51 protein-coding genes, 4 tRNA genes and 2 pseudogenes (1 of these 57 running past the window's edge) are annotated in these 56,222 nt (G+C 72.1%); 28 read left to right on the top strand and 29 right to left on the bottom strand.

The genetic code is table 11. From position 1 onward, the window contains the following. On the bottom strand, positions 1–240 hold the 5' end (the start) of the coding sequence (locus ACIP5O_RS00835; RefSeq protein WP_401286888.1) for a glycerophosphodiester phosphodiesterase. 582 nt of this gene lie to the left of the window's left edge; only the first 240 of its 822 coding nucleotides appear in the window; it begins with the start codon at positions 238–240; the stop codon falls past the left edge of the window. A 458-nt stretch (positions 241–698) separates the two neighbouring features. Between ACIP5O_RS00835 and ACIP5O_RS00830 the strand changes: the two genes are divergently transcribed. Then, entirely contained in the window at positions 699–2,162 is a 1,464-nt protein-coding gene (locus tag ACIP5O_RS00830; RefSeq protein WP_401286885.1) for a S1C family serine protease, read from the top strand. A 105-nt stretch (positions 2,163–2,267) separates the two neighbouring features. Beyond that, a tRNA-Ser gene (locus ACIP5O_RS00825) sits at positions 2,268–2,354 on the top strand. 75 nt (positions 2,355–2,429) lie between these two features. Here ACIP5O_RS00825 and ACIP5O_RS00820 read toward each other — a convergent pair. Further along, the gene (locus ACIP5O_RS00820; RefSeq protein WP_401286882.1) at positions 2,430–3,881 is read right to left on the bottom strand and encodes a hypothetical protein; all 1,452 of its coding nucleotides are present in this window, start codon (positions 3,879–3,881) and stop codon (positions 2,430–2,432) included. A gap of 426 nt (positions 3,882–4,307) precedes the next feature. Between ACIP5O_RS00820 and ACIP5O_RS00815 the strand changes: the two genes are divergently transcribed. The 4 genes from ACIP5O_RS00815 (at position 4,308) to ACIP5O_RS00800 (ending at position 9,471) form a co-directional block, all read left to right on the top strand. Further along, positions 4,308–4,823 carry an O-acetyl-ADP-ribose deacetylase gene (locus ACIP5O_RS00815; protein ID WP_401286879.1) on the top strand — a complete coding sequence of 172 codons (516 nt, stop codon included), beginning with the start codon at positions 4,308–4,310 and terminating at the stop codon, positions 4,821–4,823. A gap of 773 nt (positions 4,824–5,596) precedes the next feature. Continuing rightward, positions 5,597–6,847, top strand: a complete 1,251-nt coding sequence (locus tag ACIP5O_RS00810; protein WP_401286876.1) for a DUF1906 domain-containing protein — start codon at positions 5,597–5,599, stop codon at positions 6,845–6,847. Between the two features lie 125 nt (positions 6,848–6,972). Beyond that, complete coding sequence (locus ACIP5O_RS00805) at positions 6,973–7,518, top strand: SigE family RNA polymerase sigma factor (protein ID WP_125668156.1); 546 nt, start codon at positions 6,973–6,975, stop codon at positions 7,516–7,518. 300 nt (positions 7,519–7,818) lie between these two features. Continuing rightward, positions 7,819–9,471: a long-chain fatty acid--CoA ligase gene (locus ACIP5O_RS00800; protein ID WP_401286873.1), complete on the top strand. Its 1,653-nt coding sequence runs from the start codon at positions 7,819–7,821 to the stop codon at positions 9,469–9,471. A gap of 64 nt (positions 9,472–9,535) precedes the next feature. Here ACIP5O_RS00800 and ACIP5O_RS00795 read toward each other — a convergent pair whose 3' ends face one another. Next, positions 9,536–13,375 (bottom strand): PAS domain-containing protein, encoded by a 3,840-nt coding sequence (locus tag ACIP5O_RS00795; protein ID WP_401286871.1) that lies wholly within the window; start codon positions 13,373–13,375, stop codon positions 9,536–9,538. 245 nt (positions 13,376–13,620) lie between these two features. Continuing rightward, complete coding sequence (locus ACIP5O_RS00790) at positions 13,621–14,052, bottom strand: SSI family serine proteinase inhibitor (protein ID WP_401286868.1); 432 nt, start codon at positions 14,050–14,052, stop codon at positions 13,621–13,623. A gap of 287 nt (positions 14,053–14,339) precedes the next feature. On the opposite strand from ACIP5O_RS00790, the gene ACIP5O_RS00785 reads away from it, so the two are divergent. The 14 genes from ACIP5O_RS00785 (at position 14,340) to ACIP5O_RS00720 (ending at position 27,604) form a co-directional block, all read left to right on the top strand. Further along, positions 14,340–14,430: transfer RNA gene (locus ACIP5O_RS00785), tRNA-Ser, on the top strand. A gap of 202 nt (positions 14,431–14,632) precedes the next feature. Beyond that, a tRNA-Arg gene (locus tag ACIP5O_RS00780) sits at positions 14,633–14,705 on the top strand. A gap of 183 nt (positions 14,706–14,888) precedes the next feature. Continuing rightward, positions 14,889–15,149: a hypothetical protein gene (locus ACIP5O_RS00775; protein ID WP_356539795.1), complete on the top strand. Its 261-nt coding sequence runs from the start codon at positions 14,889–14,891 to the stop codon at positions 15,147–15,149. A 140-nt stretch (positions 15,150–15,289) separates the two neighbouring features. Then, the gene (locus ACIP5O_RS00770; RefSeq protein ID WP_017240499.1) at positions 15,290–15,655 is read left to right on the top strand and encodes a PH domain-containing protein; all 366 of its coding nucleotides are present in this window, start codon (positions 15,290–15,292) and stop codon (positions 15,653–15,655) included. Positions 15,656–15,782: 127 nt separating this feature from the next. After that, complete coding sequence (locus ACIP5O_RS00765) at positions 15,783–16,607, top strand: BRO family protein (RefSeq protein WP_401286863.1); 825 nt, start codon at positions 15,783–15,785, stop codon at positions 16,605–16,607. A gap of 88 nt (positions 16,608–16,695) precedes the next feature. Next, positions 16,696–17,583, top strand: a complete 888-nt coding sequence (locus ACIP5O_RS00760) for a DUF2797 domain-containing protein (protein WP_401286860.1) — start codon at positions 16,696–16,698, stop codon at positions 17,581–17,583. A 124-nt stretch (positions 17,584–17,707) separates the two neighbouring features. Further along, positions 17,708–18,043, top strand: a complete 336-nt coding sequence (locus ACIP5O_RS00755) for an antibiotic biosynthesis monooxygenase family protein (protein ID WP_401286857.1) — start codon at positions 17,708–17,710, stop codon at positions 18,041–18,043. Beyond that, positions 18,030–18,959 (top strand): amidohydrolase family protein, encoded by a 930-nt coding sequence (locus ACIP5O_RS00750; protein WP_401286854.1) that lies wholly within the window; start codon positions 18,030–18,032, stop codon positions 18,957–18,959. The genes ACIP5O_RS00755 and ACIP5O_RS00750 overlap by 14 nt, the downstream gene beginning before the upstream one ends. A gap of 200 nt (positions 18,960–19,159) precedes the next feature. After that, the gene (locus ACIP5O_RS00745) at positions 19,160–19,864 is read left to right on the top strand and encodes a response regulator transcription factor (protein WP_185893301.1); all 705 of its coding nucleotides are present in this window, start codon (positions 19,160–19,162) and stop codon (positions 19,862–19,864) included. Positions 19,865–19,882: 18 nt separating this feature from the next. Continuing rightward, positions 19,883–21,484: a sensor histidine kinase gene (locus ACIP5O_RS00740; RefSeq protein WP_401288085.1), complete on the top strand. Its 1,602-nt coding sequence runs from the start codon at positions 19,883–19,885 to the stop codon at positions 21,482–21,484. 26 nt (positions 21,485–21,510) lie between these two features. Then, the gene (locus ACIP5O_RS00735) at positions 21,511–22,800 is read left to right on the top strand and encodes a glycosyltransferase (RefSeq protein WP_401286851.1); all 1,290 of its coding nucleotides are present in this window, start codon (positions 21,511–21,513) and stop codon (positions 22,798–22,800) included. Further along, on the top strand, positions 22,797–25,130 hold the full coding sequence (locus tag ACIP5O_RS00730) for an ArnT family glycosyltransferase (protein ID WP_401286848.1): 2,334 nt from the start codon (positions 22,797–22,799) through the stop codon (positions 25,128–25,130). The genes ACIP5O_RS00735 and ACIP5O_RS00730 overlap by 4 nt, the downstream gene beginning before the upstream one ends. Positions 25,131–25,247: 117 nt before the next feature. Next, positions 25,248–26,801 (top strand): MFS transporter, encoded by a 1,554-nt coding sequence (locus ACIP5O_RS00725; RefSeq protein WP_401286845.1) that lies wholly within the window; start codon positions 25,248–25,250, stop codon positions 26,799–26,801. A 35-nt stretch (positions 26,802–26,836) separates the two neighbouring features. Then, on the top strand, positions 26,837–27,604 hold the full coding sequence (locus ACIP5O_RS00720) for a TetR/AcrR family transcriptional regulator (RefSeq protein ID WP_401286843.1): 768 nt from the start codon (positions 26,837–26,839) through the stop codon (positions 27,602–27,604). 141 nt (positions 27,605–27,745) lie between these two features. On the opposite strand, the gene ACIP5O_RS00715 is transcribed toward ACIP5O_RS00720, so the two are convergent. Both ACIP5O_RS00715 and ACIP5O_RS00710 read right to left on the bottom strand, forming a co-directional pair. Then, positions 27,746–29,380 carry an MDR family MFS transporter gene (locus tag ACIP5O_RS00715; RefSeq protein ID WP_401286841.1) on the bottom strand — a complete coding sequence of 545 codons (1,635 nt, stop codon included), beginning with the start codon at positions 29,378–29,380 and terminating at the stop codon, positions 27,746–27,748. 15 nt (positions 29,381–29,395) lie between these two features. Then, entirely contained in the window at positions 29,396–29,839 is a 444-nt protein-coding gene (locus ACIP5O_RS00710) for a MarR family winged helix-turn-helix transcriptional regulator (RefSeq protein WP_401286838.1), read from the bottom strand. Positions 29,840–30,043: 204 nt separating this feature from the next. On the opposite strand from ACIP5O_RS00710, the gene ACIP5O_RS00705 reads away from it, so the two are divergent. Then, complete coding sequence (locus tag ACIP5O_RS00705; protein WP_125659539.1) at positions 30,044–30,274, top strand: hypothetical protein; 231 nt, start codon at positions 30,044–30,046, stop codon at positions 30,272–30,274. Between the two features lie 105 nt (positions 30,275–30,379). Here the strand turns inward: ACIP5O_RS00705 and ACIP5O_RS00700 are convergent. From ACIP5O_RS00700 to ACIP5O_RS00660, 9 genes and pseudogenes are all read right to left on the bottom strand, one after another. Continuing rightward, a pseudogene (locus tag ACIP5O_RS00700) lies at positions 30,380–30,878 on the bottom strand (TetR family transcriptional regulator). Between the two features lie 344 nt (positions 30,879–31,222). Continuing rightward, the gene (locus ACIP5O_RS00695; protein ID WP_401286835.1) at positions 31,223–32,137 is read right to left on the bottom strand and encodes an RNA polymerase sigma factor SigF; all 915 of its coding nucleotides are present in this window, start codon (positions 32,135–32,137) and stop codon (positions 31,223–31,225) included. A 234-nt stretch (positions 32,138–32,371) separates the two neighbouring features. Then, entirely contained in the window at positions 32,372–33,217 is an 846-nt protein-coding gene (locus ACIP5O_RS00690) for an RNA polymerase sigma factor SigF (RefSeq protein ID WP_125659588.1), read from the bottom strand. 268 nt (positions 33,218–33,485) lie between these two features. Continuing rightward, complete coding sequence (locus ACIP5O_RS00685; protein WP_401286832.1) at positions 33,486–33,779, bottom strand: Dabb family protein; 294 nt, start codon at positions 33,777–33,779, stop codon at positions 33,486–33,488. Between the two features lie 9 nt (positions 33,780–33,788). Then, positions 33,789–33,953 carry a hypothetical protein gene (locus ACIP5O_RS00680; protein ID WP_163013800.1) on the bottom strand — a complete coding sequence of 55 codons (165 nt, stop codon included), beginning with the start codon at positions 33,951–33,953 and terminating at the stop codon, positions 33,789–33,791. Between the two features lie 426 nt (positions 33,954–34,379). Further along, a tRNA-Ser gene (locus tag ACIP5O_RS00675) sits at positions 34,380–34,464 on the bottom strand. A gap of 89 nt (positions 34,465–34,553) precedes the next feature. Continuing rightward, positions 34,554–34,982 carry a tRNA adenosine(34) deaminase TadA gene (gene tadA / locus ACIP5O_RS00670; RefSeq protein WP_401288082.1) on the bottom strand — a complete coding sequence of 143 codons (429 nt, stop codon included), beginning with the start codon at positions 34,980–34,982 and terminating at the stop codon, positions 34,554–34,556. Between the two features lie 125 nt (positions 34,983–35,107). After that, the gene (locus ACIP5O_RS00665) at positions 35,108–35,644 is read right to left on the bottom strand and encodes a hypothetical protein (protein WP_401286828.1); all 537 of its coding nucleotides are present in this window, start codon (positions 35,642–35,644) and stop codon (positions 35,108–35,110) included. A 380-nt stretch (positions 35,645–36,024) separates the two neighbouring features. Further along, on the bottom strand, positions 36,025–36,234 hold the full coding sequence (locus ACIP5O_RS00660; protein WP_053640088.1) for a hypothetical protein: 210 nt from the start codon (positions 36,232–36,234) through the stop codon (positions 36,025–36,027). A 92-nt stretch (positions 36,235–36,326) separates the two neighbouring features. Between ACIP5O_RS00660 and upp the strand changes: the two genes are divergently transcribed. Then, entirely contained in the window at positions 36,327–36,962 is a 636-nt protein-coding gene (gene upp / locus ACIP5O_RS00655; RefSeq protein ID WP_062753576.1) for a uracil phosphoribosyltransferase, read from the top strand. A 4-nt stretch (positions 36,963–36,966) separates the two neighbouring features. Here upp and ACIP5O_RS00650 read toward each other — a convergent pair whose 3' ends face one another. The 5 genes from ACIP5O_RS00650 to ACIP5O_RS00630 form a co-directional block, all read right to left on the bottom strand. Next, positions 36,967–37,596 (bottom strand): LytR C-terminal domain-containing protein, encoded by a 630-nt coding sequence (locus tag ACIP5O_RS00650; RefSeq protein WP_401286824.1) that lies wholly within the window; start codon positions 37,594–37,596, stop codon positions 36,967–36,969. A 115-nt stretch (positions 37,597–37,711) separates the two neighbouring features. Further along, positions 37,712–38,008: a type II toxin-antitoxin system VapB family antitoxin gene (locus ACIP5O_RS00645; protein WP_030209440.1), complete on the bottom strand. Its 297-nt coding sequence runs from the start codon at positions 38,006–38,008 to the stop codon at positions 37,712–37,714. Positions 38,009–38,567: 559 nt separating this feature from the next. Then, positions 38,568–40,121: a M28 family metallopeptidase gene (locus ACIP5O_RS00640; protein WP_401286820.1), complete on the bottom strand. Its 1,554-nt coding sequence runs from the start codon at positions 40,119–40,121 to the stop codon at positions 38,568–38,570. A gap of 159 nt (positions 40,122–40,280) precedes the next feature. Next, a complete protein-coding gene (pip, locus tag ACIP5O_RS00635) occupies positions 40,281–41,231 on the bottom strand; it encodes a prolyl aminopeptidase (protein WP_401286817.1) in 951 nt (316 codons plus the stop codon). A gap of 150 nt (positions 41,232–41,381) precedes the next feature. Beyond that, complete coding sequence (locus ACIP5O_RS00630) at positions 41,382–41,966, bottom strand: RBBP9/YdeN family alpha/beta hydrolase (RefSeq protein WP_401286814.1); 585 nt, start codon at positions 41,964–41,966, stop codon at positions 41,382–41,384. Between the two features lie 51 nt (positions 41,967–42,017). Here ACIP5O_RS00630 and ACIP5O_RS00625 point away from each other — a divergent pair, with 51 nt between their 5' ends. Then, a complete protein-coding gene (locus ACIP5O_RS00625; protein WP_401286811.1) occupies positions 42,018–43,121 on the top strand; it encodes an erythromycin esterase family protein in 1,104 nt (367 codons plus the stop codon). A 213-nt stretch (positions 43,122–43,334) separates the two neighbouring features. Here the strand turns inward: ACIP5O_RS00625 and ACIP5O_RS00620 are convergent, their stop codons facing one another. Further along, the gene (locus ACIP5O_RS00620) at positions 43,335–43,979 is read right to left on the bottom strand and encodes a TetR/AcrR family transcriptional regulator (protein ID WP_401286808.1); all 645 of its coding nucleotides are present in this window, start codon (positions 43,977–43,979) and stop codon (positions 43,335–43,337) included. A 243-nt stretch (positions 43,980–44,222) separates the two neighbouring features. Between ACIP5O_RS00620 and wrbA the strand changes: the two genes are divergently transcribed. Continuing rightward, positions 44,223–44,831 carry an NAD(P)H:quinone oxidoreductase gene (wrbA, locus tag ACIP5O_RS00615; protein WP_356539830.1) on the top strand — a complete coding sequence of 203 codons (609 nt, stop codon included), beginning with the start codon at positions 44,223–44,225 and terminating at the stop codon, positions 44,829–44,831. A 22-nt stretch (positions 44,832–44,853) separates the two neighbouring features. Here wrbA and ACIP5O_RS00610 read toward each other — a convergent pair whose 3' ends face one another. Both ACIP5O_RS00610 and ACIP5O_RS00605 read right to left on the bottom strand, forming a co-directional pair. Then, on the bottom strand, positions 44,854–45,141 hold the full coding sequence (locus ACIP5O_RS00610) for a metal-sensitive transcriptional regulator (protein WP_383437089.1): 288 nt from the start codon (positions 45,139–45,141) through the stop codon (positions 44,854–44,856). Positions 45,142–45,403: 262 nt separating this feature from the next. Further along, positions 45,404–47,584: a TerD family protein gene (locus ACIP5O_RS00605; RefSeq protein ID WP_401288079.1), complete on the bottom strand. Its 2,181-nt coding sequence runs from the start codon at positions 47,582–47,584 to the stop codon at positions 45,404–45,406. A gap of 337 nt (positions 47,585–47,921) precedes the next feature. Between ACIP5O_RS00605 and ACIP5O_RS00600 the strand changes: the two genes are divergently transcribed. From ACIP5O_RS00600 to ACIP5O_RS00590, 3 genes are all read left to right on the top strand, one after another. Then, complete coding sequence (locus ACIP5O_RS00600) at positions 47,922–48,551, top strand: MarC family protein (protein ID WP_401286803.1); 630 nt, start codon at positions 47,922–47,924, stop codon at positions 48,549–48,551. A 29-nt stretch (positions 48,552–48,580) separates the two neighbouring features. Next, on the top strand, positions 48,581–48,811 hold the full coding sequence (locus tag ACIP5O_RS00595; protein WP_401286800.1) for a hypothetical protein: 231 nt from the start codon (positions 48,581–48,583) through the stop codon (positions 48,809–48,811). A 92-nt stretch (positions 48,812–48,903) separates the two neighbouring features. Then, on the top strand, positions 48,904–49,239 hold the full coding sequence (locus ACIP5O_RS00590; RefSeq protein WP_401286797.1) for an SCO4225 family membrane protein: 336 nt from the start codon (positions 48,904–48,906) through the stop codon (positions 49,237–49,239). 205 nt (positions 49,240–49,444) lie between these two features. On the opposite strand, the pseudogene ACIP5O_RS00585 reads toward ACIP5O_RS00590, so the two are convergent. The 3 genes and pseudogenes from ACIP5O_RS00585 to ACIP5O_RS00575 form a co-directional block, all read right to left on the bottom strand. Next, positions 49,445–49,687 (bottom strand): annotated as a pseudogene (locus ACIP5O_RS00585) (transposase); the annotation flags it as partial. Between the two features lie 128 nt (positions 49,688–49,815). Next, positions 49,816–50,430 carry an aldo/keto reductase gene (locus tag ACIP5O_RS00580; RefSeq protein WP_401288077.1) on the bottom strand — a complete coding sequence of 205 codons (615 nt, stop codon included), beginning with the start codon at positions 50,428–50,430 and terminating at the stop codon, positions 49,816–49,818. Positions 50,431–50,560: 130 nt separating this feature from the next. Beyond that, the gene (locus tag ACIP5O_RS00575; RefSeq protein WP_401286795.1) at positions 50,561–51,541 is read right to left on the bottom strand and encodes a DUF5937 family protein; all 981 of its coding nucleotides are present in this window, start codon (positions 51,539–51,541) and stop codon (positions 50,561–50,563) included. 204 nt (positions 51,542–51,745) lie between these two features. Between ACIP5O_RS00575 and ACIP5O_RS00570 the strand changes: the two genes are divergently transcribed. Then, the gene (locus ACIP5O_RS00570; RefSeq protein ID WP_401286792.1) at positions 51,746–52,936 is read left to right on the top strand and encodes an MFS transporter; all 1,191 of its coding nucleotides are present in this window, start codon (positions 51,746–51,748) and stop codon (positions 52,934–52,936) included. A 4-nt stretch (positions 52,937–52,940) separates the two neighbouring features. Here ACIP5O_RS00570 and ACIP5O_RS00565 read toward each other — a convergent pair whose 3' ends face one another. The 3 genes from ACIP5O_RS00565 to ACIP5O_RS00555 form a co-directional block, all read right to left on the bottom strand. Further along, positions 52,941–53,153: a DUF4287 domain-containing protein gene (locus ACIP5O_RS00565; protein ID WP_356548685.1), complete on the bottom strand. Its 213-nt coding sequence runs from the start codon at positions 53,151–53,153 to the stop codon at positions 52,941–52,943. A 77-nt stretch (positions 53,154–53,230) separates the two neighbouring features. Continuing rightward, the gene (locus tag ACIP5O_RS00560; protein ID WP_401286789.1) at positions 53,231–55,486 is read right to left on the bottom strand and encodes an FtsX-like permease family protein; all 2,256 of its coding nucleotides are present in this window, start codon (positions 55,484–55,486) and stop codon (positions 53,231–53,233) included. Beyond that, positions 55,483–56,157 carry an ABC transporter ATP-binding protein gene (locus tag ACIP5O_RS00555; RefSeq protein WP_401286786.1) on the bottom strand — a complete coding sequence of 225 codons (675 nt, stop codon included), beginning with the start codon at positions 56,155–56,157 and terminating at the stop codon, positions 55,483–55,485. The genes ACIP5O_RS00560 and ACIP5O_RS00555 overlap by 4 nt, the downstream gene beginning before the upstream one ends. Positions 56,158–56,222 lie beyond the last annotated feature (65 nt).

Genomic DNA, 56,222 nt, shown 5'->3' with positions numbered 1-56,222 from the left:
GGCCAGTTCGAGGGTGGAGACGGCCCCGCGGCCGTTGGAGGTGCGGTCGACGCGTCGGTCGTGCACGCAGACCAGGTGCCCGTCGGCGGTGAGCCGGACGTCGCACTCCAGAGCGTCGGCACCGTCCTCGATGGCCTTCACATAGGCGGCCAGGGTGTGTTCCGGTACGTCCTCGGACGCTCCGCGGTGGGCGACGACCTGGACGGGGGCGCGGTTCGGTTGCTGCCGTGCGTGAGTCACCGCGTCATGGTGCCATTGGCGGGGCGTGGCGGGCACACCGGGACTGTCCGTTCTGTCCTTTATAAAGGAAGCAGTGCGAATGCACAGCTCCGTCTTACAGCGGCCTGACGTCCGGTGGGAAAAGCTGGTCGCAGCACCCTGGAGCCGGAGCGACCACAACCTCACGCGGTCGAGAAGAGTCACACGCAGGCATGCTTGATCCGTACGGCGGACACCTGCGGGTATCCACGGCCGGCGCGGGCAGGCGCTCGAAGGCGGGCGGCCGGCCGGAGCGGCCCGAGCGGATCCGACGGTCCGAGCGGGTCCGACGGTCCGGGCGGATCGGGCGGTCCGGGCGGTCCGGGCGGACCGAACGAGTCCGGCAGGCCGAGCAGTCCATGTAGTCCGAGCAGCCCATGTAGTCCGAGTAGTCCGAGTAGTCAACACCAGATCAACGCAGTCAACGAGGAGAGCGAGCTGTGAGCACCGAGAACGAGGGCCAGGCGGTTCCGGGGGAGCCGGCTGCTCCGTCCGCCCCTCCCACGCCTCCCGTACCCCCGTCGGCCCCTCCGGCTCCGGCCCCGTCTCCAGCGCCGTCCTCGGCTCCGGCCTCCGAGCCGACCGCGGCGCACCCCGCCCACCCGGCGGACACGAGCGCCCAGGGGGCCCCGACGATCCAGGGAGCCCCGACGGTCCAGGCGGTCCACGCGGCCCCCGAGGCCCAGCACGCGGCCCCGGCGGGCGGCTGGCCGCCGCCCCCGCCGGCCGTTCCCTCCTGGGGAGCCCAGCACGCGCCCGTACCCCCGGCTCCCGCCGCGCCGCGCAAGCGGACCGGCGGTCTCGTGGCGGCCGTCCTGGCGGCGGCGCTCGTCGCGGGCGGCGTCGGCGGCGGCATCGGCTACTGGGCGGCCCAGCACGAAGACGGCGGCACGGGCTCGACGACCGTCTCCTCGGGCGAGGCGCCGGCCTCCTTCAAGCGCGATCCGGGGACGGTCGCGGCGGTCGCGGCGAAGGCGCTGCCGAGCGTGGTCACCATCCAGGCGAAGTCGGGCGGCTCCCAGGGCGAGGGCGGCACGGGCACGGGCTTCGTGTACGACCAGGAGGGCCACATCGTCACCAACAACCACGTGGTGGCGTCGGCGGCGGACGGCGGCACGCTCTCCGTGACCTTCTCCGACGGCAAGTCGTACGACGCGGAGGTCGTCGGCCGGGCCGAGGGCTACGACGTGGCGGTGCTGAAGCTCAAGAACGCCCCGAAGAACCTCCAGCCGCTCCCGCTGGGCGACTCCGACAAGGTGGCGGTCGGGGACTCGACGATCGCGATCGGAGCCCCGTTCGGCCTGTCCAACACGGTGACGACGGGCATCATCAGCGCCAAGAACCGCCCGGTCGCCTCGGGCGACGGCTCCGGCGGCAGCAACTCGTACATGAGCGCCCTGCAGACGGACGCCTCGATCAACCCGGGCAACTCCGGCGGTCCGCTGCTCGACGCGAGCGGCGCGGTGATCGGCATCAACTCGGCCATCCAGTCCACCAGCGGCGGCTTCGGGCAGACCCAGGCGGGTTCGATCGGCCTCGGCTTCGCGATCCCGGTCAACCAGGCGAAGAACGTCGCCCAGCAGCTGATCAAGACGGGCAAGCCGGTCTACCCGGTGATCGGCGCGACCGTGAACATGAACGACGAGGGCGAGGGCGCCGAGATCGCCGCCAAGGGCACCGGCGGCACCTCCTCGGTCACCCCGGACGGCCCCGCGGCCAAGGCGGGCCTGAAGCCGGGCGACGTGATCACCGGCTTCGGCGGCCACCAGATCGACAGCGGCCCCACCCTCATCAGCGAGATCTGGACCCACAAGCCGGGCGACTCGGTGGAGATCACCTACGAGCGCGACGGCAAGTCCGCCACGACCACCGTCGTCCTGGGCGAACGCACCGGCGACAGCTGACCCACCCGTGCGCCCGGCCCCGCCGGGGCCGACCCACCGCCCGCCGCCGTCCGGCCTCTCCAGCCGGTACGCTGTAGCCGCTCCGGCCAAGCGGTCCGGAGCGGAGGTGGGTTGCCCGAGCGGCCTAAGGGAACGGTCTTGAAAACCGTCGTGGCAGCGATGTCACCGTGGGTTCAAATCCCACACCCACCGCCGATGGCGAAGGCCCCCGACCGGGAGGAACCGGTCGGGGGCCTTCGCGTGCCGCCCCCTCGGCCGGGGGCGGGATCAGGAGTGGTTGCGGGCCGGGGGGTTGTTGAGGCAGAGCGCGATGTTGCGCACGGCCGCCGTGAGTTCCTCGATCACGCGGGCCGCCTGCTCCGCGTTGTGGAAGGCCGGGCGGTCGGTCAGGGTGCGGCTCAGCTCCTCCGCGGCCCGGACGGCGTGGCTCGCGGGGCCCTGGTCCGCGGCGGACGCCGGGTAGGACTCGGGGGCCGGGTAGGGGTCGGACGTCAGGTACGGCTCGGGGGCCGAGTAAGGGTCCGGGGCCGAGTAAGGGTCCGGTGTCGGATAGGGGTCCGGGTCCGCCCGGTAGCCCTCGAAGGAGGGCGAGAAGGTGCCGGAGCCCGTCGTCCCCACGGTGAGGGCGGCGTGCGCCTCCTCCCCGGGACGGGGAGCCGTGGCCAGCAGGAGGGCGTGCGAGGCCGGCAGCGGGGCCTGGGGGGCTTGGGAAGCGGCCTGGGACTGCGGAGCCTGTACGTACGGGGCTTGGGGCTGAGAGGACTGAAGGGGCTGTGCGGAGTGCGGTGAGTGCAGGGACTGTGGGGACTGCGGGGAGTGCAGGGCCTGCGGGATCTGACCCTGGGACTGGGCGGTCTGGGCCTGCGCGGCTTGGAGCTGTGCCACCTGGGACTGGGTCGCCTGGGAGAGCTGAGTGGTCTGAGGAGCCTGTGACTGGGGGCCCTGTGGGGGCTGGGGCGGGGACTGGCGGGCCCGGGGGAGCACGAAGTGGTCGAAGCCCGGGAACGCCGACGTGCCGGGGCGCGCGGCCGGCGGCTCGTACTCCTGCTGCCACTGCGCGCGGTAGCACTCCACCTGGTCCTCGCAGGAGGAGCGCGCGTGGAAGACCGCCGTGTCCTCGCCCAGGTCCGGGTACCAGAGGTTGGGTCCGGGGAAACGGACCGTCCGCATACGGGGTTTGATCTGCTCGGCGCACCCCATGCAGCAGCCCTTCGGCACCAGGAACGGGATGCCGCCGCTCTGCTCCGGCCTGCGCGGACCCTCCTCGCGCGGGTACTCCCCGTGGTGGCAGGGCGGCAGTTCGCCGCAGGCGCGGCAGACCGCGTAGTGCTCGGGGAGCACCTGCCAGTCCTGGCTGGCGGGGGCGCACCAGTGCTTCGGCGCGGACCGGGGCAGGTTGTCGTTGCGCAGGACGAGGACCACCGGGCGCTTGTAGAACTCGGCGCGTTCCGGGGCGGGTTTGACCGCCTGGTTGTTGGCCCGCCGCAGCTCGTTGGCGTGCCACCACAGCTCCACGTGGTCGCGCCAGGCCTTCTCGTACGCCTCCGGCCAGTGGTCGCCCGGGTACCCGGTGATCTCCAGGACGCGCCAGGCCTGCCGGTCGAGTACGACGATGGAGCCGGCCCGCAGTCGCAGATGAGTTCCCTCGCCGCCCTCGTCCGGCCAGTCATGGCGGCCGATGCTGGTGGGCTGGTCAGGGAGCCACCTGCGAACCTGCATGACACGCTCCTCGGCAACGAAACTTCGTAGTTTCAACTGGGGCAGTAAGTGACATTCTGAACAATTTAGGCGTCGGCTTGGGGTTAGACACGCGCACGTCGCAGATCCGTGAGGGCCGGAAACGCCTTTCCCACCGGCTATTTCACCCGCCGTGACCGACCCCGCCCGGATTCGCCGTCCTGGTCGTCACGGCGGGCCCGTACCCGCTCCGGGGGCTCCTGATGCTCACCCGTACGTGTGACGTCACTTCGGCCCGTGTCATCCCGTACGTATGCATCGCGCCGCATAGCGGGCCGCATATCGGGCCGCTCGGCGTTCCCCGGAGACGGCCCGGGGGCGGGGAGGTGGTATTGGCGGCGCGGTTCCGCGAGGAGCCGCGTAGGGTCCGGATTCCTTCGAAATCCCTTCGGGAGACAGGAGTATGGGATGCGGATCGTGCTCGTCCACGGGGACATCACCGCCGAGGCGGTGGACGCGGTGGTCAACGCCGCGAACTCCTCGCTGCTCGGGGGCGGCGGAGTCGACGGGGCCGTTCACCGGAAGGGCGGCCCGGAGATCCTCGCCGCCTGCCGGAAGCTGCGCGCCTCGCACTACGGCAAGGGGCTGCCGACCGGGCGGGCCGTGGCCACCACGGCGGGGCGTCTGCCCGCCCGGCACGTGATCCACACGGTGGGGCCGGTCTGGTCGCGGGACGAGGACCGCTCGGAGCTGCTGGCCTCCTGCTACCGGGAATCCCTGCGGGTGGCCGACGAGTTGGGGGCCCGCACGGTCGCGTTCCCGGCCGTCTCCACCGGGATCTACGGCTGGCCGATGGCGGACGGGGCCCGGATCGCCGTCGAGACGGTACGGGCGACCCGCACCGAGGTCGAGGAGGTGCGGTTCGTGCTCTTCGACGAGACGGCGTACCAGGCCTTCGAGGGAGCCGTGGGGGACGTCCCCTAGGTTCCGGGGGAGGGGACGGAACCGAACCCGGGTCGAAACGGGAATTCCGCCCTCCCCGCGAGCCGCTTCTTTTCTTGCCCGCCCTCCCACCCTGATGCCGCCCCGATCTTGCCTTGGCCGGGTTTATCCGGCTCTCCTCACGCTTGCGAGGGAACGTCCGCTCCGGGACGGTTCGCCGGGGATTCCGTGGGCAATTCTGCATTCGCGACGTCGAGCACAACGGCCGGGACGGAGGGCCAACTGTCCCGGAAACACAGGTATTTCAGTCACGCTCCACGCTTCGGGTATTCGGCGGAGCTCCCAGGAGCTCACGGTCCTCAGTTCTCAGTTCTCGGTTCTCAGTTCTCGGTTCTCGGTTCTCGGTTCTCGGTTCTCGGTTCTCAACACACGGAGGAACAGTCATGGCACGCATCCGCACCACCCGCACCGACTTCACCCACATCGCCCAGTCCCTCCCGGTGCTCGGCTTTCCTCCGTGGTGAGGGACGGGGGTGGCGGAGACCGGCCCGACGGGGGCGATTCGGGGGGAGGCGACACGGCAGCGCGAATGGCGGGGGTGAACGGCGGCTCGTGAGGCGGCACTTCGGTACCGGTGGGTGAGCCGGGACACGGGTCGGCGTGCGGGTCGCCGTGCCGGCGGACGTGGGGGCCGGGGCGCGGGGGTGGTGGACGCGGGACCGGGGTTCCCACGTAAGGGTCGTTACCCGGCGCGTACGGCCGAGGCGACGGCCCCAGCGGTGGCCGGGCACGGCGGGCGGCCCTTCACTCGCGTCATGAGCACAAGCACGCCGCCCCGGCCCCGGCCCACCACGACTCCCGCACCGGCACGTTCGCGGTCCGCGCTCCCCCTCGCCGGGGTGCGGGCCGTGGCCTTCGCCCTGATGGCGGCGGTGGCCGGAACGGCGCTCCTCGATGCCCCGGCGCCGACCGCCGCCCCGCCCCAGCCCCCACCCCCGGCCACCGCCACGGTGGCGGCAGCGGCCGTGAGCACCGCCGGGGCCCCCGCTCCCGGCGCACCCGCAGCGTCTGGCACCCCCGCCGCGCCCGGCGCCCCCGCAGCGTCTGGTGCCTCCGCGGTTGCCCGTGCCTCCGCAGGGATCGACGTCTCCACGGCCCCCGGGGTCTCGGCGGCCTCCGGCACCCCCACGGCCCCCGGCGCCTCCACAGCCCCCAGCGTCTCCACGGCCCCCGGCGCCCCCGCGACCCCCGAAAAGCTCGTCTCCGCCGATTCCGTCCCCGTCACCTTCACCGGCAAGGCCTTCGACACCTGTGAGGCGCCCTCCGTCGAGACGATGCGGGCCTGGCGGGGTTCGCCGTACGGGGCCGTCGGGATCTACTTCGCCGGGCGGGGCCGGGGCTGCCCCGGCCAGCGGGAGCTCGGTCCCGGCTGGGTCGCCTCGGTGCAGGCCATGGGCTGGCGGCTGCTGCCCGTCTTCGTCGGCTCCCAGGCGCCGTGCGTCGAGGCCCCCGCCAAGAAGCCCTTCGCCATCGGCTCCGACCCCTGGGGCCAGGGCACCCGGGAGGCGGGTGACGCGGTGCGGGCCGCGCAGGCCCTGGGTCTGGGCACGAGCAGTCCGCTCTACCTCGACATCGAGGCCTACCGGCGCGGTGACGCGCAGTGTGCCGCGACCACCCTCTCCTTCGTCCGCGGCTGGAACCGCGAGGTGCGCCGCCTCGGGTACCTGCCCGGCTTCTACAGCAGCGCGGACACGGGCGTGCGGGACATCGAGGCGCAGCGGAAGGCGGGCACGGCGGACCTGCCGGCCGTGATGTGGTTCGCGCGCTGGCTGGGGAAGCCCGCGCTGGACACCGAGGCCACGCTCGCCCCGGCGGCCTGGACGCCGCACGCCCGGATCCACCAGTACGCGGGCAACGTCGCCGAGACGTACGGCGGCCACCGTCTCGTGATCGACCGCAACGCCGTGGACGCCCCGGTCGCCCGCCTCACCACGGCGCGCGCGGGTTCCTCTCCGGCGTTCTCCACCTCTTCCCCCGCCGTGACACGGACCACGGCCCGACCCTGAGCCGGACCTCGGGGGCCTCCACCCAGAGGAGGTGGGGGCGTCCTCACCCCTACAACCTGAGGCGGACGGCGGTTCGGGACCTGGGGCCGATCCGTCGGGTACCCCTCCCCTCCTAGCGTGGAGTCATGACTCCGCCACCCTCTGGCCCCGTCTGCGCCGGTGCCTCGCAGTACGCGTCGTACACGACCTTCTCCTCGTACGTACGGGCGCGTGGGCCCGTACTCCTGCGCACCGCCCGCTCCCTGACCGCCAACCCCTCGGACGCGGAGGACCTCCTCCAGACCGCGCTCGCCAAGACCTTCGTGGCCTGGGAACGCATCGAGGACCACCGCGCCCTGGACGGCTACGTCCGCCGGGCGCTGCTGAACACCCGTACGTCCCAGTGGCGCAAGCGCAAGGTCGACGAGTTCGTGTGCGAGGAGCTGCCCGAGCCGGTCGGCCTCCCGTCGCCCGACCCGGCCGAGCGGCAGGCGCTGCACGACGCCATGTGGCGCGCGGTGCTCAAGCTGCCGGAGCGGCAGCGTCAGATGGTGGTCCTGCGGTACTACGAGGACCTCAGCGAGGCGCAGACCGCCGAGGTGCTCGGGGTGTCGGTCGGCACGGTCAAGAGCGCGGTGTCCAGGGCGCTCGGCAAGCTCCGCGAGGACCCGGAGCTGACTCCGGTGAGGTGAGGTGAGGTGAGGCGAGACGGGACGGGACGAAGTGAGCTGAGGTGAGGTGAGGTGAGACGAGGAGTTCAGGAGTTCCTCGTACTCTCCCGGATCACCCCCGGATCACCCCCGGATCACCCCCGGATCACCCCCGGATCACCCTCGGCGCCTCCCCGGAGCACCCTCCTAACCTCCCGGTTCTCCCCCGGCGCCAGTAATCACTGGCAATTTCCATACTCCCGGGTAGTGACATACCGCTCGGTACGTGCGCAGAATCTCCACACCCCTACTGCCACGTAGCGCCCACCGGGAGGACGCCCCGTGTACAGCACCATGCAGGACGTACAGCTGACCGTGAGCCGCATCCTCGAACACGGGATGAGGATCCACGGGAAGTCCACCATCACCACCTGGACGGGCGAGCCCGAGCCGCAGCGCCGCACGTTCGCCGAGGCCGGAGCCCGCGCACACCAGCTGGCCCACGCCCTGCGCGACGAACTCGGCGTCACCGGCGACCAGCGGGTCGCCACCCTCATGTGGAACAACGCCGAGCACGTCGAGGCGTACTTCGCGATCCCCTCCATGGGCGCCGTCCTCCACACCCTCAACCTCCGCCTTCCCCCCGAGCAGCTGGTGTGGATCGTCAACCACGCCGCCGACCGGGTCGTGATCGTCAACGGCTCGCTGCTCCCCCTCCTCGCCCCGCTGCTCCCGCACCTGCCGACGGTCGAGCACGTCGTCGTCACGGGCCCCGGCGACCGCTCGGTCCTGGCCGGCGCGGCCCCGCGCGTGCACGACTACGAGGAGCTGATCGCCGGCCGCCCCACCACGTACGACTGGCCCGAGCTGGACGAGCGCACGGCCGCGGCCATGTGCTACACCTCCGGCACCACCGGTGACCCCAAGGGCGTCGTCTACTCCCACCGGTCCATCTACCTGCACTCGATGCAGGTGAACATGGCCGAGTCGATGGGCCTCACCGCCAAGGACACGACCCTGATCGTGGTGCCGCAGTTCCACGTGAACGCGTGGGGGCTCCCGCACGCCACCTTCATGACCGGCATCAACATGCTCATGCCGGACCGCTTCCTCCAGCCGGCCCCGCTCGCCGACATGATCGAGCGCGAGCGGCCGACCCACGCCGCCGCCGTCCCCACCATCTGGCAGGGCCTGCTCGCCGAGGTCACCGCCCACCCGCGCGACCTCTCCTCCATGGCCCAGGTCACCATCGGCGGCGCGGCCTGTCCGCCCTCCCTCATGGAGGCGTACGACAAGCTCGGCGTCCGCCTCTGCCACGCCTGGGGCATGACCGAGACCTCCCCGCTGGGCACGATGGCCCACCCGCCGGCCGGTCTCACCACCGACGAGGAGTGGCCCTACCGCGTCACGCAGGGGCGCTTCCCCACCGGTGTCGAGGCGCGGCTCGTCGGCCCCGGCGGCGAGCACCTGCCCTGGGACGGCGAGTCGGCCGGCGAACTGGAGGTGCGCGGCACCTGGATCGCGGGCGCGTACTACAGCGGCGTCGACGGCGAACCGCTCCGGCCCGAGGACAAGTTCAGCGAGGACGGCTGGCTCAAGACCGGTGACGTCGGCGTGATCAGCACCGACGGCTACCTCACCCTCACCGACCGCGCCAAGGACGTCATCAAGTCCGGCGGCGAGTGGATCTCCAGCGTCGAGCTGGAGAACGCGCTGATGGCGCACCCGGAGGTCGCCGAGGCCGCCGTGGTCGCCGTGCCGGACGAGAAGTGGGGCGAGCGCCCGCTCGCGACCGTCGTCCTCAAGGAGGGCTCGACGGCGGACTACGAGACGCTGAAGGCCTTCCTCGCCACGGAGGGCGGCATCGCCAAGTGGCAGCTGCCGGAGCGCTGGGCGATCGTCCCCGCCGTGCCGAAGACGAGCGTCGGCAAGTTCGACAAGAAGGTCATCCGCAAGCAGTACGCGGAGGGCGGGCTGGACGTGACGCAGCTGTAGGGGCCGGGACGTGAGGGAGGGGGAGGGCGCCCGGCGCCCTCCCCCTCCTTCGTGCCGGTTCGTACTAGTTGGTGCCGATCTTCGCGAGCAGATCGACGATCCGGGCCTGGACCTCGGCGCTGTTCGACCGCTCGGCGAGGAAGAGGACGGTCTCGCCGGAGGACAGCTTCGGCAGCTCCTCCTCGACGAGGTCGGCCGAGGTGTAGACGACGAGCGGAGTGCGGTTGAGCTGCCCGTTCGCCCGCAGCCAGTCGATGATCCCGGCCCGGCGGCGGCGCACCTGCATCAGGTCCATCACCACCAGGTTCGGCTGCGTCTGCGTGGCGAGCGTGACCGCCTCGGAGTCCGTGGCCGCCCGCGCCACCTGCATCCCGCGCCGCTCCAGGGTGGCCGCGAGCGCCTCCGCGATGTCCTCGTTCTCCTCGATCAGCAGGACCCGGGACGGGTGCTGCTCGCTGTCGCGCGGCGCGAGCGCCTTGAGGAGCACGGCCGGATCGGCGCCGTACGCCGCCTCGCGGGTCGCTTGCCCGAGCCCGGCCGCGAGCAGCACCGGCACCTCGGCGGCGACGGCCGCTTGGCGCAGGGACTGGAGGGCGGTGCGGGTGATGGGGCCGGTCAGCGGGTCGACGAAGAGTGCGGCCGGGAAGGCGGCGATCTGCGCGTCGACCTCCTCGCGGGAGTGCACGATCACCGGCCGGTAGCCGCGGTCGCTCAGCGCCTGCTGCGTGGAGACGTCGGGCGCGGGCCAGACCAGCAGTCGGCGCGGGTTGTCGAGGGGCTCCGGGGGCAGCTCGTCGTCGACGGGGCGCGGGGCGGGCCGGTTGGCGACCTCGACCGCGCCACCGGGACCGTCGAGCGGCTCGGGGCCCTCCGCGGAGCCCTCGGCGGGCGCTCCTATGGCGTACGCCCGGCCCTCGGAGGCGGCCTCCGCCCGGGACTGCGCCTCCGGATGCGCCGGGGCCGTCGTCCGGTCCCGGGCCGCTGCCGGAGCCGCCGTCTGCGCCGGTGTCTGCGGCTGGGAGGGGGTCTGCGGGTGCGGCTCGGCCTCGGTTCCGGCCGGCGCGGGGAGCGCCGTCGGGGCCGGCGGGTCGACCTCGGGCGGGGTGGCGAGCTTGCGCCGCCGCCCGGAGCCGTTGGAGGGCGCGGCGGGTACGCCGGACGTGACGGGCGCGGCGGGCGCGACGGCCGCACCGGGCGCGGCCGGAGCCGGAGAGGTCGCCGGTACCGGAGCCGGGTGGGCCGGGGAGGCGGGCGCCGGGGGCACGAAGGGGACGCCCTGCCCGAGGGTCCGGACGCTGAACGCCCGCCCCTGGGTCGACTCCCGCGACATGGGCAGCTCGGGAGGCAGCGGTACGGAGCCGGTACCGGTCCCGCTACCGGGCTGCGGCTGCTGCGCCTCCGGAGCCGGCGGCGCGACGGCCCGGCGCCGCCCGGTCGGCTCGACGGGCGCGGGGTCGCTCGCGGGCAGGGGAACGGAGGCGCCCGGCACCGGGGCGTGGACGTGCGGATGGGGCTGCGGCGGCGTGTGGTCGGCGCCCGGGACGCCCCGTACGGCCTCGTGCTGCCCCTCGTCGAAGACCGGCAGCGGACGGGCAGACGGGGTGATCGGCGCACCGGCCGGCGGACCGGTCACCGGCGCGGCGGGCAGGGGCACTTCGCGGTCGGCGTCGGCGGGCGGCAGCGCGAACGGGGTCCGGGGGCCGGCCTCGGCCGCGGCCGCCCGCTCCTGCGCGGCGGCCAGCGCGCGCCGACGGCGTCCGCTCGGCTGCGCCGGAGCCTCCTCGGAGGCGACGGCCGGCAGGGCCAGGGCGGGCGGGGGCACGGGTCCGGGGACGCCCGCGGGGTCGACGGCGACGCCCTGCGGCGGCACGGCCGCGCCGAGCGCGGCACGCCCCTGCGCCCCCTCGGCGGCGGTCACGACGGAACCCTCGGCGGGCCGTCCCCGACGGCGCCCGGTGGGCTCGACGGGCGCAGCGGCAGAGGTGACCGGAGCGACCTGGGCGGCCGGTGCGGCCTGCGCGGCCGGGCCCCCGGGGGCGGGGATCGCGTTCTGCTGGGCCGGGATCAGATCGGCCGCGGCGGTTCCTCCCGTACGGGCACGGCGGCGCCCGCTGGGCTCGGCGCCGGACGGGGCGTCGCCCCCGGCCGCGACCGCGCTCTCCAGGAAGGCGTCCGTCGAGCCGCGCCGGGCCCGTCGACGGCCTCCGCCGGCCTCCGTGTCCGGCCCCGCACCCGGGGCGGGAACGGCGGCGGGGGGCTCGGCGACCGGCGCCGAGGCCTGCGCGGGCAGCGCGAGGGCCTCCCGGCCGCCCGCCTGCGCGTCGTTCCGGGGGGCGGGCGCCGGGACCGTGCCCCGGCCCGCGCCGATCGGCACTTCGAGGACGTACGCGCCGCCGCTCGTGCCCGGCACCTCGTGGGTCTGCACGACGCCGCCGTGCGCCGCCACGATCCCGCGCACGACGGGCCCGTGGACCGGGTCGCCGCCCGCGTACGGGCCGCGGACCTCGATCCGTACGACGTCGCCGCGCCGTGCGGCCGCCACGACGATCGTGGAGTCGGCGGGCCCGGCGCCCGGGACGGCGGCCCGGTTCCTGCCGGTCGCGTCGACGCCCGCGACGTCCGCGACGAGGTGCGCGAGGGCGGTCGCGAGCCGGGCCGGGTCCACCTCGGCCTCGATGGGCGGGGTGTGCACGGCGAACTGCGCGCGGCCGGGCCCGATCAGCTCGACGGCCCCGTCGATGCCGGCGGACACGACCCCGTCGAGGAGCGTGACGCGCTTGTCGAGCTCCTCCGCGCCCGCGTCGAGGCGCTGGTAGCCCAGGACGTTGTCCACGAGCGCCGTCATCCGGGCGTACCCGGCGGCGAGGTGGTGGAGCACCTGGTTGGCCTCGGGCCACAGCTGTCCCGCGTCGTCGGCGGCGAGGGCGCCGAGCTGGGTGCGCAGCTCCTCCAGGGGGCCGCGCAGCGACTCGGCGAGGACGGCGGTCAGCTGCTCGTGGCGGGCGGCGAGCGAGGCGTACCGCTCCTGCTGCGCCTCCCGTTCCGCCGCCGCCCGCTCGGCGCGGTCGGCGAGCTCGGCGGCGTGCTGCTCGGCGAGCTGCTCGTACGGCCTGCGGTCGGTGAAGGTCATCACCGCGCCGACGAGCTGGTCCCCGTCCCGCACTGGAGCGGTCGTCAGGTCGACCGGGACCCGCTCGCCCTTCTTCGTCCACAGGACCTGCCCGCGCACGCGGTGCTTCCGCCCGGACTTGAGGGTGTCCGCGAGCGGCGACTCCTCGTACGGGAAGGGCTCGCCGTCGGCGCGCTTGGCGAGGATCAGCGGGTGCAGCTCCCGGCCGCCGAGCTCGCCGGCGCGGTGGCCGAGGATCTGCGCGGCGGCGGGGTTGACGAGGACGACCCGGCCGTCGGTGTCCGTGCCGACGACGCCCTCGGAGGCGGCGCGCAGGATCATCTCGGTCTGCCGCTGCGAGCGGGCGAGTTCGGCCTCGGTGTCGAGGGTGCCGGTGAGGTCGCGCACGACCAGCATGAGCAGCTCGTCGCCGGTGTAGCCGCCGTACGAGTCGTAGGCCTCGCGGCCGTCCTCCAGGCTGGCGCTGGTCACCTCGACGGGGAACTCGCCGCCGTCGGTGCGGCGGGCGACCATCCGGGCCGGCTTGGTGCGGCCCTGCTCGTCGGTGTTGTCCGGGCGGCGCATGGAGCCGGGGATGAGGCGCGAGTCGAAGTCGGGCAGGAGGTCGAGGAGGCCGCGCCCGACGAGGGCGGTGCCGGGCGTCTCGAACATGCCGAGGGCGATGGTGTTGGCGTTGACGACCGTGCCGTTGCAGTTGACGAGCACGAGGCCGTCGGGGAGGGCGTCGAGTATGGCTGCGAGGCGAGCAGCGCCTCGGGATGGCCTGCTGCTCACGACGACGCTTCCTCCCTGACGCACTGCACGCGCTTGGCCTGTCGACCGGCCGGCCCCATCTTGCCCCTCGGGTCGTGGCCTGTCACTGAAGGGAGTCTAAGGGAGCCTCCGGCCGACGCTCCCGGGCGTCGCCCCCGACCGCCGTCCCCACACGGCATCTCCGCACGTCATCCCCGCACGTCGTACCCGGACGTCGTCCTTGGATGTCATCCCCGGGCGTCGTCCCCGGGCGTCGTCCCCGGGCGTCATCCCCGGACGAGGGGAAGGACGGGCTCCAGATTCTCCCAGCGGTCGATCTCGCACCCGTTCGCGCGGGAGAAGCGGGCGTCGACCTCATGGCCCCGCCAGGTGCCGGTCACCCGTGCGAGGACGGGCCCGCCGTACACCTGCGCGCACACCCGGTCCTCGGGGACCGGCCGGAACGGGTCCTCGTCCGCCGCCGCGAGCCGGTCCAGGCGCTCGCAGGCGCGCTCGGCGGCCGGGTGGTCGCCCCCGGGCCGCTCGCCGCACCTCAGCTCGAAGGTGCCGTCGGCCTCGGGGTGGCCGCTTCCGGAGATCGCCACGGTCAGGGCGTCGGGCGCCGGCGCCGGGAACAGCGGCAGCGGCGGCAGGGGACCGAGACCGGCGGACCCGGCGGCGGTGGTGGCGAGGGTCGCGAGGACGAGACGGCGCAGCATGCGGATCTCCAGGAGCACGGGTGCACGGCGGACACGGCGGCACGGGCGCACGGCGCGCCCACCCCGTCTAACGCTCCGGACGCGGCGGCGTTGCGCGGAGGGGAGTGCGGGAGGTGCGTGCGGAGGGCGCGGAGGGGGAGCGCGCCGGGCGGGCGCGCGGGCCCGTACGCGCGCCGGTGGGCTTTGCCCTGGACCCCGGAGGGCTAGTACGGTGAGAATCGATTGGTGACAGCCGGTTCGCCTGTGTCATCATCTGCACGCACCACCCGCGCATGCGTGAGGTGCATGGAGGCGTCGCCTAGTCCGGTCTATGGCGCCGCACTGCTAATGCGGTTTGGGTCTTAAAGCCCATCGAGGGTTCAAATCCCTCCGCCTCCGCCCCACACCGAAGCCCCGGCCCCACGGCCGGGGCTTCGGCCGTTCCCGGACCCCGCCCCCACACTCCCCTGCTGTGGCGTTTTCGCAGGTCACAAGGGGTGGGGCAATCGGATTTCACAGGACGGCGGCAGTCATGTAATGTTCTTCCTGTCGCCGCGAGCGGGTCGAAAGACCGGGGAGCGAAGACGAAAACTAAAAACAAGCACTCGTAGCTTAACGGATAGAGCATCTGACTACGGATCAGAAGGTTGCAGGTTCGAATCCTGCCGAGTGCACAGGAACGAGAGGCCCGGACGAGAGTCCGGGCCTCTCGCGTTGTGCGGTGCGTGGCGGAGGCGGCAGTGCCATCGGCCGCGGCGAGGAGGGACTGCCCGTGCTCGCCTGCGAGTCGGCCTGGCATCATCCTCGGACGACCGCTGGTCATGGCGGTTTTCAGGGGGAGGGGATCGGCTGTGGTCGTGGGTATCGCGCTGTTCGTGCTGGGACTGGCGGGTGTGGTGTGGGGGGCGATGTTCCTCTTCAACGTGCGGGGCGCGGCGGACAAGGCGGTCGCGCGGCGCAACGCCGTCAGGGCTGTGACCGCGGCGCGGACGCTGGACATGGGGCTGACGGAGCCGTCGCGATTGGGTGCCTGGTTCTTCCGGCTCACGGGCGGCGTCGTCTTCCTCTTCTCGCCCGTGCTCGCGCTCGTCGGCCTCGTCGTCGCCACGCGCGGATGACGGCCTGATCCGCGCGTCCCGTCGACAAGACGCTGCCCTTCAGGGGGAGGGCGGCGTGGACGGGGTCGCCGTGCTGCCCGGTGGTGGGGCGGTTAGGGTCGATCTTTCGTTCGTTCTTTCGTCGTACAGGGGGTTGGGACATGGCGCTTTTCGGGAACGCGCACGCGATCGATCCGGCGCAGGCGCAGCAGGACTTCGCGCGGCTGCTCGGGCAGGGGGAGCAGGTGCACGCCGCGTACCTGCTGATCCGGGACACGATCTTCTTCACCGACCGGCGGCTCGTGCTGGTCGACAAGCAGGGGATCACCGGCAAGAAGGTCGAGTACCACTCGATCCCGTACCGGAGCATCACCCACTTCGCCGTCGAGACCGCCGGCACCTTCGATCTCGACGCCGAGCTGAAGATCTGGATCTCGGGCAGCCAGCTGCCCGTGCAGAAGACCTTCACCAAGGGGGTCGACATCTACGAGGTGCAGGCGATCCTCACGCAGTTCGTCGCCAAGTAGGCGGTACGGAGCGGAGGGAAGGGCCCGGGGGAATCCCCGGGCCCTTCCCCTTTTGGGTGAACCTGTCTTATTTGCATGTCAGTTGAATATGCCTTCGGACTAGCTTGCGAGACGGAGGTGATGATCGATGGACGCGATCGACATCGATGACGTGGTGTACGCCGCCACCGGGGAGCGCCTGCGGAGGCTGACCGCGTCGGACGGGGGCCACTGGTTCCCGGTGGTGGACGTGGCGAAACGGCTGGGGTACGCGGGGACGAGGGAGGCCCTGCGGACGGTGGCGCTGCCCGAGGAGTGCCTGGCGTCCGCGCGGGAGGTCGCCGGCGACGACGCGTACCTCCGCCGGTGCGGGATCCGCGCGTCGACGCGGATGGTGAGCCTCCAGGGGCTCGTCCAGCTCGTCGGGGCCTGTCGGCGACCGGAGGCCGGGCCGTTCCGGGCGTGGGTGGCCGAGGTCGTGGCGTCGGTCCAGCGCTACGGCGGGTACGGGCTCGAACCCTCCCCGGTGCACGCCGGTTTCCTGCTCCCGCCGGAGCTCGTCGACGTCCTCGTGCGCCTGGAGGGGCGGTTCGACGAGGGAGCCCTCGCGCACGCCGAGCAGGTCGAGTACGCGGAGCTGCTCCGCGAGACCCGGCAGAGCCTCTCAAGGGTCGCCGAATCCCTCGAACGGCTCGCCGTGCCCCGCCAGCGCACCGGCTCCGCCGTCGCGCTCAGCCCGCAGGAACTCGTCGAGTCCTGGGCCATCACCGGAGACGTGCGGACGGTCGCCAGCTACCTCGCCCCCGGGCTCGTCCGGGGCGGGGTGCGCTACCGGCCCCAGGACGTCACCCGCCGCACCGGCCTCTCCGGCGAGCGCGTCCGCGACTGCGTACGGCTCCTCCTCGAACGCGGCTGCATGCGGCAGGTCGGGGAGCCCGACCCGGACGGGACGCGGATCTACGTCCTGCCCTGAGCCGCGCTCCGGTCCGGGCGTGCCGGGCGGTGGCGTGGCGGAGACTGGACGCCTGGGGCGTACGGGACGTGATCGGGGAGGCGTGGGCATGGGCATGGGCATGGGTGCGGAGTGGCGGTGCCGGGGGATCACCTGGAGCGGCGGAGTGCCGGGGCTGCGGTGGCGGGGCGGGAAGGTCAGCGCCCTCGCGTACGGGCAGCCGCTCGCCTTCCGTGCCGTCGGGGTGCGGCGCTGCCCGGGGGCCCGGGGCAACCCCTGCCCCCTGGAGGCCGCCGTCCCCGGCCGGGCCACCGGCGGGCGGTGCGCGGAGTGCGCACGGCTCGACCGGGCCCACTCGGTCGCGGCCGACACCGTCGCGGACGACCCCCAGCCGTACCGCGTCTACCTGGCCTGGTTCGGGCCCGGCATGACCAAGGTGGGGATCACCGCCGAGGCCCGGGACGAGGCCCGGCTCCTGGAGCAGGGGGCCGTCGCGTTCAGCTGGCTCGGCCGGGGGCCGCTGATGGCCGCCCGGCGCACCGAGGAGGTCCTGCGGCAGGCGCTCGGCGTGCCCGACCGGGTGGCGTACGAGCGCAAGCGAGCCGCCCGGCACGCCCTGCCGCCCGTCGCCGAACGGGCCGGGGAGGTCGAGGAGCTGTACCGGCGGGCCCGGGAGGTGGGCGGCTGGACCGAGACCCTGGAGCCGCTGGAGTTCGCCCCGCGCGACCACGCCGGGGCCTTCCACCTCGACGGACTGCCGCCGCTCGCCGGCACGGTCACCGAGCTGACCGACGGCGGCACCGTCGCCGGGCGGCTGCTCGCCGCCGCCGGGCCCGACCTGCACCTCCTCGCCCCCGACGGGCGCTGCCTCGCCCTCGACACCCGGCTCATGGGCGGCTGGGTCCTCCAGAAGGCCGACGGAGGGGACGGCTTCTCCGTCCCGGTGACGGCGGCGGCTCCTGCGGACGATCCGAACGAGCAGGGGGAGCTCTTCTGAGACGGCTCCTCGGAGCAATTCCTCGAAGGGCCTCACACCGCCGCCCACCGCGCCGCGTAAAGTCTTGGATCCCTTTGGCCGGGTGCCGTGGACATCCCCGCCCGGCCCCCGCGAGGGTGATCGCATGACCCCGAAACTGGTGGCGGGCATCGAACCGCCCTACTACACCGCTGTCTTCACCTCGGTCCGGCCCGACGCGCCCGAGGGATACGCCGAGACCGCCGACCGGATGCAGGCGATCGTCGAGGAGATCCCCGGCTACCTCGGATACGAGTTCGCCCGCACCCCCGGCGGCATCGGCATCACCGTCGCCTACTTCCGCGACCTGAAGTCCCTCGACGCCTGGCGCCTCCACACCGAGCACCAGGAAGCCAAGACGCACGGGCGGGAGCACTGGTACGACAGTTACAGCGTCCACATCGGCAAGGTCGAGCGGAGTTACGGCTATGAACGCGCATGACGGTGCGAAGGCGCATGACGATACGGGTGGAGAGGTCGGGCTCGTCGACATACCCGCGCTCCTCGCGCGGCTCGGGATCCCCGGACTCGTCGACGTGCACACGCACTTCATGCCGAAGAACGTCCTCGACAAGGTGTGGGCCTACTTCGACGCCGTCGGCCCGCTGACCGGTCTGGAGTGGCCCATCACCTACCGCGAGGAGGAGGACCGCAGACTCGCCCTCCTGCGCGGGTTCGGGGCGGTCGCCTTCACCGCGATGCTCTATCCGCACAAGCCCGGGATGGGCGCCTGGCTGAACTCCTGGGCCGCCGACTTCGCCGCCCGTACCCCCGACTGTCTGCACACCGCGACCTTCTTCCCCGAGCCGGGCGCCGACGCCTACGTCCGGGAGGCGCTCGACGCGGGGGCCCGCGTCTTCAAGGTGCACCTCCAGGTCGGAGGGTTCGACCCGAACGACGAACGGATCGACGGGGTGTGGGGGAGCCTCGCGGACAGCGGCACCCCCGTCGTCGTCCACTGCGGCTCCGGGCCCACCCCGGGGAACTTCACCGGCCCCGGCCCCATGGAGCGGCTGCTCGCCCGCCACCCCCGGCTGCGGGTGATCGTCGCGCACATGGGGATGCCCGAGTACGGGGACTTCCTCTCGCTCGCCGAGCGGTACGAGGGCGTCCACCTCGACACCACCATGGCGTTCACCGACTTCAGCGAGCGGCTCGCGCCCTTCCCCGAGGAGGAGCACAAGCGGCTGCTCGACCTCGGCGACCGGATCCTCCTCGGCTCGGACTTCCCCAACATCCCGTATCCGTACGCCCATCAGCTCCACGCCCTCGAACGGCTCGGGCTCGGGGACGACTGGCTCCGGAAGGTGCTGTACGAGAACGGTGCCGCGATGTTTCACGTGAAACCGGCCCGATGATCCCCAGAGCGTGCTGTTTCACGTGAAACCGGCCCTGGCGGGTGCCCGTCGGTGACGGCCGTTTCTCAGGGAATTCACAGGAAAGCGAAAGAGGCCTTTCAGTGGCGGCGGCCAGCCTGGGCTCCATGACCGTCACCTCACACCGCACGAGCAACCGCGCCGGCGCCCGTACCGGTGCTCGCACCGACATCCGCGCCGACATGCTCCGCGCCGACGGGACCGCCGTCCGGGTCCTCGTCGTCGACGACGAGGCCTCGCTCACCGAGCTGCTCTCCATGGCCCTGCGCTACGAGGGCTGGCAGGTCATGAGTGCCGGGGACGGGGCCACCGCCCTGCGTTCCGTGCGCGAGTTCCGGCCCGACGCCGTGATCCTCGACATGATGCTGCCCGACGCCGACGGCCTGAGCCTGCTCGGCTCGATCCGGCGCGAGATGCCCGACGTCCCGGTGCTCTTCCTGACGGCGAAGGACGCCGTGGAGGACCGGATCGCCGGGCTCACGGCGGGCGGCGACGACTACGTGACCAAGCCCTTCAGCCTGGAGGAGGTGGTGGCCCGGCTGCGCGGCCTCATCCGCCGGTCCGGGGCCGCGCAGGCGCGCAGCGAATCCCTGCTGACCGTCGGGGACCTGACCCTCGACGAGGACAGCCACGAGGTCACCCGGGGCGGTGACTCGATCCACCTCACGGCGACCGAGTTCGAGCTGCTGCGCTACCTCATGCGCAATCCGCGCCGGGTGCTCAGCAAGGCGCAGATCCTCGACCGGGTCTGGTCGTACGACTTCGGCGGCCAGGCCAACGTGGTCGAGCTCTACATCTCCTACCTGCGCCGGAAGATCGACGCCGGACGCTCCCCGATGATCCACACCCGGCGCGGGGCCGGCTACCTCATCAAGCCGGGGGAGTAGCGGCCGGTGACGCAAGGCATGCCACCGGGCCGGGGCGCACGGCTGTTCCGGGGTGCGCGGCGGCCGTGGTCGCTGCGCACCCGGCTCGTCGTGTCGGCGGTCGCGCTGATCGCGGTCGTCGCGGCCGTCATCGGCACGGTCACGACGATCGCCTTCCGCTCGTACCTGTACGACCAGGCCGACGAGCAGGTCCGGGGGCTGTCCCAGCGGGCGGCCGGGCCGCCGGTCGTCATGTCCGTGCCCGATCCCGGCCGGGGGCGGGAGCCGTTCGCCTTCCTCGGCGGTCCGGGCGCCCCGATAGGAACCCTCGGCGCGGTCCTCACCGGCGGCGAGGTCACCTCCGCCGGGTACTCGACGGAGGTGCCCGGCAGCAACGGTACGGACGGGCCGAGGTTCCCCGTCGAGGAGCTGGACGCGGAGCAGCGGGCGGCCCTCGCCGCCGTCCCGCGCGACGGCGAGCCGCACACCGTGGAACTGCCCGGCGGCCTCGGCTCCTACCGGGTCGCGTACGCGGAGGGCAGCCGCGGCACCTTCCTCACCGGCATCCCGCTCACCGAGGTCGACGACGCCCTCTCCACCCTCGTCCTGGTCGAGCTGAGCGTCACCGGCGCCGGGCTCGTCGCGGCCTCCCTCGCCGGGACCGTGCTCGTCGGGGTGGCCCTGCGCCCGCTGCGGCGGGTCGCCGCCACCGCCCGCCAGGTCGCCCGGCTCCCGCTGCACAGCGGCGAGGTGGCGCTCCACCAGCGGGTCCCGGAGACGGAGGCCGACCCGCGCACGGAGGTCGGCCAGGTCGGCGCGGCCCTCAACCGGATGCTCGACCACGTCCACTCGGCCCTCGACGCGCGCCAGCAGAGCGAGACCCGGGTCCGGCAGTTCGTCGCGGACGCCAGCCATGAGCTGCGCACCCCGCTCGCCTCGATCCGGGGGTACGCGGAGCTGACCCGGCGCGGCCGCGAGGAGTGCGGGCCCGACACCCGGCACGCGCTCGGCCGGATCGAGTCGGAGGCGACCCGGATGACGGGCCTGGTGGAGGACCTGCTGCTGCTCGCCCGGCTCGACGCCGGACGCCCCCTCTCCTACGAGCCCGTCGACCTCGTCGCCCTCGTCCTGGACTCCGTGAGCGACGCCCGCGCCGCCGGGCCCGGTCACCACTGGGGCCTGGAACTCCCCGAGGACGGGGCGGAGGTGCGGGTGCGGGGGGACGGCGCCCGGATCCAGCAGGTGCTCGTCAACCTCCTCGCCAACGCCCGTACCCACACCCCGCCCGGCACGAAGGTCACCGCCCGCGTCCGCGCGGAGGGGACGGGCGCGCTCGTGGAGGTCGAGGACGACGGGCCCGGCGTCCCGGAGGCGCTCCTGCCCTCCGTCTTCGAACGGTTCGCGCGCGGCGACGCCTCCCGCTCCCGGAACGCCGGCTCCACCGGCCTCGGCCTCGCGATCGTCCGCGCGGTCGTCCTCGCCCACGGCGGCGAGGTGACGGTGGCGAGCGCCCCCGGCCGGACCGTCTTCACCGTCCGGCTGCCCCTGGGACCCGGCCGGCGGATCGGGGTCGGACAGGCCCCGGACGACGGTCCGCGCGAAGACTCACAGGCGGGGCACAGGCTCAGCACACAGGCGTGACAGCCGCCCCGGCGAGGGTCTGTGGCATGCGAACCCCAACGATCGCGCGGCCCGTGCCCGGCGCCCTGCCCGCCCGGGAACACCTGCCCGTGGACGTCGCCGGAGGGCCCGTCCTGGACGTGGTGATCCCCGTCTACAACGAGGAGAAGGACCTGGAGCCGTGCGTCCGCCGGCTCCACGAGCACCTCTCCCGGACCTTCCCGTACGGCTTCCGCATCACCGTCGCCGACAACGCCTCCACCGACACGACGCCCGCCGTCGCCGCGGCCCTCGCCGACGAGATGCCCGGCGTGCGCTCCGTACGCCTCGAACAGAAGGGGCGCGGGCGGGCCCTGCGCACGGTGTGGTCGGCGTCGGACGCGCCCGTCCTGGCCTACATGGACGTCGACCTGTCCACCGACCTGAACGCGCTGCTCCCGCTGGTCGCGCCGCTCATCTCCGGCCACTCGGACCTGGCGATCGGCTCCCGGCTCGCCCGCTCCTCGCGAGTGGTGCGCGGCCCGAAGCGGGAGTTCGTCTCCCGCGCGTACAACCTGATCCTGCGCTCCTCGCTCGCGGCCCGGTTCTCGGACGCGCAGTGCGGGTTCAAGGCCATACGGCGCGAGGTCGCCGAGCGGCTGCTCCCGATGGTCGAGGACACCGGCTGGTTCTTCGACACCGAGATGCTGGTCCTCGCCGAGCGGGCCGGCCTGCGCATCCACGAGGTGCCGGTCGACTGGGTCGACGACCCCGACTCGACCGTGCACATCGTGAAGACGGCGACCGACGACCTCAAGGGCGTCTGGCGGGTGGGGCGGGCCCTCGCGACCGGTTCGCTGCCGCTCGACCGGCTCGTCCGGCCGTTCGGGGACGACCCCCGGGACCGCGAGCTCAGCGGCGTGCCCGGCGGTCTCGCCCGCCAGCTGGTCGGCTTCTGCGTGGTCGGGGTCCTGTCCACGCTCTTCTACCTGGCGCTGTACTCGGCCTTCCGGCTCGGCCTCGGGCCACAGCTCGCCAACGCCGGGGCCCTCCTCGTCTCGGCCGTCGCCAACACGGCGGCCAACCGGCGCCTCACCTTCGGGGTGCGGGGCCGGGACCGGGCCGTCCGCCACCAGGCGCAGGGGCTCGTGGTCTTCGCCATCGGCCTGGCCCTGACCAGCGGTTCGCTCGCCGCCCTCGGCGCGGCGACCGGAGACCCGTCGCACTCCACCGAGCTGGCCGTCCTGATCGTGGCCAACCTCGCCGCGACCGTCCTGCGCTTCCTCCTCTTCCGGCTCTGGGTCTTCCCCGAGCGGGCCGCCGCGAGGAACGCACCCACCGCGAGGAACGAACGATGACCACCCTGAACCCCGCGGCCCCCGCCGCCCCGCCCGGGAACGCCCGGAACGCCGGTACAGCCCTGCTCGCCCGCCTCTGGCGCGGACGCGCCGAGGACGCCCCCTGGGTCCGCCCCGCCTTCCTCGGCCTGCTCGTCGTGACCGGCGTGCTCTACCTGTGGAACCTGAGCGCCTCCGGCTACGCCAACTCCTTCTACTCGGCGGCCGTCCAGGCCGGCGGGGAGAGCTGGAAGGCCTTCTTCTTCGGCTCCCTCGACGCGGCCAACGCCATCACCGTCGACAAGCCGCCGGCCGCGCTCTGGCCGATGGCGCTCTCCGTCCGCCTCTTCGGCCTCGGCTCCTGGCAGATCCTCGTGCCCGAGGTGCTCATGGGCGTGGCCACGGTCGGCGTCCTGTACGCGGCCGTCCGGCGCCGGTTCGGCGCGGGCGCGGGCCTGATCGCGGGCACGGTCCTGGCGCTGACGCCGGTCGCCGCCCTGATGTTCCGCTTCAACAACCCGGACGCGCTGCTCGCGCTGCTCATGACGGTCGCCGTGTACGGGGTGCTGCGCGCCCTGGAGGACCGGCCGGGCGCGGCGAAGTGGCTGGTGGGGGCGGGAGTGGCCTTCGGGTTCGCGTTCCTCGCGAAGACCCTCCAGGCCTTCCTGATCCTGCCACCGCTCGCCCTCGTGTACGCGGTGTGCGCGCCGGGCGGGATCGGGCGCCGGATCGGCCGCCTCGGCCTCGCCGGACTTGCGATGCTGGTCTCGGCGGGCTGGTGGGTGGCCCTGGTCGAACTGTGGCCGGCGTCCTCCCGCCCGTACGTCGGAGGCTCGCAGAACAACAGCTTCCTGGAGCTGACCTTCGGCTACAACGGCCTCGGCCGGATCAACGGCGACGAGACCGGCAGCGTGGGCGGCGGCGGAGGTCCCGGCGGGGGCATGGGCGGCGGCGGTGGCCGGTGGGGAGAAACCGGGATCGGCCGGATGTTCAACGACTCGGTCGGCGGGCAGATCTCCTGGCTGCTCCCGGCCGCGCTGATCCTGCTCGTCGCGGGGCTCGTCGTCACCCGGCGGGCGCCCCGGACGGACACCGCGCGCTCGGCGTTCCTGGTGTGGGGCGGCTCGCTGCTCATGACCCTCGCGGTCTTCAGCTTCATGGCCGGCATCTTCCACGAGTACTACACGATCGCCCTGGCCCCGTACGTCGCGGCGCTCGTCGGCACGGGCGCGTCCGTGCTGTGGGAGGAGCGCACCCGGTTCGCCGCCTCGGCGGCGCTCGCGGTGACGGTGGCGGTGTCGGCCTGGTGGGCCTGGACGCTGCTCGGCCGTACGCCGGACTGGCTGCCGTGGCTGCGCTGGACGGTCCTGGTGGCGGGCGCCGCCGCGACCGTCGGGCTCCTCGTCGCGGGCCGGGTCGACCGGCGCCTCGGGCTCGCGGCGGCGGGCCTCGGCCTGGCGGCGGGCCTCGCGGGCCCCTTCGCGTACACCCTGGCGACGGTGGGCACCGGCCACCAGGGCTCCATCGTGACGGCGGGTCCGGCGGGCGGCCGGGGCCCGGGCGGCTTCGGCGGTCGCATGCCGGGCGGCTTCGGCGGCGGGATGCCCGAGGGCGGAATGGCGTTCCCGGGGGGCCAGGGAGGCCAGAACGGCCAGAACGGCCAGGGATCCCAGAACGGTGGAGGCCAGAACGGCCAGGGGCCGGGCCAGATGCCGGGAGGCTTCGGTGGCGGCGGTCAGGGCGGCCAGATGCCCGGCGGCCAAGGACAAGGCCAGAACCAAGGCCAGAACCAAGGCCAGAACCAAGGCCAGAACCAGGGCCAGAATCAGGGCCAGATGCCCGGCGGCACCCCGCCCCAGGGACTGCCCCAGGGCAACGCCCAGGGAAACCCCTGGGGCTCGCGCGGCGAGCGCCCCGGCTTCGGCGGTGGCGGTGGCGGCGGCATGGGCGGTCTCCTCAACGGCGCGAACGTCGGCGCGGAGGCCGAGGCGGCGCTCCTGAAGGACGCCGGCTCCTACACCTGGGTCGCGGCCACGGTCGGCGCCCAGAACGCGGCCAGCTACCAGCTCGCCACGGAGAAGCCGGTCATGGCGATCGGCGGCTTCAACGGCAGCGACCCGTCCCCGACCCTCGCGCAGTTCAAGCAGTACGTCGCCGAGGGGAGGATCCACTACTTCATCGGAAGCGGCGGTGAGGACACGGGCGAGAGCGACGGGCGCACCGGCGGCAGGGAAGGCGGCACGGGGGGCGGCATGGGAGGCAACTCCGCGATCTCCTCCTGGGTCGCGAAGACCTTCGAGAAGGTCACGATCGGCGGCGCCACCTTCTACGACCTCACCAAGAAGGCCTGAAGGTCTGACCGAAAACAATCGAAAACAAGCGGCTGGAAATAATCCCTATACGGTGTAAGAGAAACCCTTGTACGGTGTACGAGACCTGGTCCCGTACACCGTACAAGGAGTCCTGCCATGACGGCGACGACCGCCGCGAACGAACCGTCCGCCGCCACCGGCGGCCACCCGCAGCGCTGGCTGATCCTCGGCGTCATCTGCCTGGCCCAGCTCACCGTGCTGCTCGACAACACCGTGCTCGGCGTCGCCATCCCCTCGCTGACCTCGGAACTCCACGCCTCCACCGCCGACATCCAGTGGATGATCAACGCGTACTCGCTCGTCCAGTCCGGCCTGCTCCTGACCGCCGGCAACGCCGCCGACCGCTACGGCTGCAAGAAGCTCCTCGCCGCCGGACTCGCGCTCTTCGGCCTCGGCTCGCTCGCCGCCGGGCTCGCCGGATCCACCGCGCAGCTCATCGCCGCCCGCGCGGGCATGGGCATCGGCGGCGCGCTGCTCATGACCACCACCCTCGCCGTCGTCATGCAGATCTTCGACGACTCCGAGCGGGTCAAGGCCATCGCGCTGTGGGCCACCGTCAGTTCGCTCGGCTTCGCCGCCGGACCGCTGATCGGCGGCGCGATCCTCGATCACTTCTGGTGGGGGATGATCTTCCTGATCAACATCCCGGTCGCGCTCGTCGGCCTGGTCGCCGTGGTCAAGCTGGTCCCCGAGTCCAAGAACCCCCAGGGCGAGCGGCCCGACCTGGTCGGCGCGCTGCTCTCCACCGTCGGCATGACCGCCGCCGTGTACGCCATCATCACCGGCCCCGAGCACGGCTGGGCCTCGGCCGAGGTGCTGGTCCCGGCGGCCGTCGGCGTCGCCGTCCTCGCCGCCTTCGCCCGGTGGGAGCTGCGCGTCCCGTACCCGATGCTCGACATGCACTTCTTCCGCAACCAGAAGTTCGTCGGCGCGGTCGCGGGCGCGATCCTGGTCATGTTCGGCCTGGGCGGCTCGCTCTTCCTGCTCACCCAGCACCTGCAGTTCGTCCTCGGCTACGAGCCGCTGGAGGCCGGTCTGCGGATGGCGCCGCTCGCCCTGGCCGTGGTCGTGCTCAACCTCAGCGGCGTCGGCCCGCGGATCGTGGTGAAGCTCGGCACCGCGCCCACCGTGGCCGTCGGCATGACCCTCGGCGCGGCCGGTCTCGCCTCGATCGCCCTGATCGGCGGCGGCACGAACAGCAGCTACTGGGGGATGCTCCTGGGCTTGGTCCTGATGGGCGTCGGCCTCGCGGTCGCCAACCCGGCCATGGCCAACGCCATCATGAGCGCGATCCCGCCGGAGAAGGCCGGCGTGGGCGCGGGCGTCAACGGCACCCTCGCCGAGTTCGGCAACGGCCTGGGCGTCGCCGTCCTCGGAGCCGTACTGAACGCGCGCTTCGCCGCCCTCGTCGCCGTCACCGCGACCTCGCTGCCCGCGGCCCTCGCGGCGGCCGGGAGCGACGCCGAACGGGCGCGGGTCTCCGACGCCTTCGCCTCCGGCCTCCAGACCAGCCAACTGGTCGGCGCGGTCGCCCTCTTCGCGGGCGGTCTGCTCGCCGCGGTCCTGCTCGCACGGGCCGAGCGGGCGGAGAAGGCCGCGGGAGCGGGCGCGGAGAAGACCGCGGCTCCGCATCCGGCGGCGGCTGCCTAGCATGGTCACGGACCGCTGACAGACGGAGGAACGCGATGGTCAAGGCAGCCGACCGGGCCAAGGACCCGGCGCGTTCCAGCGTCTGGCTGGAGAACCGGGCCCCCCGCCGCGGGAGCGGCCCGGCCGGTCTCGACCGGGACCGGATCGTCGCCGCCGCGATCCGGATGCTCGACGAGGAGGGCCTGAACGGCCTCTCGATGCGCAAGCTCGCGACCGAGCTGGGCGTCACGGCCATGTCGCTCTACTGGTACGTGGACACCAAGGACGACATCATCGAGTACGCCGTCGACTCCGTCTACGCGGAGATCGACCTCGTCGCGGTCGGCACCACCGGCGACTGGCGCGACCGGCTCCGGACGCTGGCCCTGGAGTACCGGGGGATGCTGGTCCGCCACCCGTGGATGTCGCCGTGCGCCGGCACGTACCTGAACATCGGGCCGAACTCGGTCGCCGTCGGCGCCCGGATCCACGAGGCGATCCGGGACACCGGACTGCCGGTGCACCGCCACCCGAGCGCGATGTCGGCGGTCTTCCAGTTCGTGTACGGCTACGGGACGATCGAGTCGCAGTTCCAGCGGCGGGCGGCGGAGGCCGGCATGTCGCAGGACGTCTTCTACGGGGAGTCGATCCGGGCCTTCCACGACGACACGCGGTTCAAGGAGACGCTCGGATCGATGACGGAGCTCCTCGACGAGCGGGCCTCGCACGGCAGCGTCAGCGACATCTGGGACCGGGACTTCGCGTACGCCCTCGACGTCCTGGTCGCCGGCATCGAGGTGATGGTGGCCCGCGAACAGGAATGACGGCGGCGGGAGCGGGGCCGGAAACGGGGCCGGAAACGGAAACGACGGAGCGGCGGGCCGTCCCCTGCCCACCGCTCCGTACTCGACCCGGCCGCGCCTCCGCTCGAAGCGCGGCCGGGAGCTTTTCCTTTCGACGCCTTCCTACGGGGCGTCCGCGGCGACCTTCTCGCTCGCGGGCGCCTTCTCGTCCGCCTTCACCGCGCCGCTCTTGAGGGCGACCTCCTTGATGAAGATCGTCACCACGAAGGCGAGCAGCGCGAACGGTGCCGAGTAGAGGAAGACGTCCGCGACGCCGTGGCCGTACGCGTCCTCCATGACCGTGCGGATCGGGGCCGGCAGCTTGTCCATGTCGGGGATGCCGCCGCCCGAGCCGCCCTTGCCCATCGCGGCCGCGGCCTTCGGGCCGAGCTCGGCCAGGCCCTCCTTGACGTAGTCCGTGACCCGGTGGGCCATGACCGCGCCGAGCGCCGAGACACCGATCGCACCGCCCAGGGAGCGGAAGAAGGTGACGACGGAGGAGGCGGCGCCGAGGTCGGCGGGTGCCACCTGGTTCTGGGTGCAGAGCACCAGGTTCTGCATCATCATGCCGAGGCCGAGGCCGAGGACCGCCATGAAGAGCGCGATGTGCCAGTACTCCGTGTCGTAACGGATCGTGCCGAGCAGGCCGAGGCCGCCGGCGGCCAGGGCGCCGCCGCTGACCAGCCACGCCTTCCAGCGGCCGGTCTTGGTGATGATCAGACCGGAGACGGTGGAGGAGATGAACAGACCCGTGATCATCGGGATGGTGAGGACGCCGGACATCGTCGGCGACTCGTTGCGCGCCAGCTGGAAGTACTGGCTGAAGAAGACCGTGCCGGCGAACATCGCGACGCCCACGAAGAGCGAGGCGAGCGAGGCGAGGGTGATCGTGCGGTTGCGGAAGAGGCGGAGCGGGATGATCGGCTCGCTCGCCTTCGACTCGACCAGGATGAAGATCGCACCCAGGGCGACGGCGCCGAGGACCATGACGGCCGTCTGCCAGGACATCCAGTCGTACTTGTCGCCCGCGAAGGTGACCCAGACGAGGAGCAGGGAGACGGCGGCGCTGATGAAGAAGGCGCCGGCCCAGTCGACCTTGACCTCGCGCTTCACGACGGGGAGCTTCAGGGTCTTCTGGAGGACGAGCAGGGCGATGATCGCGAAGGGCACGCCGACGTAGAAGCACCAGCGCCAGCCGAGCCAGTCGGTGTCGGTGATGACGCCGCCGAGCAGCGGGCCGCCGACGGTGGCGACGGCGAAGGTGGCGCCCAGGTAGCCGCTGTACCGGCCGCGCTCGCGCGGGGCGATCATGGCGGCCAGGATGATCTGGGAGAGGGCGGTCAGACCGCCGACGCCGACGCCCTGGACGACGCGGCAGGCGATGAGCATGCCGGTGCTCTGCGAGAGGCCGGCGACGACCGAGCCGGCGACGTAGATGATCAGGGCTATCTGGACGAGGAACTTCTTGGAGAAGAGGTCCGCGAGCTTGCCCCAGAGCGGGGTGGTCGCGGTCATCGCCAGGAGGGCCGCGGTCACGACCCAGGTGTAGGCGGACTGGCCGCCGCCCAGGTCGGTGATGATCTGCGGCAGGGCGTTGGAGACGATCGTCGAGGACAGGATGGCGACGAACATGCCGAGCAGCAGCCCGGAGAGCGCCTCCATGATCTGCTTGTGCGTCATCGGGGCGCCGCCGGAGGCGAGGTCCCCCTCCTTTGCGCTCCCGCCGCGCACACCGGTCTCTGGTGTGGTGCTAGCCATGGACTTCCTTCGTTCTCAAGCGTGGTGGGCCCGGCAGTCCCCGAAGGAATCGCGGAGGCGGGCGAGCAGGGTGGTGAGCAGTTCGACGTCGTCGTCGGACCACTCCGCGAGGGTGCGGGCGAGCATGTCGGTCAGCCGCTGGTCGAGGACGGCGAGCATGGACTCGCCCGCCGGGGTCAGGTGGAGGATGCGGGAGCGCCGGTCGGCGGGGTCGGGCAGGCGCTCGACCCATCCGCGGTCCACCGTGTGGGCCACGTGACGGCTGCTGACCGACATGTCGACGGCCATCAGCTCGGACACGCGGCCCATCCGCATGTCCCCGTGGTGGTTCAGCAGTGCGAGGACGAGCGCGGATCCGCCGGGGCACTCGGCGGGCAGGGTCCGCGCGAGTCCGCGCTTCACCGCTCCGATGGCGCTCACCTGGCGGGCGAGGTTCTCGTACCGATTGCCTCTGTCCATCGCGTACTCCACCGCGTGCTCCACATATCTTGTTGCTTAGGGCAACCATAGAGATGGATGGTTGCTTCAGGCAAACTAAATCGGTCAAACGGCGCTAAAGAATCGGCAAAGGGAGGGGGACGGGGAGACCGGACGCGGCCCCGTGCGCCGGGCCGGGGGTGCCGGGCTTGGGCGCCCCGGCCGACTTCGCTAGGGTCCTGGCCCATGGCACACAACCCCCAAGCACCGTACGGCCAGGGCCAGGGCCCCGAGGGCTCCTACGACCCCGCCGGCAGCACCCAGATGTTCCGCGCCTTCGTCGACGAGGGCGCCCCGCAGCAGCAGCCGCAGACCGTCGCCGCCTCCTCCTCGTCGGGCCCCCGGGTCGGCCTGATCGTGGGCGTGGTCGCGGCCGTCGTCGTCCTGGCGGCCGTCGCCTGGCTGGCGCTCGGCTGACCGTTCCGTACGCCCGGGGTGGGCCGGTCCTCCGCACCACGCGGAGGACCGGCCCACTTCTCTTTTCCGGGAGTCACAGCCTCACAGCCCCGCGGCCCCGCGGGCTCACGCGGTCGCGGAGTCCAGTGACGGGGCGAGCACCGCGAAGGCCCGCTCGATCAGCGCGCCCGGGTCCTCGGCGCCCCCGCCCTCGCTCCACCGGTGCAGTACGGCGTCGAAGGCGGCCAGCGCCATGCCCGCGGCGAGCCGGGGGTAGAGGTCGGTCCCGGGATCGCGCCCCAGGCGTACGGCCAGCTCCTCGGTCAGTTCTTCGCGCCACCGCGCCTGGTGCTCCAGGAAGCGGGCGGGCGGCGCGGGCGTCCGCAGGATCAGCCGGACCACCGGCAGCGCGCCGTTCGGCGTGGTCCCCGCAGGTGGCCAGGGGTACGGAGACGGCCCGCAGCAGCGCCTCGGAAGGGCGCTCGGCCGCGGGCCGGGCGGCGAGCGCCGCGCGGATGTCGGTGCCCATGCCCGCCAGGAACTGGACGACCACGTCCTCCTCGGACGCGAAGTACCGGAAGAAGGTCCGCTTGGAGACGCCGGAGGCGGACGCGATCTCGTCCACCGTGACCGCGTCGAAGCCCTTGAGGGCGAACGACTGGAGGGACGCCTCGGTGAGCTCGGTCGCGACGAGCCGACGCTTGCGCTGGGCGAGGGTGAAGGGACCGGCGGCCCGGCCGGACTGCGCGGCGCCTCCACCCGCGTACGGATCTCCGGGGCGGCGGCCGACCCGGGGACGGGCCGCCGGCTGTGGGAGCTCTCGGAGCGCCTGACCGGGGTGCGGCTCCCGGTCGCCGCCGGGTGGCGACCGGCCCCCTCGCCGGCGTGCCGCCGTTCGAGGGGGCTGATCGTGAGGGCCGATCGAGGTCCGTCCGAAGCGGTCGGCCCTCAGAGGTCAGACCTCGGAGGTCAGTCGGAGATGAGCCCGTCCCGGAGCTGCGCCAGGGTGCGGGTCAGCAGCCGCGAGACGTGCATCTGGGAGATGCCGACCTCCTCGCCGATCTGCGACTGGGTCATGTTGGCGAAGAAGCGCAGCATGATGATCTGCCGCTCGCGGGGCGGCAGCTTGGCGAGCAGCGGCTTGAGCGACTCGCGGTACTCGACGCCTTCGAGGGCGCTGTCCTCGTAGCCGAGCCGGTCCGCGAGGGAGCCCTCGCCGCCGTCGTCCTCGGGCGAGGGGGAGTCGAGCGAGGAGGCGGTGTACGCGTTCCCGACGGCGAGGCCGTCGACCACGTCCTCCTCCGACACCCCGAGCACGGCGGCGAGTTCGGGGACGGTGGGGGAGCGGTCGAGCTTCTGGGCGAGCTCGTCGCCGGCCTTGGTGAGGGCGAGGCGCAGCTCCTGGAGCCGGCGCGGGACCCGCACCGACCACGAGGTGTCGCGGAAGAAGCGCTTGATCTCGCCGACCACCGTCGGCATCGCGAACGTCGGGAACTCCACGCCCCGTTCGCAGTCGAAGCGGTCGATCGCCTTGATCAGGCCGATGGTGCCGACCTGGACGATGTCCTCCATGGGCTCGTTGCGGGAGCGGAAGCGGGCGGCCGCGTACCGGACGAGGGGGAGGTTGAGCTCGATGAGGGTGTCGCGGACGTAGGTCCGCTCCGGGCTCTCGGCGGTGGCGCCCTCCGCGTCCAGGGCGCGCAGCCGCAGGAAGAGGGAGCGGGAGAGGGTGCGGGTGTCGAGGGCGCCGGTCGTGACGGGCATCGGCGGCGGGGTGGGCTCCGCGCTCTCGGGCGCCGTCGGCGCCGTCGTCTGCGTGGGCACGGGAACGACGGGAACGGGCGTGAGCGTGAGCACCTTGGAGCTGTCCAGTTCTGTGGACATGCCACCCCCTTGAGGTCGCGGACGGTCGCGGTGCCGCGACCGTCTGAGGAACGCAGCCACCACCTGAATACCGGCGGGAGGGCTGCGGCAAACGCGGTTCCAGCAGAATGTCACATGTCGGCAACACGCTGTAGTGACTTGTCGACACAATGCCCGCGCATATCCGCAGGAAACAAGGGGTGTTCGGCAGGAGATGCGGTGCGGAACTGCTCCGAACCGGTCTACCCGTTCCGGTTACGCTTCGATCCTGTTTGCGGATCTCAATCGTGCGAAGCTCCGCGCGAGGAGCCTTGACACGTGCATCTGGGAGACGCCGAGTTCCTGGCTGATCTGAGACTGGGTCAAGTTGCTGTAGTAGCGCAGCATCAGGATCCGCTGCTCCCTTTCGGGCAGTTGTACGAGAAGGTGCCGGACCAGATCCCGGTGCTCGACCCCGGCGAGCGCGGGGTCCTCGTAACCGAGCCGGTCGAGCAGCCCCGGCAGCCCGTCGCCCTCCTGCGCCGCCTCCAGCGAGGTGGCGTGGTACGAGCGTCCGGCCTCGATGCAGGCGAGCACCTCGTCCTCCCCGATCCGCAGCCGCTCGGCGATCTCGGCGGTGGTGGGGGAGCGCCCGTGAGCGGTCGTCAGGTCCTCGGTGGCGCCGTTGACCTGGACCCACAGCTCGTGCAGCCGGCGGGGCACGTGCACGGTCCGCACGTTGTCCCGGAAGTAGCGTTTGATCTCGCCGACGACCGTCGGCATCGCGAACGTCGGGAACTGCACGCCCCGGTCCGGGTCGAAGCGGTCGATGGCGTTGATCAGGCCGATGGTGCCGACCTGGACGACGTCCTCCATGGGCTCGTTGCGGGAGCGGAAGCGGGCGGCCGCGTACCGGACCAGCGGCAGGTTGGCCTCGATGAGGGCCCCGCGCACCCGGTCGTGCTCGGGGGTGCCCGGCTCCAGGTTCTTGAGCTGCCCGAAGAGGACCTGGGTGAGGGCGCGGGTGTCGGCGCCGCGGGTGCTCTGGGTGCGCGGGCGCGGTGACTCCGGGCCGCCTGCCTCGTGCTGGGGCGGGACTTGAGGTGCTGTACTGGCCGGCACGTTCACGCCACCCCTTTTTGGCTGGTCCTGCTGGTCGACTGGTGTCAACTACGGTCAACTCATCCATCAAAAGCGGTCATAGCATCACAAGACATGTCCACTGTGTGCAAGCACCCCATAACCACGTGTTGAGGACATGGGGGGAGGGAAGAGAGGGCCGAACGGGGGCGTACGGGAGGCGTGGGGGAGGCGTGCGGCAGGCGTGCGGGAGGCCGGAAAACGGCGAGGCCCCCGCCACGGGGGCGGGGGCCTCGGTCGTGACCGGGGGTCAGAAGGCGTAGTCGGCGATCACCCAGGTGGCGAACTCCCGCCACTGGGCGACACCCGCCTGGTGGGCGGGGTGCTCCAGATAGCGCTGGAGGGCGTCGGTGTCCTCGACGGCCGAATTGATGGCGAAGTCGTACGCGATCGGCCGGTCCGTGATGTTCCAGTCGCACTCCCAGAACCGGAGCTCCGGAATCTGCCCGCCGAGCGCCCGGAACGCCTCGACGCCCGCGACGACGCGCGGCTCGTCACGGGCGACGCCGTCGTCGAGCTTGAAGAGGACCAGATGGCGGATCACGGAGGGCTCCTAATTGATGAGTTCGGTCATGAACTCGCCGACACCCTGGGCGGCGCTGGAAATGCCCTCGAACCCTACCTGGACCAGATCCGCCGCCCTCGCCGGGGACGTGACGATCGTGTACAGCACAAAGACCACGACCGCGTACAGCGCGACCTTCTTCGCCTGCGCCATTTCCAGCCCTCCCCTGTTCCCCCGCCGTACGACCGCGCCACTCTAACCGAGCCTTTACGGACCAAGGGCCCGGAGAAGGAGGACTTTTGCCGTCCCCCGTAAGGGGGCGGGGCGCGCAGTATGGATGTCGAGCACCGGAGGATCTGGCAGGAATCCGAGGGGCTCCGGAACCGGCCCGCACTGCGGGGTCCGCGCCGCGAGGCTTCCCCCGACGGCGACGCGGACCTGGAGGACCGGTTCTCACCGGGGGGAGCGGCTTGTCCCCCCGATGCCGCTCCCCCCGACCGACGCCGCCTGCCGGAAGGCCCCGGACCGCGCCCCAACGCGCGACCGGGGCCTTTCCCGTACGCACCCCTCACGCGCCCCGTACGTGCTCCGCACACGCCGAAGGGCCCGGTTCTGATGAACCGGGCCCTTCGATCGAAGCGGTAGCGGAGGGATTTGAACCCTCGGTGAGTTTCCCCACACTCGCTTTCGAGGCGAGCTCCTTCGGCCGCTCGGACACGCTACCGAGAGAGAGCTTAGCCGAAACTGCCGCTGCGATGAAATCCGTATCCCGCCGCAGGTCGGAGCGGGGTGTGCGTGGGGGAGGCGGGCGCTTCAGCGGGCGCGGAAGAAGGCCGTGAGCCGCCGGGCGCACTCCTCGCCGAGCACGCCGTGGACCACCTCGGGCCGGTGGTTGAGCCGCCGGTCGCGCACGAGGTCCCAGAGCGAACCCGCCGCGCCCGCCTTCTCGTCCAGGGCCCCGAACACCACCCGCTCCACCCGGGACTGGACCAGGGCGCCCGCGCACATCACGCACGGCTCCAGGGTCACGACCAGCGTGCACCCCGTCAGGCGCCACTCCCCGGTCGCCGCGGCCGCCCGGCGCAGGGCGAGCACCTCGGCGTGCGCGGTGGGATCGCCGGTCGCCTCCCGCTCGTTGTGCGCCCGCGCGAGCACCGTCCCGTCCGGACCGAGCACGACCGCGCCGACCGGCACGTCGCCGGCCGGCCCGGCCGCCTCCGCCTCGTCGAGGGCGAGCAGCATGGCGTCCCGCCAGGGATCCCGCAGGGGATCCGGCACGGGTTCCCGTACGGGGCCGGGCGAGGGGCTCCGTACGGGATCGGGCAGAGGACCTCGTACGGGATCGGGAACGGGTACCGCGGGAACCACTAGCGGACGGCCTCCAGGACCTCGGCCGCGCCCAGCGCGTCCGCGATCTCCGCGAGCGCGTCGGTCTCCAGGGCGAGCAGCTCGGCCGGCGGCAGACCGAGGTCCGCCAGGATCAGCCGGTCGCCCACCGGGGCGGCCGGGACGGCCTCGGCGGCCACGGAGCCCGCCTCGTCGTCCCCGTCCCCGTCGGCGCCGAGCGGCTCCCCGTCCTCCGTGCCGTCCAGGTCCAGCGACTCCAGCTCGTCGGCCAGGTCGTCCAGGTCGTCACCGAGGATCTCCCGGGTGAGCATCTCCCCGTACGAGGAACGGGACGCGGCCGCGCCGTCCGAGACGTAGATGCGGGGATCCTCCTCCCCCTCGATCCGTACGATCCCGAACCACGCGTCCTCCTGCTCGATGAAGACGATCACCGTGTCGTCGTCCGAGGCGTCGCGGGCCAGCTCGACCAGATCCGACAGGGTCTCCACGTCGTCGAGCTCCGTGTCGCTCGCTTCCCACCCGTCTTCGGTGCGCGCGAGCAGTGCGGCGAAGTACACCTGACTCTCTCCCACTGATCAGAGGTGTGACGTTCCGGCGGCGCGGTCCTGAGCCCCGCCCCCTCGGCATCGTGACAGAAACGGCGCCCACAGGAGAGGTCTTCGGCTCTTGCGTCGTGCATCAGTCTGAACGTCCCCGCTATCGGGCGGGCGCGCGACCCCGGCGCACTCGGGGGGCGCACGGCCGGACCCGGACGGTCACCGCTGGTCGGAGCCGGTTTCCGCCGGTCACACCACGTCCGGCGCGGCGTACGGAATCCACCACGCCCCGACGGCCGACCGCGCCGCGCACCGCCCCACCGGCGGAAAGCGCACCGCCTCACCGGCGGAAAGCGCACCGCCTCGCCGGCGGGAAGCCCACCGCCCCACCGGTCGGCGCCTCACCAGCGGAAGGTCCGCATCCGCATCGCCTGCCGCATCCGGGCCGCCCGGGCGCGCCGGGGCTGCACGCGCTCGCGCAGCGCCTTCGCCTCGTGCAGCTCGCGCAGGAACTGCGCGCGGCGCCTGCGACGCTCCGTGTCGGTCTCCGCCGCCGGCCCCCGGGCCACCCTCTCGGCGGCCCGCTCGACCGGTCCTTCCAGGTCGGACATCTGCCACACCACCCCATCACCGGGTCCGTGTGCCCCCACCTTCCCCCAGTGGCGCGGATCGACGCCAGTGCGGGGCGGGCTACTGTTGAGTCATGCGTCTCCACGTCGTCGACCACCCCCTGGTCGCCCACAAGCTCACCACCCTGCGCGACAAGCGCACGGACTCCGCGACCTTCCGCCGTCTCGCCGACGAGCTGGTCACCCTGCTCGCCTACGAGGCCACCCGGGACGTGCGGACCGAGCAGGTCGACATCGAGACCCCGGTCACGACGACGACCGGTGTGAAGCTGTCGCACCCGCGTCCGCTGGTGGTCCCGATCCTGCGCGCGGGCCTCGGCATGCTCGACGGCATGGTCCGGCTGCTCCCGACCGCCGAGGTCGGCTTCCTGGGCATGATCCGCAACGAGGAGACGCTGGAGGCGTCGACCTACGCCACGCGGATGCCGGAGGACCTCTCGGGCCGCCAGGTGTACGTCCTGGACCCGATGCTGGCGACCGGCGGCACGCTGGTCGCGGCGATCCAGGAGCTGATCAAGCGCGGCGCGGACGACGTGACCGCGGTCGTGCTCCTCGCCGCCCCGGAGGGCGTCGAGGTCATGGAGCGCGAGCTCGCGGGCACCCCCGTCACCGTCGTGACGGCCTCGGTCGACGAGCGTCTCAACGAGAACGGCTACATCGTCCCGGGCCTGGGCGACGCGGGCGACCGCATGTACGGCTCGGCCGAGTAGGTCCTCAGCACTTCCCGGTCGGAGCGGGCGCGGGCTTGGTCAGGGCGACCAGGGCCGCGTCCGCCGTCGTTTTCGGGGACAGGTTCTTGAAGGCGGTCCCGATGATCAGGTCCACGTCCGCCGTGGTCCGGGCGTCCGTCCTGGTCGTGGCGCCCGCGAGCTGGGTGCCGAGGACCGGGAAGGCGCCCTTGGTGGCGGCGGGCGCGCCGAGGAGCAGCCCGGCGCCCGGGACCTTCTTGTCGTAGGCGGCGGGCGCGTTCCCGACCTTGCCGACCTTGAAGCCGCGCTTCTTGAGCTCGTCGGCCGTCGTCTTGGCGAGTCCGCTGCGCGGGGTCGCGTTGTAGACGTTGACCGTGATCTGCGCGGGCTTGGGCAGGGCCGCGGCGGCCTGCGCGGTCGGGGTGGGGGCGGGTTTGCAGTCGGCCCGCTTCCCGGCCGCCGCCTTCGTTCCCGCGTCGCCGGAGAACACGTCGACGAGCTGGAGCGTCCCCCAGCCGGCCGCGCCCAGCACGACCGCGGCGGCGGTGGCCGCGAGGACGATCCTGCGCCGACGGTGGGGGCGGCGCATGCGCGGGTAGACATCCCCCGTGATGCGGTACTTTCCGCCCATGCCGGGGGGAGTGAGCATGCTCATGAGCGCAGCGTAATGCCGCCCGTCGGCGATGCCTACTTGATGATCATGTGATCGCGTCCGGATGGGGAGGAACTGCCCCCGAAAGGGTCAGTGACCTCTGCCTTCCGGACGGTCCTCAGTCCAGTTCGAGGACGCGGGCGTGCAGCACCTGGCGCTGCTGGAGCGCCGCGCGGACGGCGCGGTGCAGTCCGTCCTCGAGGTAGAGGTCGCCCTGCCACTTCACGACGTGCGCGAAGAGGTCGCCGTAGAAGGTGGAGTCCTCCGCGAGCAGGGTCTCCAGGTCCAGCTGGCCCTTGGTGGTGACCAGCTGGTCGAGGCGGACCGGGCGCGGGGCGACGTCCGCCCACTGCCGGGTGCTTTCCCGGCCGTGGTCGGGATACGGCTTTCCGTTTCCGATGCGCTTGAAGATCACACGGAAAGCCTACCGGGCGAGCGGCTCCCGGCGCAGCCACGCACCCGGTGGGATGCCGGTGCGAACCGTGACGAACCGGAATCGAAGTGCCGTCAAAGGCGCGAGCGGGCCGCCGCCGCCCGGAGACACGGGGCCCGCCGCCCCCTGCCTCGGGCCCGCCCCGGCCCGGTTTCCGCGATGCCCGCGGGTTAGGGCCTGTCCGGCGGATCATGGCCGGGGCCGCGGCGCCTGGCACGGTACCTCGCCGCGTTGCCGAAACGTCCCGACAGCTCCGCTATCGAGCCGCTCCGGCGCCTTGCGATGCTTCCCCTAGGCCCTTGAGGGCCTGGGGAGACCCCATGCACCAGACGCCGCGGCCTACCCGACCCTGATCCGCCGGACAGGCCCTACGCCTTCGACGGACCCGCACTCGATCCGGGGGTCCTGCTCCGGGACGGCACCCGTCACCCGGACGTGCGGATCCGCGTCCCGCTGTCCGTCCTCGACCGGCACGGCACGGCACGACGCGGTCTGCTCGCGGGCGCCGGGGCCCCCGACCGCGCCGGCCGCCCGACGACCGTTACCCGGTGACCTCGTGGTGGTCGTCGTGCAGGCCGCCGCCGCTGCCCGCGTCGCCGGTGGTCGGGACGGAGACGACCGGCTTGCGGAGCGAGGAGATGTCGTGGGCGTAGGTGCCCACGGCGTTGGCGATGACGTCGATGTTGACGTCGAAGGCCTTCAGGTTGATGTTGCTGAGGTCGTCGCCCTTGGCGTGGTAGTTCACGTCGTAGGCGACGCCCGCCTGGCCGCCGAACCTGGCCGCCTGGGCGGCGGTCTTGATGCCCTCGGCGCCGGTGAAGGTGCCGCCGGAGGGGATGCCGACCTCGATGAACGGGCCGTAGTCGGAGCGGCCGGTGAAGTCGGTGCCCTCGTGCGGGTGCCCGTTCTCGTCGAGGAACTCGTTGATGTCGCGCTCCAGCTGGGCCGAGCCCGCGGGGCCCGCGCCGGCGCCGACGCCGTCCGAGTCGTCGCCGTCGTACACGAACAGGCCGTAGTTCGGCGAGGCGATCATGTCGAAGTTGAGGTAGAGCTTGATCTCCTTCTTGTCGAGCTCCGTGAGGTTCTGCACGTAGTGCTCGGAGCCGAGGAGGCCGTTCTCCTCCGCCGACCACCAGGCGAAGCGGACCTTGTTGCGGACCTTGTCCTTCGACTCGGCCAGCTTCAGGGCGGTCTGGAGGAGACCGGCGGAGCCCGAGCCGTTGTCGTTGATGCCGGGGCCCGCGGTGACGGAGTCGAGGTGCGAGCCGAGCACCACGGTGTTGGCGGCGTTGCCGGCCTTGGTCTCCGCGATGACGTTGTTGGTGGAACGCGTCTGCTGGAGCTGGCGGATCTCCAGGGAGAGGGTGACCGGGCCCTTGGCGAGGTCGGCGGCGAGCGCCCTGCCCTCGGCCAGGGTGATGCCGCCCGTGGGGATCTTCCCGGAGGCGGCGTCCCCGAGGGTGCCGGAGAGGACGCCGTCGGCGTTGTTGTAGATGACGGCGGCGACGGCACCGGCCGCGGCGGCGTTCTGCTGCTTCACCGCGAAGGCGCAGCCGCCGCGCTGGATGAGCGCGATCCTGCCGGTGAAGGCGCCGGCGGCGAAGTCGCCCGGCTCGCAGCCGCTGGTGGCGTCGGCGTCGACGGGCGCGGCCACCAGTTCGGCCCGGATGCCGCCGACCGGGGTGGACTTGGTGTACGTCATGGCCTTGATGTCGAACGCGCGGGGCGCGGGGGCGACGACCGAGGCCTTCTCGGCGAGCGTCTCCGTGTACGCGAAGTCGAACTTCTGGTACCGGACGTCGTAGCCGGCCTTCTTGAGCTGCGTGTACACGTACGCGGCCGAGGCGTCGTGCCCGAGCGAACCGGCCGCGCGGTGGCCGCCGGCCGAGTCGGCTATCGCCTGGAACTTCTGCAGGTGCTTGTAGGCGTCCTTGGCGGTGGTGTCGCGGACCAGCTTCTTCGCCAGCTTGGCGGCATCGCGGGCGGGTGCGGCCGTGGGGTCCTGTCCCGCGGTGGCGGGGGAGGCGAGGACCAGCGGGGCGGCGAGGGCGGCGGCGGCGAGGACGGCCGCGGCTCTGCGCTGGGATGCGTTCACAGAAGTCCTTCCCGGTACGGACGAGGTTGAGGGGAAGTTAGCGATCTCGGGGGTGTTCTGTGAACAGATTCGCCACAATTCCTGCCGGGTCGAACAGGATTGAAATCTGGAATTCTCAATTCCCTTACGGCGGGGCAGCTTTCGTCTCCTATGTCGGGTTCAGGTCCTCGCGAAGCGGTCGAGGGCCGCGAGGACCAGGTGACCGGTCTCCTCGCCGCCCAGGTGCCCGGCCCGCTCGACCACGTGCAGCTCGGCGTCCGGCCAGGCGCGGGCCAGCTCCCGGGCGGTGGTGAGCGGTCCGCCCATGTCGAGCCGGCCGTGGACCAGGACGCCGGGGACGCCGGCGAGCCGGTGCGCGTCGCGGATCAGGGCGCCCTCCTCCAGCCAGGCGCCGTGCGCGAAGTAGTGCGAGCAGATCCGCACGAAGCCGAGCCGGGTGTCGTCGACGCGGTCGGTGTACGGGGTGCCCGTGCCCTCCGTCGACAGGACGGCGTCCTCCCAGGCGCACCAGTCGGCCGCGGCCTTCTCCCGTACGGCCCGGTCGGGGTGGCCCATGAGGGCGGCGTACGCCCCGACGAGCTCTTCCGCCCCGGCCCCGTCGGCGGTCCCGGCCCCCGCCCGGAAGCGCTCGTGGGCCTCGGGGAAGAAGCGGCCGACGCCCTCGTAGAGCCAGGCGATCTCGGAGCGGCGGGTGGTGGTGACGGCGGCGATCACGATCTCCGTGACGCGCTCGGGGTGGGCCTCCGCGTACGCCAGGATCAGCGTGGAGCCCCAGGAGCCTCCGTGGAGCAGCCACTTCTCGATCCCGAGGTGCTCGCGCAGCCGCTCCATGTCCGCGACCAGATGGGCGGTGGTGTTGACGGACAGGTCGGCGGCCGGGTCGCTCGCGTGCGGGACGGAGCGGCCGCAGCCGCGCTGGTCGAAGAGGACGACCCGGTACGCCTCCGGGTCGAAGAAGCGCCGGGAGCGCGGGGAGGAGCCGGAGCCCGGCCCGCCGTGGACGACGAGCGCGGGCTTGCCCTCCGGGTTGCCGGAGGCCTCCCAGTGGACGAGGTTGCCGTCGCCCACGTCGAGCAGGCCCTGGTCGTACGGTGCGGTCTCCGGGTGCATCCGGCCGACCCTATCGGGGCGTCGGCGGGGCCTGCCGGGGGTTTCCGACGGGCCCTGTCGGGTTTCCCACGGGCCCTGTCGGGGTTCCGACGGGCCCTGTCAGGGTTTTCGACGGACCCTGTCAGAGTTCCGACGGGCCCTGAGGGAGGTCTACCGGCCCTTCACCCGCACCGACGGGTCCTCGCACCACTCCAGGACCGAGGGCCAGTCCCCGTACCCGTGGGCGGGGCTGAGGTGTCCGCCGTCCGGTACGAGGTCGAGGTCGAGGCCGAGCGGGCGGCCGTAGTGCAGGTCGGCGCCCTCGGGGCAGTACGGGTCGCCGCCCCCGTGCACGAGGCGCGCCCCGAGGCCGGTCTCCGTGAGGTCGAGCCCGTCGGCGAAGGCGGCGATCTCGGGGATCGAGGAGGTCACCGACGGCGAGGGCGGGGCGACGAGCAGCACCCGGTCGGCGTCCGGCCTGCGTGCGCCGGCACGCAGCCACAGCAGCACGGACAGGCTGTGCGCGAGGACCACGAACTCGCCCCGGGCGGGCCGCTTCCCGTGCTCCTCCAGGGCGTCGAGCCACTCCGCGAGCACGGGCGCGTCCGGCGAGGGCAGCTGCGGGTAGCGGACCTCGTGCCCGCGCTCCCGCAGCCGCTCGGCGAGCCAGTGCTGCCAGTGGCCGGGCGGACGGTGGTTCTGGAAGCCGTGCAGGATCAGGAAGGTCTTGGCGGCGGTGTCGTTCTCGGTCGTCATGGCGTGATCGTGCGTTCCGGGGCGCCCGGAGGTCCAGATAGGTTCCGGGGTGTGGACGGTCTGGAGGAGTTCGGGGCGGCGCTGGACGGGGTGCGGGTCGTCGGTCTGGGCGAGTCCACGCACGGGACGGCGGAGTTCTTCCGCCTCAAGCACCGCCTGTTCGAGCACCTGGTGACCGAGCACGGCTTCCGTACGCTCGCGATGGAGGCGAGCGCCTCGGCGGGGCCCGCGGTCGACGCGTACGTCAGGGACGGCACGGGCGACGCGGCGACCGCCCTGACCGGCCTCGGGTTCTGGACCTGGCGGACGCGGGAGGTCCTGGACCTCCTGGAGTGGATGCGCTCCTACAACCGGGGGCGGCCCCGCGCGGACCGGATCGGCTTCGCGGGGATCGACCCGCAGCGGAGCGGGGCGTCGGTGGCGCACTTCGGTCCGGAGCGCGCGGGGGTCCTCTCCGTACTGGCGGACGCACAGCCGGGCCGGCTCCCGGAGCGCAGGGCGGAACTCCTCGCGGCGGCGGAGGCGCTGGAGACGGGTGCTTCGGGTGCTTCGGGTGCCTTAGGCGACGCGGACCGGTGGCACGCCCGTGTCCTGGCGCGGGCGGCGGACGTGGCCACGGCCGAGCCCGGCGAGCGGCTGTGGCGGGTCAGGGACGGGCACATGGCGGACGCGGTCGACGAGACGGTGGCCGCGGCGGGCGGCGCCGGGGTCGCCGTGTGGGCGCACAACGGGCACGTGGGCGTCCGGGGCGCGGCGCTCGGCGCCCGGCTGCGGGAGCGGTACGGGCCCGCGTACTACGCGCTCGGCCTCTTCTTCGGCGAGGGCGCCTTCCGGGCCCGGCGGATGTGGCCGGGTCCCTGGGGACCCCGCCTGAAACGGCCGTCGCGGGTGGCGGTGAACCGGACCGGCCCGGCGGGCCCGGACACCCTGGAGGCGCTGCTCGCGGCGGCCTCTCCGAAGTCCGCGGACGCGCGTCTGCTGGACCTGCGGTCCCGCGCGCACGAGGAGTGGACGCGGCGGACGTACCCGACGCGCACGCACGGGGCGTACGTGGCCCGGTTCGTCCACCACCGGAACGTGACGCCGGTGGTGCCGGGGGAGGAGTACGACGGTCTGGCGTACGTACCGGTCTCGACCCCGTCGCGACCGCTCTGACGCCCCCTAGGGCCTGTCCGGCGGATCATGGCCGGGGCCGCGACGCCTGGCACGGTACCTCGCCGCGTTGCCGAAACGTCCCGATAGCTCCGCTATCGAGCCGCTCCGGCGCCTTGCGATGCTTCCCCTAGGCCCTTGAGGGCCTGGGGAGACCCCATGCACCAGACGCCGCGGCCTACCCGACCCTGATCCGCCGGACAGGCCCTAGGGCCCTCAGGGGTTCTCGCGCAGCGTGAGGAGTTCCCGTACGCCCGCCTTGAGGCGCTCGCCCGAGAGCTCCTGCTCGACGGTCAGGTGGTGCATGACGTCGGGGGAGAAGGGCGCGAGCAGCAGGTGCGCGAGGAGCGCGCCGTCCGACCCCGGCCTGAGCTGTCCGATGAGCAGGGCGACGTGCGTGTGCATCACCCGGTACGCGCCGCTGTGGTACCGGGCGCGGGGCGCGGCGGAGTGCGCGGCGAGCAGGATCGCGCGCTGCTCGGCGACCCGGTCGACGAGCGCGTCGAGGAAGGCGTCGAGCCGTTCGGCGGTCGGGGCGCCGGGCCCGAGCGGCGGCGGGCCGTTCATGTACGCCTCCTGGAACTGGCGCTCGCGGTCGTCGAGGAGCGCCCACAGGAGCTGGGAGACGTCGCCGAAGCGCCGGTAGACGGTGCCGACGCCGATGCCGCTGGCGTGGGCGACCTGGTTCATGGTGACGGCGTCGGGGCCCTGCTCGGCGACGATCCGGGCGGCCGCGTCGAGGATCCTGCGCCGGTTGCGGGCCGCGTCGGCGCGCTCGGGGGCGGGGGCGTCGAGGGTGGGGAGCAGACCGAGCGGGGGCGCGGTCGCGCGCTCCCCGGCCCGCGGGTTCTCGGTGCTCATCTCTGCGGACTCCTGCCCTTCTGCCCTGCGGCGCTGCCCCCGCAATCGAGCATACCTGCCCCTCTTGCGAAGCGGATACGGATCCGCTTAGGCTCGGTCGAGGAAGCGGATAGCGATCCACTTCTTGGGGTCAAGCTGGCTCGGTCGCGAAAACGCCGCGGAAGTCACCGCGGAAGGCACTGCGAAAAACGCCGCAGAAGACACCACGGAAGAGATCGAAAAAGAGATCGAGGAGAGTCCGTCATGTCCGTCAAGATCGCCGTCATCCACTACTCGGCCACCGGCACCGTCCACCGCCTCGCCCAGGCCGTCGCCGAGGGCGCGGAGAAGGCGGGCGCCGAGGTGCGCCTGCGCCGGGTGCCCGAGCTCGCCCCGGACGCCGCGATCGACGCGAACCCGGCCTGGCGCGCCCACGTGGACGCCACCGGCGACGTGGAGGTCGCCACGCTCGACGACCTGGAGTGGGCGGACGGGTACGCCCTCGGCTCCCCGACCCGCTTCGGGAACGTGGCCGCGCAGCTCAAGCAGTACATCGACACGTCGGGCGGCCTGTGGCAGCGGGGCGTCATGGCGGACAAGCCCGCGACCGCCTTCACCAGCGCCCACAACGTCCACGGCGGCAACGAGTCGACGCTGCTCGCCCTCTACAACACCTTCCACCACTGGGGCTCGGTCATCGTCTCGCCGGGCTTCACCGACCCGTCGGTGTACGCGGCGGGCGGCAACCCCTACGGGACCGCCCACCCCGGCGCCCACGGCGAACCCGGCGAGGACGTCCTCGCCGCCGCCCGCTACCAGGGCGAGCGCCTCACCCGGATCACGAAGCGCCTGAAGGGCCTGGCGGACGCCTGAGGCCTCGCGGCGCCCGGGCGGGTCAGGCCAGGGAGAGGAAGAGCTTCTCGAGGCGGGCCCGCATGGCGTCGCGGTCCTCGCCGTCCTTCCGCCCGTCCTCGACCTCGGTCAGGCACTGCTGGAGTCCGGTCGCGATGATCGCGAAGCCGGCCCGGTCGAGGGCCCGGGAGGCGGCGGCGAGCTGGGTCACGACCTCCTCGCAGTCCCGGCCCTCCTCGATCATCCGGATCACCCCGGAGATCTGCCCCTGAGCCCGGCGCAGCCGGTTCAGCACGGCCTTGAGCTCCGCGCCCGCGAGATCGAGTTCCACAACGTCTCCTCCACAGATACCCCGGGGGGTAATTTACTCCCCGACCCGGGGCTCCGTCGTAGTCCAAGGATGACACCTGGAGAACCCCACCGACGGCGGGCGACCGGGGGCCGGGGGCCTCTCTGCCTCCAAGGCCCCCGGCCCCCGGCCTCTGAGTCCCCCGGCCTCCGAGTCCTCCGGCCTCCGAGTCCTCCGGGCTCCGAGTCCTCCGGGCTCCGAGTCCCCCGGCCTCCGAGTCCCCCGGCCTCCGAGTCCCCCGGGCTCAGCCGACGACGGAGGGCTCGGTCGTCTGCCGCACCCGGGCGGGCCGACGCTGCTCGAACTGTCCCAGGTGGGTGACGACCGATCCGTAGAAACGGTCGACGGCGTCGTCGACGCTGCGGATGAACCCCGACTCCGCGCTGCCCCGGCCGCTGCCCATCCCCTTGAAGAGCGAGAGCCGGAAGCCGGTGATGGCGGCACCGTCCCTCGGCAGCAGGTCGCCCGGCTCCGGCCGCAGCCTCTCCAGCGTCCCGCGCGGCCCGTTCCGCCCGTCGAGCAGGGTCTCCACGTGCAGATCGGCCGGGGCCTCCTCCAGGACGCGCAGGAGGCGCTTCGCGACCGAGAGCGGATAGGCGCCGTCCGGGGCGGGGACGTCCATGGAGGTGCGGATCTTCCCGGTGCGGAGGTCGGCCGTCACGGACAGGATGCTCCGGGCGCCGTCGACCCGTACCTCCGCGGACAGCCTCCCCTCCTCGCAGAGCCGGTCGGCCAGCTCCGCACGGCGGGACTTCGGGTCGGTGCCGCGTCTGGCCCGCTGCACGGGCAGCGCCTTCTGCCCGAGTTCGCCGCCCAGCCGGAGGCAGACCTGGCGGATCAGGCGCTCCCAGCTCTCCACGACCTCCACGGCGCGGAGGTCGCCCTGGCACAGGGTCTCGGTGTCGATGCCGTTGCGCACGGGCACCCAGGCCGGCCCCATGTTCTGGAAGCCGTGGCAGCCGGAGTTCTCGTGCTGGAGGTAGTGGAGCAGCTCCTGGAGCAGCCAGGCGTGCGCCGCGTTCCCGACGCCCTCGTGCCGGATCAGCATCTGGGCCTGGTGGGCGACCTCGGCCCAGGAGAGGTGCCACAGCGACACCTTGTGCTTGCGCCGCCCGTCCGTCTTGACCTCGACGAGGGGGCTGCCTTCCAGGGCCACGTCGTTGGACAGGGTGATGACGGCCTCGTACCCACGCCGCGCGGCGATGTCCATGTAGTTCTGGACCTGCTCGGACTTCAGCGGGTTGCCGTTGGTCTTGGTCTCGACGAGCGCGGTCCAGAGCTTCCCGGCCCGCTCCGTACGGATGACGCCGTCCGGGCGCTTCGGGCTGTCCCCGTGGGGGAGCGACACCTCGGTGAAGGTCTGCATCCGGCCGGCGGGCGCCCCGAATCCGGCGGTGAGGCGCCGCCCGAACTCCGGGACCTCCGCCATCACGGAGAGCAGCACCGACGTGGCGCGCACCTCGCGCTCCCGGTCGCTCTTGTAGGAGGGCACGGGGAAGAGCCGGGCGGGCTTCCAGGAGTCGTTCTCCGCGAGCGACTTCTTCGCGGCCTTCGGGAGTGTGACCTTCTTCTTGGCCGTACGCGTGCCACGCCGCCGCCCGACGGCCTCGTCCGCCCCGCCGGGCGGAACGGGCGCGATGGCCGGACTGGTAGGGGAGGCCGCAACGATTCCGGCGGCCGCACCGATGACGGGGCCCGTGCAGGTTCCGGGAGCCGCACCGATGGCGGGAGCCGCACCAGCGAGGGAAGCCACGTCCGTGACGGGCGTCCGAGGCGCCGGAATCAGCGCAGCACCGCCGGCCTTCTCCGTACCTCTGACGGCCTCGCCGCCCTCACCACCCCCGCTGTGCTCTCCGTGTTCTCCGTGGGCTCCCTGCTCGTCGTCTTCCTCGACCTCGACGGCGATGCCGAAGTCGGTGGCGAGCCCGGCGAGTCCGGTTTCGTACCCCTGGCCGACGGCACGGAACTTCCACTCCTCGTTCCGCCGGTAGAGCTCGCCGAAGATGAAGGCCGTCTCGACCGTGGCGTCCGTGATGGAGAAGCCGAGCAGCGGCTCGCCCGACCGGTCCGTGACCGTCATGCGCAGGTCGTCCAGGTCGCCGAAACGGGCGCCACCGTCCTGGCTCGCGGCCACCACGATCCGGACGACGTCCTCGGGGATCGCCGTGAGGTCCAGACTGATCCGGTCCTCACTGCCGTTCTCCGTCGGAACCTTGCCCAGGAGTTGCACGCTGCCGTCCTCGGCGGCGGGGCGGTTGTAGAAGTAGAAGTCGGCGTCGCCACGGACCTTGCCGTCGCCGTCGAGGAGCAGCAACGAGACGTCGGCGTCGCCGTCGCCCGTCGCACTGCTCCAGCTCAGCCCGACGATGACCGCACCAGTGTCCTCACTGAGGGCGGCCAGCCCGATGTTGGCTCCCTTGAGCATCTCGTGCACGTGTCCCCCCGGACCCTCGCAATGTGATCTGCGCCTCACGGGAACCGTAACGTCCACAACGGGAGATCGAGTGGACAAGGTGAAGTTTTGACCAAGGGGAGGGGGAGGAAGTCCGGAGCCCGTGGTTTCACGTGAAACCGGGATCAGGGTCAGAGGAGGGATCAGTGCCAAGCGTGGGGCCAGTCCGGACTTGGCCCCCTCCCGTCCATCAACCGGACGGCCACCGGGTAGACCGGAAGCCGACCGGAGCCGGACCGTCGTTCCCGACACCGCGCGGAAGCGCATCCGAAGAACGGGATAAATCACCCGCCCGCTTCATGATGCAAACGTGAACGCATTCACCTTCTCCGCCGCCTTCATCACCTTCTTCTCCGTCGTCGGCCCGCCGAAGGTGCTCCTCTCCTTCGCCGGCCTCGCCCAGGTCCACCCCGCCCGCCAGCTGCGGACCATCGCCCTCATCTCCTCGGCCGCGGCCGTCCTCGTGGGCCTCCTCGCCGGCATCACGGCCCCCTGGCTGCTCGACCTCTTCCACATCAGCACCCCCGCCCTCCAGCTCGCGGGCGGCCTGATCTTCTTCCTCTACGCCGTCGGCCTCGTCCTCGGCCTCCACCTGGGCTCCGACGGAGTCCACCAGGACGCCCCCGACCTGCTCAGCGGGGTGCGCGAACTGCTCATGCCGTACGTCGTGAGCCCGCTCGCCCTGACGGCGGTACTCATCGAGGGGGCCGCCCGCGACACCTTCAGCTGGCGTTCGACGGTGGTCGGGGCGTACGTGGCGGTCATCGCCCTCGACCTGATCTGCGTCCTGCTCCTCACCCGGGTCCTGCTCCACACCCACCACGCCACGATCGAGCTCCTCGGCCGCCTCCTAGGCCTCCTGCTCGCCGCCGTCGGCGTCGACCTGGTCCTCGACGGCCTCTCCGACCTGGGGGTACCGGACCTGGACGCCCGGCAATAGGACTTGTCCGGGCGATCTTCGAGGGCGGCATGGACACCGCCGTACTTCAGCAGACACCGGAAGAGGCCTCCGATCACGCTGTCGTGCACCACGGACACACCGACTGCACGCGCGACGACGAGGTCGTCGTCTCCGGGGCAGCTGATCCCGTACCGGCATCGCGGCGTCCCACCTGCGGTATCCCTTCCGGCGCCGACCCGGCCCCCGCCGCAGTGATCGGCTACGCGGCCCTCAACGCGCAGACCACTACAACGGGTTGAGTAGCGCTACTCAGGCGCCAGGGGGCCGCCCCGCCGCATGCTGGAACCGTCGTCGACACGGCGGCACCGGTCCCGTCCAGGAGGAATCGATCATGCGAGACAGCCGTCCGCGCACTCTCGTCCGGCTCACGTTCGCCAACCCCGCCTCACTGGTCTACCTCGGCCTGGTGGTCGCAGCGGCGCTCCCCCTGGTATTCGCCTCGGCGACCGCGGACAGCGGCTTCGCGGCCGTCTGGATCCTCCTGATCACCGCGCCCACCAGCATGCTCCTGCTCCTCCCCGACTTCGCGGACGGCGACACGGGCCTGGCGACCGGGTACTTCATCGCCGTACTGGCCTTCTCCGCGCTGCTCCACTCCTTCCTCCTCGGCCTCGCGTACCGGGGACTCCGGGGAAACCCGGAGCGACAGGCCCGCGCCACCACGTGAAAACCCTGCCCCGACTCCGCAAAACGCCCTGTCGCCGACAAGGAAATAACGGGTACGTCGTCTTCGCGCTCTCGCCCCGCCCGTCCACTGCCCTCGCGGACACCGGGCACTCCAGATTGCACGACGTCACTGCCTCGTGGGCTCAGCTGCGTGGCAACTGCTTCAGCCGACTGATCGCCCGCTCGACGGTGTTGCGCTTCTTGTGGTCGGTCGTGCCGTCGACCGACCACAAGCGGTGACGCTCATAGACGGTCTTCCACGGCCCGAACCGTTCGGGAAGGTCACGCCACTGCGTCCCGGCCCGCACCCGGTGCAGAATCCCGTCGATCACCTGCCGGTGATCCCGCCACCTGCCACACCGCCCATTACCGACCGGAAGGAACGGCCGCAGCCGCTCCCACTCGGCATCACTCGGCAGCAGTTGGCAGCAGTTGGCAGTACTCGGCATTACTGGGATCACCCCGCCCCACGCCCACAGAAGCGACTCGGGCACGGAGTAGTCGCATGATCGGCCGGACGAGTCCCAGAGGGCGACCGGCCGATCAGACCCCGGGGTGCTCCGGCGCCGGGCGGTCCTCAGGCCGCCGCCCGTTCTCCCCATGGCCGCCTCCGCAGGGAGGGTTCGGTGAGGACGACGGACGCGCCCTTGAGCAGCCCTTCCAGCCGCTCCATGGTCCGGGGCCCGATGATCACGGAGGACACCGCCGGATGCGCGGCGGCGAACGCGACGGCCGGCTCGGGCAGGGTGCACCCGATCTCGTCCGCGAGGACGGTGAACTCCTCGACGGCGTCGAGCTTGGCGACGTTCTCCGGCAGGGCGGGATCGCAACGGTGCGGGGTGAGGGCGGCGCGCCCCTGCCCCGGGTCGACCGGCTGCCCCTTCTGCCCCTTGCGGCACCGGCCGGTGAGGAAGCCGGAGGCGAGCGGGCTCCAGGCCGGCACGCCCATCCCGTACCGCTGGGCGACGGGCAGCACGGACGTCTCCACGCCCCGGGCGAGCAGCGAGTACGGCGGCTGCTCGGTCCGGAACCGGCGCAGGCTGTTCTCGACGGCGAGGGTGATCCAACGGCGCGACGAACCGCTCCTGTTGGGCCCCTCGCCCGTCGGGAAGTACACCTTGGTGGCGAGGGCGGAGTGGATGACCCGTACGGACTCCTGGCGGTCCGGATTGCCGACGGCGCCGAACATCATCGCGCCGAGGCAGTACGTGCTGACTTCGATCGCGGTTCCACCGAGTACCCGGTAGCGCGTGCGCGCACCGTAGGAGCTGGAGCGCACTCGAGGACAAGCCCTGCGGGAACAGACTCCGTTCCCCCCTCCCCTAAGGGTTGAGGAGCTGATCGGCGACGGAGGTGCGGGCGTAGAGGACGGAGCGTCCGCTGCGGTGGGAGGTGACGAGACCGGCGTTCCGCAGGGCGATGAGGTGCTGGGAGACCCCGGCGGCGGAGAGCCCGGAGTGCGTGGCGAGCTGGGTGGTGGAGGCCGGGGTGTCGAGCGCGGCGAGGAGCAGGGTCCGGGAACGGCCGAGGACGGCGGCGACGGCGTCCGTGGCGGCGGTGGTACGGGGTTCCCACACGGTACCGAAACCCCGTGCCGGATAGGCGAGTTGGGGCGGATCGGGGTGGACGGAACGGGTGAGCACCCGGGGCCAGACGAAGACGGAGGGGACGAGCAGCAGCCCGGACCCGGCCTGGTCGCGGGTGAGCGCGCAGTGGCGCCGTACGAGGCGCAGGGTGCCGTCGTCCCACCGTACGGTCTCGTGGAGTTCGCCCAGGACCCGGGCCGAACCGTGCTCGGCGACCTGCCGGGCCCGGTGGAAGACGTCGGCCTCCAGGACCTTCTGGACGCGGGCCCAGTAGGGGGCGAGGGCGAGCTCCCAGTAGGACTCGATCTCGTCGGTGACCTTCGGCAGGACGGCCTCGGGATCGTCGTGGAGGTCCTGGAGCCCCGCTCCACCGCTCCTCCTTTCGAGGGCGAGCTTCCGCAGGTCCTCGCGCACCTGCTCGGCGGGGGTGCGGCGGACGGCGTCGAGCTCGGTGCCGAGGGTGGGGAAGGGCCCGGCGGGGGTGGGGTTGAGGAAGTCCGCGAGGTATCCGTCGGCGGGCACGAGCGCGGCGAGCCGCCCGCGGTCGAGCCCGGCGCGCACGATCCGGGGCCGGACCTGCGCGGCCCAGCGCTGGTGTGGGGCGGAGTCGGACCGCTGGGCGAGGACCCGGAAGCTGGTGACGACCTCCCAGAGGGGGGAGACGGCGAAGCGGGTCTGGGCGAGATCGGCGGCGGAGAAGCTGAGTTCGTATTCCATGCGAGGCCCCCGAGACGACGAACTGACGAAGCGACGAACTGACGAAGCCACGAACTGACGAAGCGACGAACTGAGGAAGCGACGAACTGACGACTGCAGAAGCGACGAAGCGACGAAACGACGAAACAACGCCCGAACAACCAATGGATTCGCTCCCACCTTAATCATTGGAGGGAAGGAGCACGGCGGGAGCAATCTCCCCCCATGCCCACCACCTTCCGTGACCTCCCGCCCGTCGTCTGGACGCTCTTCGCCGGAACGATCGTCAACCGCCTCGGCTACCTCGTCACCCCGTTCCTGGTGTTCTTCCTCGCCTCGCGGGGAGTGACCGGCTCCGACACCTCGTACGTCCTCGGCGCCCTGGGCGCGGGCAACCTCCTCGGCCCCGCCGTCGGAGGCGTCCTCGCCGACCGCGTCGGCCGCCGCCCCACCATGCTCATCGGCCTGATCGGCGCGGCGGCGGCGCAGGGGGCGCTGTTCCTCGCACCCGGCGTCTGGACGATGGCGGCGGCCGCGTTCCTGATCAGCGCGGCGGGCAGCACCGTCTCACCGGCCGCGTACGCGCTGCTCGCGGACGCGGTGGACAGCGGACGGCGCCGGCGTGCGTACGCCCTCTTCGGCTGGGGCGTGAACATCGGAACGGCGGTCGGGGGAGTCCTGGGCGGCTACCTCGCGGCCCACGGGTACTGGCTCCTCTTCGCGGTGGACGCGGGTTCGATGCTCCTGTACGCGCTGGTGGTGACGGTCCGCCTGAGGGAGCCGAAGCGCCCGACGGAAGCCGAACGGGCGGAGAAGGGAATCGGCTACGGAGTGGTCCTCCGGGACCGCCTGGCGCTCCTCACCCTCCCCCTCTTCGGGATCCAGCTCTTCGTGTACTCGCTCACCGAGGTGGCCCTGCCGCTCGCGATCCACGACAGCGGCCTCTCCCCGGCGGTGTACGGGTCGATGGCGGCGGTCAACGCGGTCCTGGTGGTGGCGCTCCAGCCGTTCGTGACGGCGTGGCTGGCGAAGCTGCCGCAGATGGCGGTGCAGAGCGCGGGCAGCGTGCTGATCGCGGCGGGCGTGGCGCTCACCGGCCTCGCGGACGGGGTCGTCGGCTACACGGTGTCGGTCGTGGTCTGGTCGCTCGGGGAGGTGGTGGTGGCCGGCATCGCGGCGAGCGTCGTCGCCAACCTGGCCCCGGCGCACGCCCGCGGCCGCTACCAGGGCGCCTTCGGCTGGACGTGGGGGACGGCCCGCTTCGCGGCCCTGACGCTGGGCGTCACCGTCTACACGACGCTGGGCCCGGCGGTGCTGTGGTGGACGGCCCTGGCGGCGGGCACGGCCGCGGCGGCGGCGACCCTGGCCCTGAGGACCAGGATCGAACGCCGCACGGTCCACACGCTGGCGGCCTGAGGCCCTACTCCTTGCCGGCCGCCCGGACATGGGCCACGAGCGCGTTCGCGTGCCCGTGGCCGAGGCCGTGCTCGGCCTTCAGCCAGGAGACCAGCTCCATGTGCCGGGTGAGCGGCGAGGACCGGACGATCTCCAGCCACTCGCCGACCGGCCGCCCGTACTTCTTCTCGATGGAGGGGAAGTAACTGGCGGGACCCTTGACGACGTTCTCGGCCACGACGATCTCCTGGGTTGTGATGGACGGTCACCGATTAAGACCCCCACCCCACCAGAAACTCATCGCTCCGATCGACCTCAATCCCGCCGGATGTGCTCGGGATCGACGTGCCGTCGCACCATGGGCACGGAGGCGAGCGCGGCCACGAGCACCACGCCCAGCGCACAGACGAACAGCAGGGGCAGCCCCTCCCAGTCCCAGTGCACCGCTCCACCCCCGGTGATCAGATAACTGGACTCGGCAAGCCACCCGGCCACGATCGCCGCCCCCAGCCCTACCACCAACGGCAACACCACCTGCACCACCTGCACCAACCGCAACGTCCCAGCCCGAGCCCCCAACAACGCGAGCGCGGTCACCTGCCCCCGCCGCTCCATGGCCCGATCAGCCACGGACACGACGAACGCGGCCACCCCGATCACCAACCCGAGCACCATCCCGACGACGAGCAGACTCCGAATCACCGTCAACTGAGCAAGCGAATCGATCACGATGCCGACGGGGTCTACGGAGACGGTGGGGGCGATGGCACCGATGCCGTCCAGGACGGAGCGGATGGTAGTGGGGTCGGAAGAGCTGACTAGTACGAGGCTGGCGTTTGCGATATGAGTGCCTCGAGGAATCATCGAGGGTGGGATGAGGAGGCTTGGGCCGTTGACCTCTGAGGGATCGTAAAACTGAGCTGCGATGGTGGCTTGAGGAACAGCGACATCCATCTTTCGCCCGTCGCTCAACAGGAAGGGGAATTTTCTTCCGGGCTGCACATCCTCATCAAAAAAGTAGTCCGGATCCCTGAGAATCATTACTTTGTTGTCGACGCAGCCACGAATGGACTTGCTGAAGGCTGCCAACTGGGTGCACGTGGCAACGACGCCGCTCACGCGCGGCCGATCCTCTTCGGGGCTCCCTTGCCATGAATCGACAGACAAGACGTGAGCATTTACACCACTCAGGTTGATGGCCTGCGAGTGCTGTTGAGCGCTCAACTCGGCAAGAGGGATGCCGTACTCCTGAACGGGTGCCGTACGTCGGCTCACCTGGTCCAGCTCGATAAGTACCCCTTGAGTGAGCGATGCGCCGAATACAAGCAGTACGAGACCGGTTGCCACTCGAAGTGCGCTTCCTGGATCGACTTCCGTCCGACGCATGGCCAACGTCAACGTAAAGGATTCCGAATTTTTTGCAAGGCGTTGTGATAGCCACGCTGTGATGGGCGCCAGGCCGAGCACAAGCCCCGCACCGGTCAACAGGACGGCGCCCGGGACCAGTAGGGCGCTGGCCGGACCACCCGACGGGTCTTTCCCCATGGCGCTAAGCACGCAATAGCCGCCAATGATCCCGATGCCTGGAATCAGTAACACCGTCCCGTACTTCTTGGGCGGCTTTCGCTCTCCGGTCCGGCGCACACTGATGGGTGATAAGGCGGCCTGCTGAGCGCCGACCCGACTTACGAGGGCGGCGAGGGCCGGGCAGCCCAGCAGGCATGCGATCAACGTGGTCATCTCGGGACGTCCGTCTTCCGGATACCAGCGCAGTCCGGGCAGTCCGATGCGTGCCATGATTTCGTTCACGCCGAGGTATCCCAGTAGCCCCAGTACGGCCCCCAGGAAAACAGCCGCCACACTCTCTCCGGAATTGACTCGAAGTGTGTCCTTCGCGCTGAGCCCGACAAGCCGAAGGGCGGCGAGTCGGCGTGCACGGGACTCACCGGACAGTCGTGCGCAGACGGAAAGGAAGATGACGAGCGGGAGCAGGACGATGCATCCGAGAGTGAACCGCAGGATGTCGATGGTTGAGGGATCGATGAGCTCGTGTTTCGTGTACGTGGACCCGAAGTGACCCAGAGGCCTGGCTGCGCTGAGTTCGGTGGGAGGCACGCCGATGTAGGCGTACAGCTCATCAGGACCGCCCAGTCCCGCCGGCGCGATGGCACCGATCACACGTCCGGGCACAAGCCCTGCGGCACGAGGATTGTCCTCCAGGACCTTCGCCAGCTTTGGAGAGATGACGGCTTCGCCTGCGTGAGGAAGTTCCTTCACTCCGGGAGGTGCGGGCACGTGACCAGTTCCCGTACGCCCGATGAAGACCCGACGCAGTCGCTGTGAACCATAGGGGTCCAGGAATTCCTGATAGACGGCGTTCTTGTTGTTTCCCGGATGTACTGCTCGGTTTGTCACACGTGCGTCATTGGCGGCGATGATCGTGGGAATGGTGAGGGTGGCGGCAAGACAAGCCACCCCCAACGCCGATCCGAGCGTCATCAGCAGAAAACGGACCCGCCCCCTGCGTCCGCTACCCCACAGCAGGCGCATCCCAAGGAGAAACGGGTTCACACCGTCACCCGCTGAGCCAGAACACCGTCCGTCATCGTGTACTGCGTATCGGCCTTCGCCGCGACATCGGCGTCATGAGTGACGATGATCACCGCGGTCTTCTGCCTCCGCGCAAGCTGAAGGAATTCATCCAGCACAGCAGCCGCGTTGACACTGTCGAGCGCCCCGGTCGGCTCATCCGCGAACACCACGTCCGGCCGATGGACCAGAGCTCGGGCGACTGCCACACGCTGGCTCTGACCACCCGACAGCTTCGAGGTCCTGCGCCGGGCCAGATCACTCATACCGAGGCGCTTCAGCACCTGGCCGGCCATGGCGTGGGCGTGGTCCTTGCTGATACCGGCGAGCCGGAGAGGAAGCGCGGCGTTCTCCTCGACGGTCAGCTCCGGCAGTAACTCCCCGTACTGGAAGACGAAGCCCAGCCGTGTGCGCCGCAGCGCGCTGAGTTCCCCGTCGGGGAGGCAGGACAGTCGCTCCCCGTCGAAGGTCACCGATCCGTTGGTGGGCGGCAGGACTCCGGCGAGGCAGTACAGCAGCGACGACTTGCCCGATCCGCTGCTGCCCATGATGGCGGCCACTTCGCCGCGCTTGAGCGTGAAATCGACACCGATGACAGCCTGCTGGGTGCCGTAAAAGAGATCCACGCCTTCGGCGCGGAGGATGACGTCCATCGGGATGCGTACTCCTATAGGGCGGGAGCCGCTGGCTGGCGGCTCCCGTAGAGACCAATTGCTTC

The sequence above is a fragment of the Streptomyces sp. NPDC088915 genome (genome assembly GCF_044749825.1).
Lineage (GTDB): Bacteria > Actinomycetota > Actinomycetes > Streptomycetales > Streptomycetaceae > Streptomyces.
Note: the sequence above shows the minus strand (reverse complement) of the source record. Positions and strands in the feature narration are given on the sequence as shown.

Coding starts and splice junctions, on each gene's coding strand:
- ACIP5O_RS00745 (WP_185893301.1), top strand. CDS start 19,160: ATGCTCCGCGCCGACGGGACCGCCGTCCGGGTCCTCGTCGTCGACGAC.
- ACIP5O_RS00650 (WP_401286824.1), bottom strand. CDS start 37,596: ATGAGCATGCTCACTCCCCCCGGCATGGGCGGAAAGTACCGCATCACG.
- ACIP5O_RS00760 (WP_401286860.1), top strand. CDS start 16,696: ATGGGCATGGGCATGGGTGCGGAGTGGCGGTGCCGGGGGATCACCTGG.
- upp (WP_062753576.1), top strand. CDS start 36,327: ATGCGTCTCCACGTCGTCGACCACCCCCTGGTCGCCCACAAGCTCACC.
- tadA (WP_401288082.1), bottom strand. CDS start 34,982: ATGCTGCTCGCCCTCGACGAGGCGGAGGCGGCCGGGCCGGCCGGCGAC.
- ACIP5O_RS00720 (WP_401286843.1), top strand. CDS start 26,837: ATGGTCAAGGCAGCCGACCGGGCCAAGGACCCGGCGCGTTCCAGCGTC.
- ACIP5O_RS00555 (WP_401286786.1), bottom strand. CDS start 56,157: ATGGACGTCATCCTCCGCGCCGAAGGCGTGGATCTCTTTTACGGCACC.
- ACIP5O_RS00730 (WP_401286848.1), top strand. CDS start 22,797: ATGACCACCCTGAACCCCGCGGCCCCCGCCGCCCCGCCCGGGAACGCC.
- ACIP5O_RS00710 (WP_401286838.1), bottom strand. CDS start 29,839: ATGGACAGAGGCAATCGGTACGAGAACCTCGCCCGCCAGGTGAGCGCC.
- ACIP5O_RS00660 (WP_053640088.1), bottom strand. CDS start 36,234: ATGTCCGACCTGGAAGGACCGGTCGAGCGGGCCGCCGAGAGGGTGGCC.
- ACIP5O_RS00680 (WP_163013800.1), bottom strand. CDS start 33,953: ATGGCGCAGGCGAAGAAGGTCGCGCTGTACGCGGTCGTGGTCTTTGTG.
- ACIP5O_RS00630 (WP_401286814.1), bottom strand. CDS start 41,966: ATGACGACCGAGAACGACACCGCCGCCAAGACCTTCCTGATCCTGCAC.
- ACIP5O_RS00725 (WP_401286845.1), top strand. CDS start 25,248: ATGACGGCGACGACCGCCGCGAACGAACCGTCCGCCGCCACCGGCGGC.
- ACIP5O_RS00755 (WP_401286857.1), top strand. CDS start 17,708: ATGACCCCGAAACTGGTGGCGGGCATCGAACCGCCCTACTACACCGCT.
- ACIP5O_RS00590 (WP_401286797.1), top strand. CDS start 48,904: ATGCGAGACAGCCGTCCGCGCACTCTCGTCCGGCTCACGTTCGCCAAC.
- ACIP5O_RS00575 (WP_401286795.1), bottom strand. CDS start 51,541: ATGGAATACGAACTCAGCTTCTCCGCCGCCGATCTCGCCCAGACCCGC.
- ACIP5O_RS00790 (WP_401286868.1), bottom strand. CDS start 14,052: ATGCTGCGCCGTCTCGTCCTCGCGACCCTCGCCACCACCGCCGCCGGG.
- ACIP5O_RS00735 (WP_401286851.1), top strand. CDS start 21,511: ATGCGAACCCCAACGATCGCGCGGCCCGTGCCCGGCGCCCTGCCCGCC.
- pip (WP_401286817.1), bottom strand. CDS start 41,231: ATGCACCCGGAGACCGCACCGTACGACCAGGGCCTGCTCGACGTGGGC.
- ACIP5O_RS00820 (WP_401286882.1), bottom strand. CDS start 3,881: ATGCAGGTTCGCAGGTGGCTCCCTGACCAGCCCACCAGCATCGGCCGC.
- ACIP5O_RS00570 (WP_401286792.1), top strand. CDS start 51,746: ATGCCCACCACCTTCCGTGACCTCCCGCCCGTCGTCTGGACGCTCTTC.
- ACIP5O_RS00805 (WP_125668156.1), top strand. CDS start 6,973: ATGACTCCGCCACCCTCTGGCCCCGTCTGCGCCGGTGCCTCGCAGTAC.
- ACIP5O_RS00740 (WP_401288085.1), top strand. CDS start 19,883: ATGCCACCGGGCCGGGGCGCACGGCTGTTCCGGGGTGCGCGGCGGCCG.
- ACIP5O_RS00595 (WP_401286800.1), top strand. CDS start 48,581: ATGGACACCGCCGTACTTCAGCAGACACCGGAAGAGGCCTCCGATCAC.
- ACIP5O_RS00815 (WP_401286879.1), top strand. CDS start 4,308: ATGCGGATCGTGCTCGTCCACGGGGACATCACCGCCGAGGCGGTGGAC.
- wrbA (WP_356539830.1), top strand. CDS start 44,223: ATGTCCGTCAAGATCGCCGTCATCCACTACTCGGCCACCGGCACCGTC.
- ACIP5O_RS00580 (WP_401288077.1), bottom strand. CDS start 50,430: ATGATGTTCGGCGCCGTCGGCAATCCGGACCGCCAGGAGTCCGTACGG.
- ACIP5O_RS00810 (WP_401286876.1), top strand. CDS start 5,597: ATGAGCACAAGCACGCCGCCCCGGCCCCGGCCCACCACGACTCCCGCA.
- ACIP5O_RS00770 (WP_017240499.1), top strand. CDS start 15,290: ATGGCGCTTTTCGGGAACGCGCACGCGATCGATCCGGCGCAGGCGCAG.
- ACIP5O_RS00695 (WP_401286835.1), bottom strand. CDS start 32,137: ATGTCCACAGAACTGGACAGCTCCAAGGTGCTCACGCTCACGCCCGTT.
- ACIP5O_RS00620 (WP_401286808.1), bottom strand. CDS start 43,979: ATGAGCACCGAGAACCCGCGGGCCGGGGAGCGCGCGACCGCGCCCCCG.
- ACIP5O_RS00605 (WP_401288079.1), bottom strand. CDS start 47,584: ATGCTCAAGGGAGCCAACATCGGGCTGGCCGCCCTCAGTGAGGACACT.
- ACIP5O_RS00750 (WP_401286854.1), top strand. CDS start 18,030: ATGAACGCGCATGACGGTGCGAAGGCGCATGACGATACGGGTGGAGAG.
- ACIP5O_RS00765 (WP_401286863.1), top strand. CDS start 15,783: ATGGACGCGATCGACATCGATGACGTGGTGTACGCCGCCACCGGGGAG.
- ACIP5O_RS00715 (WP_401286841.1), bottom strand. CDS start 29,380: ATGGCTAGCACCACACCAGAGACCGGTGTGCGCGGCGGGAGCGCAAAG.
- ACIP5O_RS00705 (WP_125659539.1), top strand. CDS start 30,044: ATGGCACACAACCCCCAAGCACCGTACGGCCAGGGCCAGGGCCCCGAG.